General features: G+C 61.4%; 50 protein-coding genes and 5 pseudogenes (1 of these 55 running past the window's edge). 37 read left to right on the forward strand and 18 right to left on the reverse strand.

Features of this window, described 5'->3' with window-relative positions; all coding sequences use genetic code 11:
* A pseudogene (gene speB / locus AC1Z32_RS10815) lies at positions 1–683 on the reverse strand (agmatinase) (it extends 258 nt beyond the left edge of the window).
* A gap of 151 nt (positions 684–834) precedes the next feature.
* Positions 835–1,941: a LacI family DNA-binding transcriptional regulator gene (locus AC1Z32_RS10820; RefSeq protein ID WP_483478695.1), complete on the reverse strand. Its 1,107-nt coding sequence runs from the start codon at positions 1,939–1,941 to the stop codon at positions 835–837.
* A gap of 812 nt (positions 1,942–2,753) precedes the next feature.
* Between AC1Z32_RS10820 and AC1Z32_RS10825 the strand changes: the two genes are divergently transcribed.
* From AC1Z32_RS10825 to AC1Z32_RS10870, 10 genes are all read left to right on the forward strand, one after another.
* Positions 2,754–3,620, forward strand: coding sequence for an ABC transporter permease (locus AC1Z32_RS10825; RefSeq protein WP_483478696.1), 867 nt, complete (start codon positions 2,754–2,756; stop codon positions 3,618–3,620).
* A gap of 71 nt (positions 3,621–3,691) precedes the next feature.
* On the forward strand, positions 3,692–4,699 hold the full coding sequence (locus tag AC1Z32_RS10830; protein WP_483478697.1) for an ABC transporter substrate-binding protein: 1,008 nt from the start codon (positions 3,692–3,694) through the stop codon (positions 4,697–4,699).
* Between the two features lie 13 nt (positions 4,700–4,712).
* Positions 4,713–5,237, forward strand: coding sequence for a MaoC/PaaZ C-terminal domain-containing protein (locus AC1Z32_RS10835; RefSeq protein WP_483478698.1), 525 nt, complete (start codon positions 4,713–4,715; stop codon positions 5,235–5,237).
* On the forward strand, positions 5,234–6,085 hold the full coding sequence (locus AC1Z32_RS10840) for an ABC transporter ATP-binding protein (RefSeq protein ID WP_483478699.1): 852 nt from the start codon (positions 5,234–5,236) through the stop codon (positions 6,083–6,085). The genes AC1Z32_RS10835 and AC1Z32_RS10840 overlap by 4 nt, the downstream gene beginning before the upstream one ends.
* Before the next feature lie 22 nt (positions 6,086–6,107).
* Positions 6,108–6,902, forward strand: coding sequence for an enoyl-CoA hydratase/isomerase family protein (locus AC1Z32_RS10845; protein ID WP_483478700.1), 795 nt, complete (start codon positions 6,108–6,110; stop codon positions 6,900–6,902).
* A 16-nt stretch (positions 6,903–6,918) separates the two neighbouring features.
* Positions 6,919–7,659 carry a hypothetical protein gene (locus AC1Z32_RS10850; RefSeq protein WP_483478701.1) on the forward strand — a complete coding sequence of 247 codons (741 nt, stop codon included), beginning with the start codon at positions 6,919–6,921 and terminating at the stop codon, positions 7,657–7,659.
* A 29-nt stretch (positions 7,660–7,688) separates the two neighbouring features.
* Entirely contained in the window at positions 7,689–8,540 is an 852-nt protein-coding gene (locus AC1Z32_RS10855) for a fumarylacetoacetate hydrolase family protein (protein ID WP_483478702.1), read from the forward strand.
* 68 nt (positions 8,541–8,608) lie between these two features.
* Entirely contained in the window at positions 8,609–10,231 is a 1,623-nt protein-coding gene (locus AC1Z32_RS10860; RefSeq protein WP_483478703.1) for an acyl CoA:acetate/3-ketoacid CoA transferase, read from the forward strand.
* A complete protein-coding gene (locus AC1Z32_RS10865; RefSeq protein WP_483478704.1) occupies positions 10,228–11,031 on the forward strand; it encodes a shikimate dehydrogenase family protein in 804 nt (267 codons plus the stop codon). The genes AC1Z32_RS10860 and AC1Z32_RS10865 overlap by 4 nt, the downstream gene beginning before the upstream one ends.
* Before the next feature lie 24 nt (positions 11,032–11,055).
* The gene (locus tag AC1Z32_RS10870) at positions 11,056–11,871 is read left to right on the forward strand and encodes an IclR family transcriptional regulator (protein WP_483478705.1); all 816 of its coding nucleotides are present in this window, start codon (positions 11,056–11,058) and stop codon (positions 11,869–11,871) included.
* Positions 11,872–12,149: 278 nt separating this feature from the next.
* On the opposite strand, the gene AC1Z32_RS10875 is transcribed toward AC1Z32_RS10870, so the two are convergent.
* From AC1Z32_RS10875 to AC1Z32_RS10885, 3 genes are all read right to left on the reverse strand, one after another.
* The gene (locus tag AC1Z32_RS10875) at positions 12,150–12,950 is read right to left on the reverse strand and encodes a 3-ketoacyl-ACP reductase (RefSeq protein ID WP_483478706.1); all 801 of its coding nucleotides are present in this window, start codon (positions 12,948–12,950) and stop codon (positions 12,150–12,152) included.
* Positions 12,951–13,019: 69 nt separating this feature from the next.
* Positions 13,020–14,627: an acyl CoA:acetate/3-ketoacid CoA transferase gene (locus AC1Z32_RS10880; RefSeq protein ID WP_483478707.1), complete on the reverse strand. Its 1,608-nt coding sequence runs from the start codon at positions 14,625–14,627 to the stop codon at positions 13,020–13,022.
* A 210-nt stretch (positions 14,628–14,837) separates the two neighbouring features.
* Positions 14,838–15,764, reverse strand: a complete 927-nt coding sequence (locus tag AC1Z32_RS10885; protein WP_483478708.1) for an aldo/keto reductase — start codon at positions 15,762–15,764, stop codon at positions 14,838–14,840.
* A 187-nt stretch (positions 15,765–15,951) separates the two neighbouring features.
* On the opposite strand from AC1Z32_RS10885, the gene AC1Z32_RS10890 reads away from it, so the two are divergent.
* From AC1Z32_RS10890 to AC1Z32_RS10905, 4 genes and pseudogenes are all read left to right on the forward strand, one after another.
* Positions 15,952–17,226, forward strand: coding sequence for an MFS transporter (locus tag AC1Z32_RS10890; protein WP_483478709.1), 1,275 nt, complete (start codon positions 15,952–15,954; stop codon positions 17,224–17,226).
* Between the two features lie 68 nt (positions 17,227–17,294).
* Positions 17,295–17,786, forward strand: a pseudogene (locus tag AC1Z32_RS10895) (shikimate dehydrogenase family protein); the annotation flags it as partial.
* On the forward strand, positions 17,783–18,562 hold the full coding sequence (locus AC1Z32_RS10900) for a sugar phosphate isomerase/epimerase family protein (protein WP_483478710.1): 780 nt from the start codon (positions 17,783–17,785) through the stop codon (positions 18,560–18,562). The pseudogene AC1Z32_RS10895 and the gene AC1Z32_RS10900, both read left to right, overlap by 4 nt.
* Positions 18,563–18,619: 57 nt before the next feature.
* Positions 18,620–18,751, forward strand: coding sequence for a hypothetical protein (locus AC1Z32_RS10905; protein WP_483478711.1), 132 nt, complete (start codon positions 18,620–18,622; stop codon positions 18,749–18,751).
* Between the two features lie 28 nt (positions 18,752–18,779).
* Here the strand turns inward: AC1Z32_RS10905 and AC1Z32_RS10910 are convergent, their stop codons facing one another.
* Complete coding sequence (locus AC1Z32_RS10910; RefSeq protein ID WP_483478712.1) at positions 18,780–19,763, reverse strand: aldo/keto reductase; 984 nt, start codon at positions 19,761–19,763, stop codon at positions 18,780–18,782.
* Between the two features lie 125 nt (positions 19,764–19,888).
* Between AC1Z32_RS10910 and AC1Z32_RS10915 the strand changes: the two genes are divergently transcribed.
* Positions 19,889–20,788, forward strand: coding sequence for a LysR family transcriptional regulator (locus tag AC1Z32_RS10915; protein ID WP_483478713.1), 900 nt, complete (start codon positions 19,889–19,891; stop codon positions 20,786–20,788).
* Between the two features lie 2 nt (positions 20,789–20,790).
* Here the strand turns inward: AC1Z32_RS10915 and paoC are convergent, their stop codons facing one another.
* The 7 genes from paoC to AC1Z32_RS10950 form a co-directional block, all read right to left on the reverse strand.
* Entirely contained in the window at positions 20,791–22,989 is a 2,199-nt protein-coding gene (gene paoC, locus AC1Z32_RS10920) for an aldehyde oxidoreductase molybdenum-binding subunit PaoC (RefSeq protein WP_483478714.1), read from the reverse strand.
* Positions 22,986–23,942, reverse strand: coding sequence for an FAD binding domain-containing protein (locus AC1Z32_RS10925; RefSeq protein ID WP_483478715.1), 957 nt, complete (start codon positions 23,940–23,942; stop codon positions 22,986–22,988). Before AC1Z32_RS10925 ends, paoC begins: the two co-directional genes overlap by 4 nt.
* Positions 23,939–24,592 carry an aldehyde dehydrogenase iron-sulfur subunit PaoA gene (gene paoA / locus AC1Z32_RS10930; RefSeq protein WP_483478716.1) on the reverse strand — a complete coding sequence of 218 codons (654 nt, stop codon included), beginning with the start codon at positions 24,590–24,592 and terminating at the stop codon, positions 23,939–23,941. Before paoA ends, AC1Z32_RS10925 begins: the two co-directional genes overlap by 4 nt.
* A 424-nt stretch (positions 24,593–25,016) precedes the next feature.
* Positions 25,017–25,754 carry an SDR family oxidoreductase gene (locus tag AC1Z32_RS10935; protein WP_483478717.1) on the reverse strand — a complete coding sequence of 246 codons (738 nt, stop codon included), beginning with the start codon at positions 25,752–25,754 and terminating at the stop codon, positions 25,017–25,019.
* A gap of 122 nt (positions 25,755–25,876) precedes the next feature.
* On the reverse strand, positions 25,877–26,578 hold the full coding sequence (locus tag AC1Z32_RS10940; RefSeq protein WP_483478718.1) for a carboxymuconolactone decarboxylase family protein: 702 nt from the start codon (positions 26,576–26,578) through the stop codon (positions 25,877–25,879).
* Positions 26,579–26,669: 91 nt separating this feature from the next.
* Entirely contained in the window at positions 26,670–27,068 is a 399-nt protein-coding gene (locus tag AC1Z32_RS10945) for a (R)-mandelonitrile lyase (RefSeq protein ID WP_483478823.1), read from the reverse strand.
* A gap of 83 nt (positions 27,069–27,151) precedes the next feature.
* Positions 27,152–27,562 carry a (R)-mandelonitrile lyase gene (locus tag AC1Z32_RS10950; RefSeq protein ID WP_483478719.1) on the reverse strand — a complete coding sequence of 137 codons (411 nt, stop codon included), beginning with the start codon at positions 27,560–27,562 and terminating at the stop codon, positions 27,152–27,154.
* Positions 27,563–27,676: 114 nt separating this feature from the next.
* Here AC1Z32_RS10950 and AC1Z32_RS10955 point away from each other — a divergent pair, with 114 nt between their 5' ends.
* The 3 genes from AC1Z32_RS10955 to AC1Z32_RS10965 all read left to right on the forward strand — a co-directional run bounded on the left by AC1Z32_RS10955 (position 27,677) and on the right by AC1Z32_RS10965 (position 30,570).
* Positions 27,677–28,582, forward strand: a complete 906-nt coding sequence (locus AC1Z32_RS10955; protein ID WP_483478720.1) for a LysR family transcriptional regulator — start codon at positions 27,677–27,679, stop codon at positions 28,580–28,582.
* A gap of 296 nt (positions 28,583–28,878) precedes the next feature.
* Positions 28,879–29,940 (forward strand): medium chain dehydrogenase/reductase family protein, encoded by a 1,062-nt coding sequence (locus AC1Z32_RS10960; RefSeq protein WP_483478721.1) that lies wholly within the window; start codon positions 28,879–28,881, stop codon positions 29,938–29,940.
* Positions 29,941–30,129: 189 nt separating this feature from the next.
* Positions 30,130–30,570, forward strand: coding sequence for a potassium channel family protein (locus AC1Z32_RS10965; RefSeq protein WP_483478722.1), 441 nt, complete (start codon positions 30,130–30,132; stop codon positions 30,568–30,570).
* Positions 30,571–30,855: 285 nt separating this feature from the next.
* Here the strand turns inward: AC1Z32_RS10965 and AC1Z32_RS10970 are convergent, their stop codons facing one another.
* Complete coding sequence (locus AC1Z32_RS10970) at positions 30,856–31,446, reverse strand: BPSL1445 family SYLF domain-containing lipoprotein (protein WP_483478723.1); 591 nt, start codon at positions 31,444–31,446, stop codon at positions 30,856–30,858.
* 282 nt (positions 31,447–31,728) lie between these two features.
* Between AC1Z32_RS10970 and AC1Z32_RS10975 the strand changes: the two genes are divergently transcribed.
* Positions 31,729–31,980: a hypothetical protein gene (locus AC1Z32_RS10975; RefSeq protein WP_483478724.1), complete on the forward strand. Its 252-nt coding sequence runs from the start codon at positions 31,729–31,731 to the stop codon at positions 31,978–31,980.
* Between the two features lie 481 nt (positions 31,981–32,461).
* On the opposite strand, the gene AC1Z32_RS10980 is transcribed toward AC1Z32_RS10975, so the two are convergent.
* Entirely contained in the window at positions 32,462–32,650 is a 189-nt protein-coding gene (locus AC1Z32_RS10980; protein WP_483478725.1) for a hypothetical protein, read from the reverse strand.
* A 31-nt stretch (positions 32,651–32,681) separates the two neighbouring features.
* Between AC1Z32_RS10980 and AC1Z32_RS10985 the strand changes: the two are divergent.
* The 6 genes and pseudogenes from AC1Z32_RS10985 to AC1Z32_RS11010 form a co-directional block, all read left to right on the forward strand.
* Positions 32,682–32,849: pseudogene (locus tag AC1Z32_RS10985) on the forward strand (tyrosine-type recombinase/integrase); the annotation flags it as partial.
* 50 nt (positions 32,850–32,899) lie between these two features.
* Positions 32,900–33,175, forward strand: a complete 276-nt coding sequence (locus tag AC1Z32_RS10990; RefSeq protein ID WP_483478824.1) for an ATP-binding protein — start codon at positions 32,900–32,902, stop codon at positions 33,173–33,175.
* A gap of 636 nt (positions 33,176–33,811) precedes the next feature.
* On the forward strand, positions 33,812–34,966 hold the full coding sequence (locus AC1Z32_RS10995) for a PDDEXK nuclease domain-containing protein (protein ID WP_483478726.1): 1,155 nt from the start codon (positions 33,812–33,814) through the stop codon (positions 34,964–34,966).
* A gap of 57 nt (positions 34,967–35,023) precedes the next feature.
* Positions 35,024–35,236, forward strand: a pseudogene (locus AC1Z32_RS11000) (AMP-binding enzyme); the annotation flags it as partial.
* A gap of 188 nt (positions 35,237–35,424) precedes the next feature.
* Complete coding sequence (locus tag AC1Z32_RS11005) at positions 35,425–35,610, forward strand: hypothetical protein (protein WP_483478727.1); 186 nt, start codon at positions 35,425–35,427, stop codon at positions 35,608–35,610.
* A 324-nt stretch (positions 35,611–35,934) separates the two neighbouring features.
* Positions 35,935–36,417, forward strand: a complete 483-nt coding sequence (locus tag AC1Z32_RS11010) for a hypothetical protein (protein WP_483478728.1) — start codon at positions 35,935–35,937, stop codon at positions 36,415–36,417.
* 101 nt (positions 36,418–36,518) lie between these two features.
* On the opposite strand, the gene AC1Z32_RS11015 is transcribed toward AC1Z32_RS11010, so the two are convergent.
* Positions 36,519–37,226, reverse strand: a complete 708-nt coding sequence (locus AC1Z32_RS11015; protein ID WP_483478729.1) for a TetR/AcrR family transcriptional regulator — start codon at positions 37,224–37,226, stop codon at positions 36,519–36,521.
* A 203-nt stretch (positions 37,227–37,429) separates the two neighbouring features.
* Between AC1Z32_RS11015 and AC1Z32_RS11020 the strand changes: the two genes are divergently transcribed.
* From AC1Z32_RS11020 to AC1Z32_RS11055, 8 genes and pseudogenes are all read left to right on the forward strand, one after another.
* Positions 37,430–38,704: an alpha/beta fold hydrolase gene (locus AC1Z32_RS11020; RefSeq protein WP_483478730.1), complete on the forward strand. Its 1,275-nt coding sequence runs from the start codon at positions 37,430–37,432 to the stop codon at positions 38,702–38,704.
* Positions 38,705–38,748: 44 nt separating this feature from the next.
* Positions 38,749–39,612 (forward strand): annotated as a pseudogene (locus tag AC1Z32_RS11025) (VOC family protein).
* 32 nt (positions 39,613–39,644) lie between these two features.
* Entirely contained in the window at positions 39,645–41,345 is a 1,701-nt protein-coding gene (locus tag AC1Z32_RS11030; RefSeq protein WP_483478731.1) for an AMP-binding protein, read from the forward strand.
* On the forward strand, positions 41,342–41,818 hold the full coding sequence (locus AC1Z32_RS11035) for an acyl-CoA thioesterase (protein WP_483478732.1): 477 nt from the start codon (positions 41,342–41,344) through the stop codon (positions 41,816–41,818). The genes AC1Z32_RS11030 and AC1Z32_RS11035 overlap by 4 nt, the downstream gene beginning before the upstream one ends.
* Positions 41,815–42,597, forward strand: coding sequence for a maleate cis-trans isomerase family protein (locus tag AC1Z32_RS11040; protein WP_483478733.1), 783 nt, complete (start codon positions 41,815–41,817; stop codon positions 42,595–42,597). Before AC1Z32_RS11035 ends, AC1Z32_RS11040 begins: the two co-directional genes overlap by 4 nt.
* A gap of 10 nt (positions 42,598–42,607) precedes the next feature.
* On the forward strand, positions 42,608–43,759 hold the full coding sequence (locus AC1Z32_RS11045) for an FAD-dependent monooxygenase (protein WP_483478734.1): 1,152 nt from the start codon (positions 42,608–42,610) through the stop codon (positions 43,757–43,759).
* A gap of 21 nt (positions 43,760–43,780) precedes the next feature.
* Complete coding sequence (locus AC1Z32_RS11050) at positions 43,781–45,169, forward strand: MFS transporter (protein ID WP_483478735.1); 1,389 nt, start codon at positions 43,781–43,783, stop codon at positions 45,167–45,169.
* Positions 45,170–45,483: 314 nt separating this feature from the next.
* Positions 45,484–45,900, forward strand: coding sequence for a cupin domain-containing protein (locus AC1Z32_RS11055; RefSeq protein WP_483478736.1), 417 nt, complete (start codon positions 45,484–45,486; stop codon positions 45,898–45,900).
* 138 nt (positions 45,901–46,038) lie between these two features.
* On the opposite strand, the gene AC1Z32_RS11060 is transcribed toward AC1Z32_RS11055, so the two are convergent.
* Positions 46,039–46,947 carry a LysR family transcriptional regulator gene (locus AC1Z32_RS11060; RefSeq protein ID WP_483478737.1) on the reverse strand — a complete coding sequence of 303 codons (909 nt, stop codon included), beginning with the start codon at positions 46,945–46,947 and terminating at the stop codon, positions 46,039–46,041.
* Positions 46,948–47,114: 167 nt separating this feature from the next.
* On the opposite strand from AC1Z32_RS11060, the gene gltP reads away from it, so the two are divergent.
* Together gltP and AC1Z32_RS11070 are read left to right on the forward strand one after the other, a co-directional pair.
* The gene (gene gltP / locus AC1Z32_RS11065; RefSeq protein ID WP_483478738.1) at positions 47,115–48,440 is read left to right on the forward strand and encodes a glutamate/aspartate:proton symporter GltP; all 1,326 of its coding nucleotides are present in this window, start codon (positions 47,115–47,117) and stop codon (positions 48,438–48,440) included.
* Positions 48,441–48,488: 48 nt separating this feature from the next.
* Complete coding sequence (locus AC1Z32_RS11070) at positions 48,489–49,778, forward strand: aminotransferase class V-fold PLP-dependent enzyme (RefSeq protein WP_483478739.1); 1,290 nt, start codon at positions 48,489–48,491, stop codon at positions 49,776–49,778.
* 113 nt (positions 49,779–49,891) lie between these two features.
* Here AC1Z32_RS11070 and AC1Z32_RS11075 read toward each other — a convergent pair whose 3' ends face one another.
* The gene (locus AC1Z32_RS11075) at positions 49,892–50,833 is read right to left on the reverse strand and encodes a hypothetical protein (protein WP_483478740.1); all 942 of its coding nucleotides are present in this window, start codon (positions 50,831–50,833) and stop codon (positions 49,892–49,894) included.
* A 255-nt stretch (positions 50,834–51,088) separates the two neighbouring features.
* Between AC1Z32_RS11075 and AC1Z32_RS11080 the strand changes: the two genes are divergently transcribed.
* Together AC1Z32_RS11080 and AC1Z32_RS11085 are read left to right on the forward strand one after the other, a co-directional pair.
* Positions 51,089–55,033: an AfsR/SARP family transcriptional regulator gene (locus AC1Z32_RS11080; protein WP_483478741.1), complete on the forward strand. Its 3,945-nt coding sequence runs from the start codon at positions 51,089–51,091 to the stop codon at positions 55,031–55,033.
* Between the two features lie 821 nt (positions 55,034–55,854).
* Positions 55,855–57,078: an NAD(P)/FAD-dependent oxidoreductase gene (locus AC1Z32_RS11085; RefSeq protein WP_483478742.1), complete on the forward strand. Its 1,224-nt coding sequence runs from the start codon at positions 55,855–55,857 to the stop codon at positions 57,076–57,078.
* The last annotated feature ends 6 nt before the right edge of the window (positions 57,079–57,084 follow it).

Genomic DNA, 57,084 nt, shown 5'->3' on the forward strand with positions numbered 1-57,084 from the left:
CCCGACGACGCGCCGCGCTTCGTTTGCGATTGCGGCAGGACCGCGCTCATCGAACTCTTCCATGAAGACCACACGCATGCCGTGATCCAGCGAGTAGCGCCAGCCTTCGTCTGTGTTCTGTGCGCCGCGAATACCGATCTGAATCGTGCGCGTTGGGTCGAGCAGCCCGCTTCGACCGCACGTCTGAACGGCGCGCCATGCGTGAATTTGGAGCCTTTGAATGCGTCCCAGGTATCGGTGTGCGCGTCGATGTGCACGAGCGCGAGCGGCTTCTTCGGCGCCATCGCCTGGAAGATCGGGTACGTGATCGAATGATCGCCGCCTGCAGTCAGCGCGATCTTTCCCGACTGAAACACCGGCTCGAAGAAGCGCCGGATATCGCCGTGCGCGGCTTCGAGATCGTAAAGATGATCGAAAGGCACGTCTCCGATATCCGCTACGCGGCATGCTTCGAACGGATTGAAGCGTGTGACGTGATGGACCGCGCGCATCATGGTCGACATGTTGCGGATTTCGCGCGGTCCAAAACGCGCGCCGGGCCGCGCCGTCACGCCGCCGTCGAATGGCACGCCCGCCAGCGCGATATCGAGCGCCGCGAGATCACGCTCGAACGGGACGCGCATGAACGTCGGGATACCCGCGAAACGCGGCATCTGCATCTGGGAGAGATCGGTGCTTGTCATGATGAACTCGAAGGCGACAGTGTCGGTGACTGGCTCAGACTGAGCAACTGATGGAATTGTCAAACCGTTACCGCATTACGTTCAAGCCAACGTTCTACTACTTTAGTCCCGCTGCACGTCTGATGGAGGTGACCGCGCAATCATCGCGAAGCTATTTGGCTGCGATGCTGCGTTTTCGGCGCACCTTAGGCGGCGCGCCGGAAGACGCCCTAACGATAATTTCCGCGTCGCACTTGACGCTGCTCGCACTACCTTTTTCCGCGAGTTCCGCAAGGATCATCTTCGCGGCGATCGTCCCGATTCCCGCGCTTGGGACACGAACGGTAGTAATCGGTATGGGTAGCTCAGACATCAGTTCGAAATCGTCGAATCCGACGAGGCTCAAATCGTGGGGGATGTCATAGCCTTGATGCATTGCCTCCAACATCGCGCCCATCGCAAACGAACCGTTTCCGCAAATCACCACTGTCGGTGGTTGAGGCGTATCCATCACCTTCGAAAAAAGCTGCCGTCCGACTCGCGCGCCCCAAAAGCCATCGATCATATGAGCGGCGGATATGCCCAGACCGTGCTCCGCAAGGGCGTCGCGCACGCCGTCGCGTCGGGCTCGTGCCCGATCGTTGGTATCAGAGTGCTGTGAGATCATCGCAAAGCGGCGATGTCCCAAACCGACGAGATAGGTGGTGAAGTCGAAAAAGGCCTGATGGTTGTCGACGCCCACGCACAGCGAGTCACTGCCTTCCCGATACACAAACGTGTTGACGAAGGGGATCTGCCGCTGAGAGAGGAGCGGTTGAAGATCCTGATGATGCGCTTCGCCCACGAGCACGACTGCGTCGACGCCGCGCTCGAGCATGGTTCTGACCTGCCGATATTCGCGTTCGAGGTCATACTCGGAACAACCGAGCAGGAGCGTATAGCCTGCCTGCTCAAGAGACTCTTGCAGAGTTTGAATCGCGGTAGCGAAATGCTCGTTCGCCAACGTGGGGAATACCGCGCCGATCGTGCCGGTCCTCTGTGTCGCCAGCGCGCGCGCTGCGGCATGGGGCACCCAGCCAAGGTGGTCAATCGCGACCATGATGCGAGAGCGCAACTCATCCGAAACGACGGCAGGGTTGTTCATGACCCGCGAAACTGTCGCTGACGACACGCCGGCGAAGCGGGCGACATCACGCAGCGTCACACCCGATACGCGTGAACGCTTCCCAGGTGTGTGCGCCTCGGCTTCTTCTTTTGGAGTAGGTTTGCTCTTCGCCATGTTTGGAAATGCTCGGGCCTAGCGCAGGACCTTGGATTATATCAACGCGGTTTCCCGCCGCTTCGCGGATGGCGCTGACATTTCAGCTACGTTCTGGCGACTGCATTTGGATCCTCTCCCTCTCGTCGCGCGAGTGTCGTGGTCATCACGAGCGGGGACAACTTTGTGAGAAGTGGCACCACCTGTTTCGATGCCGACGGTACCCGGCCGCCACATCGAGCGGCACTAAACATGTCGTAGATAAACGTTGACGGCGTTCGCTCGCTTTTGATTCTCATCGCATTCCGTCAATGACACCAAGGCGGTTCTGTCCGCGGCCAAGCTAGCGCCGTCAGTTCAGGAATTGCCAAGTTCCCGACGCGCAGTACCAAACCCTGAAAGCGGGCTTTCGTCGCTATATCCAGTACGCAAGGACACCAAAGCAAAGCGAGACTCCCGGCATCGGCGGACGTGAACCTGAGCCTTCCAGCAACGTGGTGGACCTGAGATCTGCTCGAGATTCGATGGCTGCGCGCTGCGAGTTTCGAGGCGATGAGCGTCTGCCTGCCTGGCCGGCATTTCCTGCATTTCGAAATCACCCGGAAATGAGTCTTTTGTCTTACATGTACGGGTATACCCTTGATTTCCCTCGTTATCCGCACGACACAGAGCCGCACGCCCACGATTCGGGAAATTCCCTACACAGGAAAAATTCAAGATGGAATACAGTTCAATCAACGAACGTCGTAAGATCTTGCCGCTTTCCAATGAGCGGCGGCTTCGAAATCACTGGTTGAACGAACGTTGCACGTCACTCGTAGAAGGAGACACAGATGTCAATGAAGTTATCTTCGCGTCAGGTCGACACCCTGCAAAGTGCAACCGCGGGGCAGTCGGCGGTCGCTGAGCGCCCCAGGCCACGTCAGTCCGCTGGCATGCGCAAGATCAAGCGCCTCGGTTGGAACATGCTGCCGCCGCTGACATTCGTGGCGATCATCGCGATATGGGCCGCGGCAGTGCGTCTCTTCGACATTCCACCGTATGTCATGCCGGGTCCGGGATTGGTTTTTTCGCGGCTCGTCGAGGAATATCCCCAGCTCTGGACCAATTCGATTGTCACGGTGACCGAAATCGTCTGGGGCTTCGCATTGACGATCGTGACCGCAATACCCGTGGGGCTCGTGATCGCGTTGTCGCCGCTCGCGAAACAGGTTGTTTATCCGCCGCTCATGTTTTTGCAGCTCGTTCCGAAAATCGCGGTTGCGCCGTTGTTCCTGGTCTGGCTGGGCTTCGGCATGGAGTCGAAGGTTCTGCTGACCGTCCTGATGACCTTCTTCCCGTTGCTGTTGGCGAGCATCAGCGGCTTTCAGATTCTGGACACGCGTCTTCTCTACCTGACGCAGTCCATGGGCGCGAGCTCGTGGCAAACCTTTCGCTATCTGCGCCTTCCCGCCGCCTTGCCGGTTATCTTCTCGGGCATCAAGACGTCCGCCACCATTGCCGCCACCGCCGCGATCGTCGCCGAGTTCGTCGGCGCAAATAAAGGACTGGGTTATGTGTTGTTGCGCGGCACGAGTACGCTGGACATCGGCTTGACCTTCGCGGTGATTGCCGTCCTGACGTTCATTGGGATCGCCATGAACTACATCGTCGAATTCGCCGAATGGGCCATGACCCCGTGGCAGCGAAATAAAAATTAATGCTGAAAAGCGGATTGAATCCATGACCGGAAATCGGTCGATCCAATATCAGAAGCTTAGGAGACTAAAAGATGCGTCGTTTCATCCGCCACATTCTGGCCGCGAGCGCTGTGTCGTCAGCGTTGGCTATTGGCGTCAATGGCGTCGCGGTCGCCGCGACCCCCGTAACCTTTCAACTGAACTGGGTCGCGGGAGGCGCGAATGCGGGGTTCGCATCCGCGCTCACCGAGGGCTACTACAAGGAAGCAGGCCTGGATGTCACGTTGGTTGAAGGCAATGGGTCGGGCACCACTGCTCAACTCGTGGCGACGAATCGCGTGCAGATAGGTTATGCCGATGCCGTGGCGGTGAGCCAGCTTATCGCGAAGGGCGCGCCGATGAAGGTGATATCGACGATCTATCAATCCAACCCCAACGAAGTCTCGGCTCTGAAGAAGTCGAACATAAACTCCATCAAGGATCTTGTCGGCAAAAAGGTCGGCGTTCCGTCGGGATCTTCCCAGACGACAATGCTTCCGCTCTTCCTGAAAGCGAACGGGCTCAAGGAATCGGACGTCAATCTGATCCATATGCCACTGACGTCCATGGTGCCGACGCTGCTTCAAGGCCAGGTCGACGCCATCCTTGGGTCGATCGACTCGTACCAGATCCAGTTGGAAGCTCAAGGGGCCCAACTGACGAACTTCCGATTTGCGGATTACGGCGTTCCGACCGTCAGCACTTCGATCTTCGCGAATGACGGATACCTCAAAGAGAACGCGGATGTCGTCAAAAAGTTCATTGCCGCTAGCCTGAAGGGCTGGAGTTTCGCGCTCGATAACCCGGCCAAGGCAGTCAAGGACCTCAAGGCGGTCTTCCCGAACATGTCGGAAAAGACGGCCGCCGCCGAAATGGCGGCGATCACGCCGCTCTTCTGCAGCGGCGGAGCAAAATTCATTGGCAAGGCGGAAGACGCCCAATGGGTGAAGACGCAGGATTTGTTGTCGCAGGTCGGTCTGTTGCCGTCGGGTCGCGACCCGAAGTCGTATTACACGAACGACTTCCTCCCGCCGAGTTCGGCAATGCGCCCCTGCAAATGAATCGAGGATCAATATGACTCAACATCGAATCACTGGCTTGCGCTACGCCGACCTCGAAGTAGGCCTGAAATTCCGTAGCCCGGGACGCACGATCACCGACGCAGATCTGGTGGGCTTCGCCGGACTTACAGGCGACTTCTCGGAATTGCATACGAGCGATGTGTACGCAAAGGCAAGTCAGTTCGGCCGTCGCGTTGCGCACGGGATGCTCGGGCTGGCTTATGCGCACGGCCTGATGTGGGCGCGCACGGGTGAATTGCGCGAAACAGCGATCGCGTTCCTCGGGATCAACGAATGGAAGTTCCTCAATCCTATCTTTGTCGGGGACACCATCTTCGTGAACTACGAGATCAGCGAGCTTCGCGAGAGCAAGTCGAGGCCGACACAAGCTATCGCAACCTTCGATGTCTCGGTGGTGGATCAGGACGATCGTGTCGTACAGAAAGGGAAGAAAGCATTGCTGTTGTCCAAGGTTCCCCTTTCTGCCGTCGCAGCAAGTAACGCGTCAGACGGGACCAATGAGGAGCGAAAGTCATGAATATTCAAGGTGCAGACCAGCAGGGCGCCGGCACCAAATCCGGCGTGCCGATCAGCATTCGACAGGTCGCGAAGACGTTTGGCGAGGACAGCGACAAGCCCTTCCAGGCGCTCAAGGAAGTCAATATCGACATCCATCCGGGCGAATTCATCTCGATCGTAGGCCCGTCTGGTTGCGGCAAAAGCACGTTGATGCTCATGGTCGCCGGGCTGCTCAAGCAGAGCCAGGGCGACATTCTGGTGGGCGGCAAGCCCGTTACGAAGCCGATTACCGATGTCGGGATCGCGTTTCAGGATCACTTGCTGCTCGAATTCAGAACGGCGCTCGAGAACGTGATGCTGCAGGCCGATATCCGTGGATTGCCCAAGAAGCAGATCGAGGCGCGAGCCAAGGACCTGTTCGAGCAATTGCGTTTGACTCATGCGATGCAGAAATATCCGCGCCAGCTCTCGGGCGGCATGCGACAGCGCGTCTCGCTCGTGAGGACGCTGGTCCATGACCCGTCCGTGATTCTCATGGACGAGCCGTTCGGCGCGCTGGATGCATTGACGAGACTTCAGGTACGGATGGATCTCGAGGCACTGTGGCTGCGTCGCCGGCCTACCGTCGTTTTCATCACGCACAGCGTGGAAGAGGCGGTGGGATTGTCGGACCGCATCTTCGTCATGAGCCCGAACCCCGGCGAAGTTGTCGACGAGATCACGGTCGATCTGCCGCGCCCGAGACCCATCGTCCTTGGCGATGCGCCGGAGTTCGCGGCCTACGTGGACCGGATTTACGGACATTTCGAGCGAATGGGCGTGCTGCACGGCATCGAAGTGCCAAAGGCCAGTTCCACCGCATCATGAACCTAGCAAGCAACAGGACGACATGAGCACAGCAACGGAAGGGTCGAGCCAGTTGGTGACGACCAATGTGGATGGCGTCATCGCCACCGTGGGCATCAGTCACGGGCCACTCAACCTCGTCACGACAGACTTGTTGCGCGAGTTGAACGCGGCGTTCTCAGCGGTTTCAGCGTTAAAGGATGTTCGCTGCCTGATCCTGCACGGTAGCCAGTCGCGGGCATTTTGCGCGGGAAGCGACATCAAGGAATTCGCCCGCATTCGCGAGCATGCCAGCGAAAAGAAGATTCTCTTCGAAGACATGGTGCTCCGTCAGCTCGCGCGTCTCCCCATGCCCACCATCGCGGCGATGGATGGCGCGGCGCTTGGCGGCGGCCTGGAACTCGCGCTGGCGTGCGATCTTCGCGTCGCGCGACACGGCATTGCGATGGGCCTGACCGAATCGCGGCTGGGCGGGCTGGCCGGCAGCGGTTCGCTGAGACTCACGCGCCTTGTCGGTCCGGCGCGAGCAAAGGAGATGCTGTTCACAGGCGAGATCATCGACTGCGATCAGGCCATATCCTGGGGATTGATCAATCGAGTGGCGAAGGACGGATCGGCATTGGACGCTGCGTTCGAGCTGGCCCGCACGATTGCCTCACGCGGGCCGGTATCGAATCGCCTCGCGAAAGAACTCGTCGATGCGGCACAAGACTATCCGCTCGATGCCGGCCTGTCGATGTCGACCGTCGCGCTCCAGAAGATATTTGACAGCAGGGACCTGCATGAGGGCGTCGACGCGTTCTTCTCGAAACGACCTCCGTCATTCGAAGGCCACTGAACGCCAGGCGAAAATCATGAGCGAACTGAACACTGAAATTGGTACTACTGATGACGTTCAAGCAACGGGCGCGGCTTTGCTCGGTGACGGCGCCGTTCTCGTCTGGAACGATGTGGAATCTGCCGGGCGCGACCAGTTCTATGAATGGCATGACAAGGAGCATATCCCGGAGCGTCTTTCCATTCCGGGCTTCCGGCGAGGACGTCGGTACGTGCGGCCGGGTCATTCGCCCGAATGGCTGACGATGTACGAGGCAGTCGATCTCGATGTCGTGGTGTCGCCAGCCTACCTCGAACGCCTGAATACGCCGACGCCGGCGACAGTCGACACCTTGCGCTACTTCCGCAACACATCGCGAGCGGTATGCCGGATCGTGCACTCGGTGGGATCGAGCAGTGGCGGTCACGTACTCGCGTTGCGCCTGGACGTGCCTGCAGCACAGGCCGAGGCAATGAAGGCGTACTTGTGCGCGGACGTGTTTCCTCGTGCTGCGGCGCTCACCAGCGTCGTCGCCTGTCATCTGTATATGGCTGATCAATCAGGCAGCCATATCAACACCGCCGAGTCGAGCACGCGTAAGTTCGACGTACCTGCATGGGTCGTACTGGTCGAAACCACCACGCCACAGGCGGCCGAAAGCGCGCGTGACCTGCTCGACGCGCGACAACTCCAGGCGCTGGGCGTGAAGGTTCGTCCCGACGGCACCACGTACTCGATGGAAATTTGCCGACTGGCTGCCGCCACGTCGGAGCATTGAAATCCCGATAACCCGAAAGAGAACTTTCCATGAAACTCGTCAGACACGGACAACCCGGCCAGGAGCGCCCGGGCATCATCGACACGCAAGGTCAGATCCGCGATCTCAGTGGTCACTGCGAGGATTTCGATCCCGCGTTTTTCGCCGGCGATGGCCTTCAGCGCCTGAAGTCTATCGACACGCAAAGCCTTCCGGTCGTGGCACCGGACACGCGTCTTGGGCCGTGTGTCGCGCAACCCGGCACTTTCCTGGCAATCGGGTTGAACTACGTGCAGCACGCCATCGAGACGAACGCGCCGATTCCCACGGACCCCATCATCTTCAGCAAGGCGCCGTCCTGCGTTTCCGGTCCGAACGATCCGGTGCTGCTCCCCAAGGGCTCGACGAAGACCGATTGGGAGGTGGAACTGGCTTTCGTAGTCGGCAAGCGCGCTCACTATGTCGAGGAGTCCGAGGCACTCGATTACATCGCGGGTTATTTCATCTGCAACGATGTGTCGGAGCGCGAGTTCCAGCTCGAACGAAGCGGACAGTGGCAAAAGGGAAAGATGTTCCCGACATTCGGTCCGATAGGCCCGTGGCTGGTCACCTCCGATGAAATCGCGGACGTGCAGAACCTGGGCCTCTGGCTCGAACTGAACGGGAAGCGTATTCAGAACTCGTCGACGAGCGACATGATCTTTTCGATCGCGAAGATTCTCGCGGATACGAGCCAGTATGTGGCCTTGCAGCCGGGCGACATCATCACCACCGGCACGCCGCCGGGCGTTGGGCTGGGCATGAAACCGGAAGCCTATCTCAAGCCCGGCGATGTCATGCGGCTCGGAGTCGATGGTCTGGGTGTACAGGAGCAGCGCGTCCTGCGCTGGGGCGAACAGTAAATGACGCGCAGGCGGCTCCATAGAGAGCAGCCCGGCACGTTGAGCGAACACGATAGGCTGAACAGATCATGGAAAAAATAACAGCGGACGAAGCGGCGAGGCTGGTAGACGACGGCGATGCGATCCTCATCAGCGGATCGGGTGGCGGGCACTCTGTGCCGGAAGCATTGCTCGCTGCCGTGGAACGGCGCTTCCTGGAGGAGAGGAAGCCACTGGGCCTGACATCGGTCAGCGTCGTGGGCGTCGGAGACAGGGCGGCTCTGGGCGCCAGTCATCTCGCGCATGAAGGCCTGTTGCATCGTGCGATCACGAGCGCGCTGGTCGACTCGCCCGGATTGGTGCGTTTGGCTGCTGAAAACAAGATCGAAGCCTACACGCTTCCTCAAGGCGTCCTTTCGCAACTGATGCGCGATATGGCTGCGGGCCGCCCGGGTCTCTTGACCAAAACAGGCCTGGATACGTTCGTCGATCCGCGCCAGCAGGGCGCCCGGCAGAGTCCTTGCACGCCTGCGGACTTCGTCGAAGTGGTGAATCTCGCGGGAGAGGAGTGGCTCTTCTTCAAGCCAGTGCCGGTCAACGTCGCGTTCCTGCGTGGGACCACAGCAGACGAAGACGGCAATGTCACGATGGAAGAGGAAGCCGTCCTCGGTGAAATGCTGGCGATGGCGCAGGCGGCTCGCCGTGCCGGCGGCATCGTCGTGGTACAGGTCAAGCGGATGGCGAAACGTGGGACGTTGCCTGCCAAGCATGTGAAGATTCCCGGCATTCTGGTGGATTTCGTGGTCGTGGATACCGAGCAGCGGCAGACTTATGCCACCTACTACGACCCGAGCTACTCGGGCGAGTTGCGGATTCCGGTCGAAGGAATCAAGCCTTTGCCGTTCGGTCCTCGTAAGGTCATCGTCAGACGCGCGGCGATGGAGCTTTTTCCGGGCGCCATTTGCAATCTCGGCGCGGGTGTTTCCACGGGCTTGTCGACGATCGCTGCCGAAGAGGGTTTGCTCGACGCTGTCTATCTGACGAACGAGCAGGGGATTATCGGCGGCGCGCCGATCACGGGAAGAGATTCCGGCGGCGGGCAGAATTTCGCGGCCATGATCGAGCAGCCATCGCAATTCGACTTTTACGATGGCGGCGGACTGGACGTTGCGTTTCTCTCGTTCGCGGAGGTCGACGCGCAAGGCAATGTCAACGTGTCCCGGTTTGGCGAAAAGATCATCGGCGTGGGCGGTTTCATCAACATCAGTTCGAACGCAAGATGTGTTGTGTTCAGCGGCACGCTGACCGCCGGAGATCTCGATGTGGGTTGGGAGCAGGGCCGCACGATCATCAGGCAGGAAGGGCGGCACCAGAAGTTCGTGCCGAAACTGGAACAGATCTGCTACAGCGCATCCATGGCGCGCGCAAAGGGCCAGACTGCTTTATTCGTCACTGAGCGTGCGGTATTCACGATCGGCGAGCACGTGCTCGAACTGATCGAGGTTGCGCCTGGCATCGATGTGGAACGCGATGTGATCGCGCACATGGGCTTCAGGCCGGCCGTATCCACGGCCCTCAAGGAAATGGATGCGCGAATCTTCGATCCCGCTCTCATGGGGCTTGGCGCGCACGTGCATGCCAAGGCGCGGCGCTATCGATCCGAGCGCGTGGCGCAGTGGCATAATTCGCGTGATGGAGGTGCCCAGCGATGAGCGTGCCTGCGATCACAGGAGCGACCCGGCTGTTTGCTATCGTCGGAGATCCGATCGTTCAAGTGCGGTCGCCCGAGGTGTACACCGAGCAGTTCGCCGCCGCCGGCATCGACGCCGTTCTGGTGCCGATGCAAGTGTCGGCCGAGCGCTGTGAAGAGATCATTCCGGCCCTGATGGCCTTGGGCAACCTCGACGGCCTGCTGGTAACAGCACCGTTGAAAGCGCGCGTGGCGGCATTCGCCGACCGCCTGGGACCCACGGCTTCCTGTATTGGCGCGGTCAATGCGTTGAGGCGCGAGGCCGACGGTTCGTGGACCGGCGACATGTTCGACGGCGAAGGCTTCGTTCGAGGCCTTCTCGCAAAGGGCGCGCGCGTTCGCGGCCGGCGTGTTCTGCTGTTCGGCGCGGGCGGAGCGGGGAGCGCGATTGCATGTGCGCTGGCAAACGCCGGCGTCCAGTCGATTCGGGTCGTGAACCTGGCATACGGGCAGACGCGATCGCTCATTGCGTCATTGGCGAAAGTGTTTCCCGATTGCGATGTACAGCCCGCGGACCCCGTTCGCGGCGATATCGACATGATCGTGAACGCGTCGCCTGTGGGCATGCGTCCCGGTGATGGCTTGCCGGGTGAGCTGGGTACCGTGACTGCGGACACCTTGATCGGAGACGTGGTTCTGTCCTCGTCGCCGACAGCGTTCATTCAACAGGCTCTCAATCGTGGCTGTCAGTGGGCGGACGGCAGGGACATGCATTCCGGCCAAATCGACGCAATCATGAATTTCTTCGTTTCGCGCACATAGTTTCTTTTTTTGACCGGTATTCATATGGCTCATATTCCCGCAGAGCGCTGCCTGGACATCATTGAACTGCTGGCGGATGGTGCTGTCGCGATGCCTCTCGGTGAGATCGCGACACGGCTAGACTTGCCGAAAAGTGGTGCCCACCGATTGCTCGCGACCTTGGTCGACCTTGGATGGGCCGAACAGGATGCGGAGACCGGTTTTTATCGACTTTCCATGCGGCTCGCGATATTGGGGCAGCGATTCTTCGTGGCCACCGGAATCCCGGATATCTGTCAGCCGCTGGTCGACCGCCTGGCGGGCCAGTCTCGCGAGTTCGTCCGGCTGGCCGTAGTCGATGGGTCTTCGTTGACATGGGTCGCGCACGCACAAGGCGCGACGGGCGGGCTGCTTTACCAGCCCACGCTCAGCAGCAACACGGTTCCGCTGCATGCGACCGCTACCGGCAAGGCCTGGCTCGCAACCTTGCCCACTGAACAAGCCGCCGAGAATGTGCTGCGTGTAGGGTTCGGCGATTCCGAAAAGTACGGGCCCAACGTCATCCAGTCATTGGACGCGCTCTTGAAGGAAATAGAAAGGACGCAGGGTCGCGGATACGGTATTGCCGTGAACGAAGGTGAGCCGGGCGTCAGTGCGATCGCAGCGGCAATCCGGCCGCCGGATGGCGGGCCCGCGCTCGGCGTCGTCAGCGTGGCGGGACCCAGCGCGCGTATGACGGAAAGCCGTATCGCGGAGATGGCGCCTTTGGTGATGCAGGCCGCGACTGAACTCGCGTCCTTCTGGCCATTGCGCACGCGTCCCAGCAAGCTGGCCAGCGCGGGCAATATGATTGCTGCGTGAGCCGCTCATCGCTAGCTTTGGCTCAGGCACCGCGCAGCCCGTGGTGCCGTGCGGCGAAGCCGATACTGCAATCAGGATCGGCTTTCGACTGGCGGCAGGGAAGGTCCCGGGAAAGCCGCGACATTGAAAGCGTCGCGAACCTGACGGTCCGCAATCGATGGCATGCTGGTCTTCGAACAGGCGTGCGTGCATCGTCGATCAAGTCACGGATGAAGTTATCGACGATCTCAATGAGAAAAATGTGCTGCTCAGTTGCGAAACCGAATCTGAAACAAGGCTCAGACGCGATGAATGTGCAGCCCGCCATCGATATGAATAGCTTCGCCGGTGCAGAACGGAAGGCAGCCCGTCGCCAGCGAGGCGACCGCCTTTGCGAGTTCCTCTTCGCGTCCCCATCGTGGCATGGGTGAGAAGCCGCGTTCGATCCTTGAGTCGTAGTCGGCTTTTGCGACTTCGGTCATTTTGGTTGGAAAAATCCCCGGGCGAACCTCATACACGGGGATTTCGAACTCGGCCAATCTGGCTGCGAAAAGCTTCGTCAACGTCGTGATAGCGGACTTCGATATGCAGTATTCGGCTCTGTTGGTGGCGACAAGGAAAGCATTCGCAGAGGAGATGTTGATGATCGAACGCGAGCGCTGACAAGACGAGTTCTCAAGAGCAAAGCGGCGCGCCAATTTCTGCGATAAGAAGAACGTCCCTCGAAGATTTACATCGACGAGTCTGTCGAAGCTTTCCGGTGTCACATCCAGCAGATCGCCTCGGGTTGCCACGCTGATCCCGGCGTTATTGACGAGGCAAGTTATGTCGCCTAGAGACGCGTGAACTTCATCCAGTAATGCATCGTGCAGAGCGATATCGGCGATATCGGCTTTGAAGAAAGCAGCGCGCTGGCCGCCGGATCGAATGGACTGCAGCGTTGCGATCGCATCGTCATCGCACACGAGGTCTGCTATGGCGATATCGAATCCGGCCGCGCCCAATGCTTGTGCAATCGCGCTTCCGAGGCCGCGTCTGCCGCCTGTCACCAGTGCAACCCTGGAAGGCCTGTCTTCGAGTGTATCGTCGATCTCTGTCACGTTCTGATCCTGGAAGCAATCGTGGTTGCAAGGACGGATTTCACTGGACTGTAGATGGGCCGCACAAAATCACACATGCGCTCGGGACCACTCCGCCACCCGCTCCGAACGATAGCGTCGCTCCTTCCGTGACATGTCCTCGGCGAGGCCCATGAGGCCCGTGCCGAAGATTCGAACGTCCATCTCCCGGAGGTCGGAAGCGATCGGCGTCCTGAAGGCCATTTGCCCGAAGACATCCCGCTCGAGATCGATGCCAGGCGCGATTTCGACAAGTTCGAGCCCCGACGTGCCGACGCGAAAGACAGCGCGCTCGGTCACGAACAGTGCCGAATTTCCGCGCTGGCTCGCAAAGGCGGCGTTATAGGAAATCTGCTCGAGCGCACTGACGAACTTGCGATGTCGACCTTCCTGAACGACGGTTGCGCGGCCGCCGTTCCACTGCACGTCCAAACCGCCTGCGGTGAACGTGCCGCTGAAGATCACGCGCTTGGCGTTTTGGCTGATATTGACGAAGCCGCCCACACCCACGATCTTGTCGCCGAAGCGGCTGATATTGACGTTTCCCTTGGTGTCGACCTCCGCAAAGGACAGGAACGCGAGATCCAGGCCGCCGCCGTCGTAAAAATCGAACTGCGATGTCTGCTCGATCATGGCGGCGAAGTTTTGCGCGCCGCCCGAATCGCGACCCGTGATCGGCGCTCCCCCGATCAGCCCTTGTTCATTCGTGAGGACGACGGCGTCGAGCAATCCTTCTTCCGCTGCGACAGTCGAAAGTCCCGTCGAGATGCCCGCCCCGAGATTGCAGATGGCGGACGGATAAAGCTCCATGGCGGCGCGTCTCACGATGACCTTGCGCGGGCCGAACGGAATCGGCTTTATCTCCGCGACAGGCACGCGCAGCTCGCCCGAATAGCTCGGATCGTAGTAGGTCGCATAGGTCTGGCGCTGTTCCGGCTCGACGACCACGAAGTCCACGAGAATGCCCGGAATCTTCACTTGCTTGGGCGGCAGCGTGCCGCTGCGCGCCATTCGTTTGACCTGTACGACGACCACGCCCCCCGCTCGGCGAGTCGCCTGCGCCATGGCCAGCATCTCGCCCAGAACCGCCTCCTGTTCCATCGTGATATTGCCGTCCTCGTCGGCCGTCGTGCCGCGAAGGAACGCAACATGGATGGGGAGCGGCTTGAAACGAAGCCATTCTTCGCCGTCGAGGTGGATGAGTTCGACGAGTTGCTCTTCCGTCCTGGGACTCTGCCGGCCACCCCGCTGACGAGGATCGATGAACGTAGTGAGCCCCGTTTTCGTGATCAGTCCCGGCCGTCCCCCAGCCATTTCACGCATGAGTTGCGAGAGGACGCCCTGCGGCAAGGTGTATGCCTCGATAAGATCGAGTGAGGCCATTTTCAACAGGCCCGGGGAATCGATGAGCGCGCCCGAGATTGCGCGTTTTATCAGCCCGACCTGCGCGAGGTGATCGGCACCTAGCGAGATCCGGTCCCCGATTCCGACGACACTGATCGATGTGAGGTCGCGCGGCTGCTGTTCGTTTCGAAAGCGCTGCCCGACTGCTGCGAGCAACGCCTCAGGCACAGCATGCCCAGCACCCGATCCACTGATAAGGACCGAGTCGCCTGTCCGCACCAGGCTCGCGGCCTGGTCAGAAGAAATTCGTTGCATCGAGACTCTCACATCTGCTTGGGTAAGGGACGGTGCGGCATCTCGTGATCCGCATGTAACCGGTATCATTATCAAGATGCAATCGGGATTGCTCCATAGGGGTAACCTCTTGGATTGCTTTTTGGGGCAGATTTGCAGGCGCGAGCCGGCGAGGAACCTCTGTCTGTAACCGGTTTCTCGGGCATTGCCTCAGCGATCAAGAGGGATCGCTCACGGAACGGGTCGGCCACGCGCGGCTTCGAGCACTGCATACCAGTCCTCGCGGCTCAACGCGATGCCAAGTCCTTCGACGGCACACCGGAGCGATTCCATTCGTCGACTACCGACAAGGACATAAGGTGCACAGGGAAGCCTGAAGATCCAGGCATAGACGAGCGGCACCCAACACGACGCGTCGTATTTCCGTGCCAGGGAACTCATTGCGGCGCGTAGCCGTGCTGCGATTTCGTCGTTGTCCGAGAATAGCCGTCCACCTCCGAGCGCAGACCAGATCATTGGAGAAACCTTTGCCGAGGACAAGGCGGAGAGCAGGTCGCCCTCGAGCGCGCCAAGTTCGAAAGGGGAGAACTCGATCTGGTTGGTAGCGAGATCCATTCTGGATCGAAGTGCCTCGAATTGCCGCGTCGTATAGTTGGATACGCCGAATGCGCGTATCTTTCCTTGTCTGACGAGGCTTTGGGCCGCATCGGCGATCTCTTCGTTGTCCGCCAGGAAATCTGGACGATGAATGAGAAACAAGTCGAGATAGTCAGTCCTCAGGCGCTGCAAGGATCGCTCGACAGCCGCTTGCAGATAGGCTCGGCTCGTGTCGTAGTGCTTCACTCCAGAACCACCGGTCGATGCGGTGCGTGGCCTGATCCCCGCCTTGCTCACGATCTGAAGATCTGCACGCAGCGACGGAGTATTTAGCAAAGCCTCTCCGAAAAGCGCTTCGACCTCGCCTGCGCCGTAGATATCGGCATGATCGAAAGTTGTCACGCCCAAATCCATGCTTTCGCAGACGAAGCGGTGCAATTCTGAGGAGGACAGCTTCCATTCCAGCACTCGCCACATGCCCGCAACGACTCTCGAACATCCGAGCGTGGTCATGGCGTTCCTGTCGTGCTCTCGATCGAGCGAAGCAATGGTATCTCTCATCTGGTCTCTCTGAATGCGGTTTCACTGTGAAAGCGAGCATGGCGGGTCAGTCTAGATGCTCTTTGCCGAGATATCCGTTCAGAGAGTTAGGGACATTCCCTGAGAGACCGGGCCGCTATGTTGCACCTTGTAATGATACCGGTTACATTGCGACTCGAAGTCGTATTCAACATAAGGCAGAGAGACAATGCAATCTGAAGTCATCGGATCTCAGGAATCGTCGAAACCGTGGTATCGCGAAATCACGGCGTCACAATGGCGAGTGCTCTTCGCAGCGTGGGGTGTTTGGGTAAACGATGCGCTGGATTTTCTTGCGATCACCTTCGTGCTTGGAGATATCGCCAGGACTTTCGGCGTATCGCTCAACACGGCATCTTTGCTACTTCTCGCGACCTATGGCGTTCGCTGGATCGGAGGTCTCGCTTTCGGTGGTCTGAGCGATCGGATTGGCCGAAAGATACCTCTTCTCATCACGTTGACCTGGTTCACGGCCGGGGCCGTCGCGACCGGGCTGTCATGGAACTTCCTTTCGCTGGCGGTGTTCCGCTTGCTTCTCGGCTTTGGAATGGCTCCGGGGTTTTCTTTGGGAGCCGCAATGGTTGCGGAGTCCTGGCCCGAACGACACAGGGCGATCGGCATTGGCATTCTCGACACGGGCTGGGGTGTGGGCGCGATTGGCGCCGCGCTGGCTTATGAGTTCATTTATCCGACATTCGGCTGGCGCGGAATGTTCTTTGTCGGCTTGCCGCCGGCGATCCTGCTTGGGCTTTTCATTATTTTCTTTGTGCCGGAGTCGGCTGCGTGGAGGGAAGGTCGAGCCGCTAAACGCAATGAATCTACGCAGAACCCTGTTCTGCAGCTTTTCAAACGATACCCTGGTCGCGTCGCTTACCTGTCGTTGCTAATGTTCGTTCTCTGCTTCGGCTCCTGGCCTTTTCAGGCATTGCTGCCGACCTATCTCAAGACGCTCGGCCTGCCTGCATCGCTTGTCAGCTCTATCGCAATGGCTTCTGCGGTCGGTCAGATCCTTGGCTTTGTCGCATCCGGATTCATCGCCGAACGACTGGGGCGACGTTTGGCGATCTCACTCATGATCGGAGTCGGGTCCATCTGCGTTGCAGGTGTCGTCTTGACGGCACATAGCTCGGCGATAGCGCTGAGCTGTGCGTTCCTTAGTGGCTTCTTCCTGGTCGGATCGTCAGGGGTCTGGGGAACGATTTTGACCGAGAACCTTCCACGCGATGTTCGTGCGTCCGGCGTGGGATTCCTATACAACTTCGGTGTTATCGGAGGCGGCATCGCGCCGTTCGTTGTGCTTTCGACAATCAACCGACTGTCCATTTCGATGGCCACCGGCATCATTCTGTTCACGATTTTCGCGGCTGCGATAGGCATGGTGATGTTGCGCTTTGCTCGCGAGACCAAGGGCTTGGAACTCTCGCAGATCGATCGCGAAACTTGAAGCGCAAGCGGTTTGCAGCAAGAGAAGCGGCATCCTTCACGTGTTACTTCGGAAGCAGCATCGACGAGAAGGGCTGCACGCTGAACGGCGCGCGCGTGCTCGTCGTCGGCTGTGGCGGCGTGGGATCGGCGATCGCGGCATCGCTGGCGAAGGCGGGCGTCGCGTGGCTCGCTCTCTTCGATGCCCGCGACGAAGCTGCGCGCGGTTTAGGCGAGCGTCTGCGCGCGCACTATCCGCGTCTCGAAGTCACGACCGGCTCCAACGATCCCGCAGGCTTCGACGTGGTCGTCAACGCAACCCCGATGGGCATGAACGACGGCGATCCGCTGCCGGTGGACGTGACGCGTATTGCGCCGGATACCTTCGTCGGCGAAGTCGTCATGAAGACGGAGATGACCGCGTTCCTGCAGGCGGTTCAGGCGCGCGGATGCCGCTTTCAGGTCGGCTCCGACATGCTGTTCGAACAGATTCCTGCGTACCTCGAATTCTTCGGCTTGCCCGGCACGACGCCCGAAACGTTACGTTCGCTCGCAAACTTGCACTACGGGGTCCAACGATGAAGACGCCACAGTTCGGCTGGTGCGGTCTGCTGCAAAACGCATCGACGATGAAGGACGCAGGGCTCGATTACATCGAGGCGCAACTGGTTCCGTTGAAGCTGGAAGACGATATGTCCTTCGCGCACGCGAGAGCGCTGGTCACGGACCTTCCGCTGCCCGCACTTGCGTTCAGCTACCTGTTTCCGCACGATGCGCGCATCGTCGGGCCGGAGAAGGATGAGCGGCGCAACCGCGCCTATTTCGATCGCGTGGTCGAATTGATGACGATGGCGCGTGCGCACATCGTCGTGCTTGGCAGCGGATGGACGCGCAACATACCCGAGGGCTGGTCGCAGCGCCAGGGCGAGGACGAATTCCTGCAGACGCTTTCGTGGTGCGCTGACGCATTGCGCGGCACGGGTGCGACGCTCGTCATCGAACCGTTGAATTGCAAGGAATCGAATCTCGTGAACAATGTCGGCGACGGCGCACGACTCGCGAAGCTGCTCGGTCGCGATGAAGTGCGTGGACTCGCGGACTTCTATCACATGGACGAAGAGAGCGAGCCGCTCGGCGAACTGCGCGAACACGGCGAATGGCTCGCGCATATCCACCTCGCCGACACCGGGCGCCTGAACCCGGGCACAGGCCAATACGACTATCCGGCGTTCTTCGGCAATTTGAAAGCGTGCGGATACAGCGGACTATTGAGCGCCGAATGCGGCTTCAAAGGCGAACCGCTTGCATCGATGCGCGAAAGTGCAGAGTTCATGCGGCGCGCGTGGAATAACGCCTGAATATTTCATCGAACGGGCCGGTAAAGGCCCGCATACCTCGAACGGAGGAGACGCATCATGCAAGCTGATTCACCCGGCAATGCTGCCGCCGATCGTGCGGCCGACAAGGCCACGCGTCGCCTGATTCCCTTTCTGTTGCTCATGTACGTGCTCGCGTTTCTCGATCGCGCGAAGGTCGGAATCCGATGATATTTTCGTGCTCATAACGCGCGATGCGTTAGCGATCCACACGGGCCTGCAACGACGCCGGATAGCGCTCGCCGACCACCTCGATAGCGGCGAGTGCGGCGTTGATCGACGACAACTCGTCCGCCGTGAGTTCGATGGATGCCGCGCCAATGTTCTCCTGCAGCCGGTCCAGACGCGTCGTGCCGGGGATCGGCGCGACCCATGGCTTCTGTGCCAGTAGCCATGCCAATGCAATCTGCGCGCGCGTCGCGCCCTTGCTTTGCGCGATGCCACCGAGCATCGCGACGAGCGCGGCATTCGCCTTGCGGTTCTCTTCGGAGAAGCGCGGCACGATGTTCCGGAAGTCGTCCTTCGCAAACGACGTTTTCTCGTCGATGGCGCCGGTCAGATAGCCTTTTCCGAGCGGGCTGAACGGCACGAGGCCGATGCCCAGTTCTTCGAGCACCGGCATGACCTTTTGCTCCGGTTCGCGCCACCACAACGAATACTCGCTCTGCAACGCGGCCACCGGTTGCACGGCATGCGCCCGGCGAATGGTTGCGGCGCCCGCTTCGGAGAGGCCGAAGTGAGCCACCTTGCCCTCGGCGATCAAATCGCGCACGGTGCCGGCGACATCTTCGATGGGCACGTCGGGATCGACGCGATGCTGGTAGAAGAGGTCGATGCGTTCGGACTTCAACCGCTTGAGCGAGGCCTCCGCAACTGCGCGAATGTTCTCGGGCCGGCTATCCACGCCATGCGAACGGACGCCGTCCCTGAAGCCGAATTTGGTCGCGATGACGACTTGGTCGCGAATCGGCGCGAGCGCTTCGCCGAGCAGTTCCTCGTTGGTTGCAGGACCATATGCTTCGGCGGTGTCGAAAAACGTCACGCGATGTTCGAAGGCCGCGCGGATCACGGCAATTCCGTGCGCCTTCTCGACGGGTGCGCCATACGCGAAGCTCAGACCCATGCAACCCAATCCGATCGCCGACACTTCAAGACCCGACGTCCCTAGCTTTACCTTTCTCATGCTTTCCTCCACAGACCTAACACTGGGCAGATCAGCGCAATGCGCCGCGAACCGATAAGATAAGCTTCGTCGTTTGGCTCAACAATCAGGTCATCGTTACATGACCTATTGAGGGAAATTCACATATGGCGCGAGCGGGATTGTCTGAACTGTCGGCGTTCGTCGCGATTGCGCAGCAAGGCAGTTTCAGCGCGGCGGCGCGGGCGATGGGCGTCACGCCGTCGGCGCTCAGCCACACGATGCGTGCGCTCGAAGCGCGGCTCAACGTGCGGCTTTTCAATCGCACGACGCGCTCGGTCGCATTGACCGAAGCCGGCGAGCAACTGCTGCGGCGCGCGGCGCCCGCCATCGAAGATCTGGAAGACGCGGTCAACGAAGTCACGTCGGCTCAGCATCGCCCGTCGGGGTCGATTCGCATCAGTTGCTCGGAGAACGCGGCAAAGCCGCTGGTGCAGCATGTGTTGCCGAAATTTCTTGCGCAGTATCCGGACATTCATGTCGAGTTCGTCGTCGACACGCGGCTGGTCGATATCGTCGCCGGCGGATTCGATGCAGGCATCCGTGTGTTTGACGATGTGCCGCGCGATATGATCGCCGTGCGTTTCGGTCCTGACATGGTATTCGCAGCGGTCGCGTCCCCTGAGTACGTGCGAAAAAACGGCATGCCGAAGTCGCCCGGCGATCTGCTCGCGCATCGTTGCATCCGCTTTCGCTTCGAGAGCGGGGCGCTTTATCGATGGGAGATGAAACATCGCGGCAAGCGCGTCACCATCGACGTGCAGGGACCGATGACCCTCGGCAATATGAACCTGATGGTCGAAGCGGCACTTGCCGGGATTGGCATTGCGTGGGTTCCGGTATCGCTGGTCGCCGAGCACTTGTCGGCCACGCGGCTTGTGCGTCTGCTGCCGCAATGGAGTCCGTCGTTCGCCGGCCTCTGCCTGTATTACCCGTCCAACCGGCATCCGCCGCCGGCGCTCAGGCTCTTCGCCGAGGCCGTCCGGACATGGGGGCGTGACGCATAGGGTCAGGCGAATACGGGCATATGCGCGATCAGCTTGTCGAGCGTGATCGGATAATCGCGCACGCGTACGCCCGTCGCGTTGTAGATTGCGTTGGCAATCGCCGCGCCGACGCCGCACAGTCCGAGTTCGCCGACGCCTTTCGCCTTCATCGGCGATGAAATCGGATCGGTTTCATCGAGGAAAATGACTTCCTGACTGGCGATGTCGGCATGGACGGGCACCTCGTATCCGGCAAGATCGTGATTGACGAAATAGCCGATGCGCTTATCGACCGCGAGTTCCTCCATCAACGCAGCACCAACGCCCATGGTCATCGCGCCGATCACCTGACTGCGCGCCGATTTAGGGTTGAGGATGCGGCCCGCCGCGCACACGGCAAGCATGCGCCGGATGCGAATCTCGCAAGTGGCAACGTCAACGCCGACCTCGACGAAGTGTGCACCGAACGTCGACTGCTGATACTTCTGCGTCAGATCACCGAATTCGATGAAGTCTTCGACGACGATGCCTGTATCCCCCGCTGCCTCGCCCAGCGACATCACCCGATCGCCCGAGCGCATCGCGTCGTTCTCGAAACGCGTGCTCGACGGATCGAAACCCGCCTTGCCTGCGAGCGCTTCACGCGCCTTGACGCAGGCCGCATAGACGCCCGATGTCGAACTGTTCGCGCCCCACTGACCGCCCGACCCGGCGGAAACGGGGAAATTCGAGTCGCCCAGTTTGACGACGACGCGCTCGAGCGGGACGCCCATCATCTCCGCCGCGGTCTGAGCGATGATCGTGTAGCTGCCCGTGCCGATATCCGTCATGTCGGTTTCGACGGTGACGATGCCTGTGCGATCCACGCGCACGCGCGCGCCGGACTTCGTGACCTGATTGTTGCGGAACGCCGCGGCGACGCCCATGCCGACGAGCCACTGTCCGTCGCGCACCGTACCGGGACGAGCATTGCGGGCTTTCCAGCCAAACTTGTCCGCGCCCGTGCGAAGGCATTCCACCAGGCGCCGCTCCGAGAACGGCCGCTGCGGCTTCTCGGGATCGACCTGCGTGTCGTTGATGATGCGGAACTGCACCGGGTCCATGCCGAGCTTATCGGCCATCTCGTCCATGGCGATTTCCAGCGCCATCAGGCCCGGCGCCTCGCCGGGCGCGCGCATGGCATTGCCTTCGGGCAGGTCGAGTACCGCGAGCCGCAGCGCCGTCATACGGTTGGCGCCCGCATAGAGCAGACGCGTCTGCTGAACCGCGTTCTCGGGCTTGCCGCCGGCCAGATCGCCCGACCAGCTTTCATGGCCGATGGCGCTGATCCTGCCATCCGGCGTCGCGCCGATACGGATACGCTGCACGGTCGCCGGCCGATGCGTCGTACTGTTGAACATCAGCGGCCGCGTGAGCGCGACCTTCACGGGCCTGCGCGCGGCGCGCGCGCCGAGCGCGGCGAGAATCGCATCGGCGCGCACGAAGAGCTTCCCGCCGAAGCCGCCGCCGATGTATGGCGATATGAGGCGCACTTTTTCCTTCGACAGCCCCAGGGTCGATGCGACATCGCTTCGGCTCCAGTCGATCATCTGGTTGGATGTCCAGAGCGTCAGTTCATCGCCTTGCCACATCGCCATGGAGGCATGCGGTTCCATCATCGCGTGCGCCTGATCGGGCGTCGTGTAGGTCGCATCGAGCTGAACGGGCGCCGCGGCGAACGCGCCTTCGAAGTCGCCGACGCTCGAACCGGGCACACCGGTCTTCGGCGGCGTCGCGGTCGCGCGAGCGCTTTCGAGATCGAAACGGCCGTCCTCGCTGATGTAGCGCACATGCACGAGCCGCGCGGCCGCCCGCGCCTGCTCGAAGGTTTCGGCCACGACCAGTGCGACCGCCTGATGATAGTGCTGGACCGTTGGCCCGGCGAGCAGGCGCGCCGTATTGAACTTGCCCTTGCCGAGCTCGCTCACCGTGTCCGCCGTGACGACGGTGACGACGCCGGGCGCACGCAGCGCTTCGGAGATACGGATCGAGTGGATGCGGCCTTTCGCGATAGCCGAGCCGATCACATAGCCGTAGGCCTGATTCGGCACGGCACGGTGCCATTCGTACGCGTAGGGCGCGGTGCCCGTGGTCTTGCGTGGCCCTTCGATGCGATCGACCGGTTGTCCCACGACCTTCAACTGGTCGACGGGATTTGCCGTTGCCGGGATATCGAATTTCATGCTTGCCCCTTTGCCTGTTCCAGCACCGCGCCAAGCGTTCGCTGCGCGAGCACGAGCTTGAATGCGTTCTGATCGGTGGGCTTCGCGCCTTCAAACAGACGATCGGTAACGGCTTGCGCGCCCATCGGCAGCGCGCTTTCGGCGGCTTCCACGCGCCACGGCTTATGCGCGACGCCGCCCATCGCGACGCGTCCGCTGCCGTCCGGCTGAACGATCGCGGCAACCGATACCAGTGCGAACGCATACGATGCGCGGTCGCGAACCTTGCGATAGATCTGAGCGCCGCCGACGGGTCTGGGCAACGTGACCGACGTGATCAGTTCGCCGGGCTCCAGGGCGGTCTCGACATGCGGCGTGTTACCGGGCAGGCGATGGAAGTCGGCAATCGGGATCACGCGTGACGTGCCATTGGGGCGCACGGTCGAGACGGTTGCGTCGAGCACGCGCATTGCCACGGCCATGTCGCTCGGATGCGTGGCGATGCAGGCGTCACTTGCACCGATGACGGCATGCTGCCGGTTGACGCCGCCGATGGCCGAGCAGCCGCTGCCCGGCGCGCGCTTGTTGCAAGCCTGATTCGTGTCATAAAAGTAAGGGCAGCGCGTGCGTTGCAGCAGATTGCCTGCGGTCGTCGCCATGTTGCGCAATTGCCCTGAGGCGCCCGCGACGAGCGCGCGGGAGAGCACGCCGTAGTCGCGTCGCACGCGTGGGTCGGCGGCGAGATCGGTGTTGCGGACGAGCGCGCCGATACGCAGTCCGCCGTCGGGCAACGCTTCGATCTTGCCGAGATCGAGTCCGTTCACATCGATGAGATGCGTCGGCGACTCGATGTCGAGTTTCATCAGATCCAGAAGATTGGTGCCGCCCGCGATGAACCTGGCACCCGGCGTGCGAAGGGCGGCCGCCGCCGCTTGCGCGGGCGACGTCGCGCGCTCGAAGGAAAAGGCATTCATGCGCGGCTCCCGGCCACTTCGGCAATGGCGGCGGCAATATTCGAATAGGCGCCGCAACGGCAGATGTTGCCGCTCATGCGCTCGCGCAATTCGGCGGAGTTGACTTGGGGATTCGCCGTCAGGTCGCCGGTGACGTGGCTCGGAATGCCTTGTTTGATCTCGTCGAGCACGGCGACTGCGGAGCAGATCTGGCCGGGCGTACAGTATCCGCACTGATAGCCGTCGTGCTTGACGAAAGCGGCCTGCATCGGATGCAGCCTGGCTGGCGTGCCGAGACCTTCGATCGTCGTCACGGACGCGCCCTGTTGCATGACCGCAAGCGTGAGGCACGAATTGATGCGTCGCCCGTTGACGATCACCGTACACGCACCGCATTGACCGTGGTCGCAGCCTTTTTTCGTGCCCGTGAATTGCAGATGCTCCCGCAAGAGGTCGAGCAGCGTCGTGCGGGTATCGACTTCGAGATGCTCTGACTTGCCATTCACTTCGATCGATAGTTTCGCCTTCACGGGCGGACGGACCGCTGAATCCGCTCGCGCCCCTTGGGCTTCCTGCGCATTCGCGCCCGCAGCAAGCAATGTGGTGGCCGAAGCGGCACCCAATTTCAACACGGTGCGTCGTGAAAGTTTCACCTCGACGAAGTCTTCCATGGGTAAAGGCCTTGTGCAGTCGATTTTTTGCCGGCGGCATGGCGGGCCGTGATGACAGGCCGAGTCATGCCAATTTTCAGGTAAGTTACGTGATGAACGCGTTTCACGCTACGGCGTCCGGATACATAGGCAGGTGAGGGATTTTCATCAATCGCGCATGGCCCGCGCCATCATTGGCGCTCAGTGCGTCATCTTGTGGCCGGTTCGAGCCAAACCGCCGCCTTGCGTCGAATGCTTCCTGGCGGCGCGATATGCAATACCCCTGGCCGATAGTCGCGCCGCCGGCGGAAGCTGCGGCGCAATCCGTCTTCGCAACGCTGCCGCCGGTGAGGACCGCGGCGCTCGTCGGTTTCCTCATCTTCGGCTGGCGCTCCGGTATTGCCTTCAATCGTGAACAACGATGTGGGCTGCGGTCGGTGCACGCTCAATACGCCTGGGTAGTGGGACGGAAAAGCACTTCGTTGATGTCCACGTCTTCGGGCTGGTTAATGGCAAATGCCACCACGCGCGCAAACGAGCTGGCCGGGATCGCCTTCTCATAGGTCTTCGCCATGCCTGCGGCGACGTCCTGATCCGTGATCGTGTCGATCAGCTCGGTCGCGACCGCCCCCGGCGAAACGATGGTCGTGCGGATGTTCCAGGGTTTGACTTCCTGACGGAGTCCTTCCGAGATCGCGCGGACTGCCCACTTCGTGCCCGCGTAGACTGCGCCTCCGGGACCAACCTTATGGCCTGCGACGGACGAGACGTTGATGATCTGACCGGCTTTTTGGGATTGCATGTGCGGCAGCGCAGCCGCGATGCCGTACAGCACGCCATTGATATTGACGTCGATCATCCGGTCCCACTCGTCGATCTTCAACTTGTCGAGCATCGAGCTCGGCATGAGACCTGCGTTGTTGAGAAGCACATCGATGCGGCCGTGCAGTTCCACTGCACGATTGACTAGCGCCCTGACCTGGTTGCGGTCCGTGACGTCAGTTTGCAGAATCGCTTTTCCATCGAGTCCTAGTTCGCTTGCAAGCTCCGCTAGCCGATCAAGGCGGCGTGCACCCAGGATGACCTTGGCGCCCTGTCTGGAAAGATGGCGCGCGGTTTCTGCGCCCAGACCGCTGCTGGCGCCGGTGATGACAACCACTTTCCCATCAATGTTTCCGCTCATGAATTTCCTTGTTGATGTTTCTTCAGACCTCTGCGCTGTCGGTGCAGCATGTGCGTTGGCGAGCCCCCATCGAGGTTCGAAGATGAAGTTGCCCGTCTGCGGGTTCGAGTCTGGCCTGACGGTTATGTCGCCCGCTTCGCGAGTACATCCTTGAACACGGGCATCGCCGAAAACACATTCGGCCAGCCCGCGTAAAAGGCGAGCTGCGTCAGCACTTCCGATGCCTCGTTCCTCGTCAGTCCGTTGTCCATCGCGCGATTCAGGTGATACGGAATCTGTGCAGTCTGGCCGTTGGCAACCAGGGCGCTCACGGTCACCAGGCTGCGGTCGCGCGGCGCGAGCCCCGGACGCAACCAGAGGTCGCGAAACAGAATGTCCGTGGTGTATTGAACGACGCCGGGGGCGACCGCGGCGAAGTTCTCCGCGACCATCTGCGCACGCTGTTTCTCCGCAGCTTCATTCAACGGCAGAAGCGCGACATTGGCTGGGGAGACCTGGTCCGGACCGATGCCTCGTTCATCGAAGATGGGTTTGGCGATCGCTGAAGCAGCGGTCGCGTTTGCCCACCCCGAATAGAACGCCAAATGCGCGATCATTTCCGCAAGTTCCGCAGGCTTCACCCCGTTATCGAGCGCCAGTCGAAAATGAAATGGCATCTCAATGGTCTGATTGCGGGCGATGAGCACTGACAGCGTCACGATGCTACGGTCGCGCGGGGACAGTTGCGGCCGCTTCCAAAGACCGTCCAGCAAAGTTTCGCTCGTATAGTGCTCAAACGCCGGGGAGACAGACTTCAGGGCGGCGTGCGACAGCGGTTCTTGCATGTTTCCAGTCCTTTCCGTGTGGGCGCAGGCGGACACGACGAACGCCGCGCAGATAGATGCGGCGAGGCGCGCAACGCGACGCGTCCCTGAGTCACGGTCTGCGATAGTGCTCATCGGTGACCTGTTCAAGCCAGTTGACATTCTTGCTATCAAGCGCCTCTTGCAGCGCTATGTGCGTCATCCCGGTGGTGGACGTTGCGCCATGCCAGTGCTTTCGGCCTGCCGGGATCGACACCACGTCTCCGGCGGCAATCTCGTGCCTTTCCTGGCCCCACTCCTGAATCCAACCCCTGCCTGCCGTGACGATCAACGTCTGTCCGAGCGGATGGGTGTGCCACGCGGTACGCGCGCCTGGCTCGAACGTGACCAGCCCACCAGACAGACGCGATGGCGCCTTTGACTGGAAGAGAGGATCGATGCGTACCTGCCCAGTGAAGCGTTGCGTCGATCCCGGCACGGACGGCTGTGAGCCGCTATGCGCGATGGTTATCGGCTCCGGGCCGCCATCAGCAGCGAAGACCGCCAAGGACACCGACAAGAAGGCCGAGGCGACGATGTATGCGGCGTACCTGATCATTTGTCCTCGCCGCTGCCGAGGTATTGCTCGTCCGTCACCTTTTCCAGCCATTCGACGTTCTTGCCGTCGAGTGCTTCCTGAATGGCGATATGAGTCATCGCGGTCGTCGAGGTCGCGCCGTGCCAATGCTTGTGCCCGGGCGGGCACCAGATCACGTCGCCCGCGCGGATTTCGACGCGCGACTCGCCATCGCACTGCGTCCAGCCGCACCCAGCTGTCACCAGCAGCGTCTGGCCGAGCGGATGCGTGTGCCACGCGGTGCGCGCGCCCGGCTCGAACGTCACGCTCGCGCACGAGACCCGGGCGGGCGGCGGCGGCGTGTTCAGCGGGTCGATCCGCACGATGCCGGTGAACCATTCCTCCGGGCCCTTCTTCGACGGCTGAGAGCCTGCTCGTTTCAATTCCATGATCTTTCCTCGAAATTTCCAATGTCGAATTGCTTTTCGGCATTAAATGTAATCCCTGGTGATTGATGCGACTAGGTGGCAAAATCGGCATGCCCTTATGCATGGGAGCATTAATTGAAGGAAGATTTCAACGATCTGGTCGGCTTCATGACGGTCGCGCGTGAGCGCAATTTCACGCGGGCGGCCGCGCAGCTGGGTGTGTCGCAGTCAGCGTTGAGCCGAACGGTGGCAGGTGTCGAGAGACGCATGGGTCTGCAGCTTCTGACGCGCACGACCCGCAGCGTTTCTCTTACCGAGGCTGGCGAGCGGCTCCTCTCGGCGATCGGACCGCGCTTCGAGGAGATCGAGGCAGAGGTAGATTCGCTGCGCGCGATGACCAACCGTCCGAGCGGGACGGTTCGAATCACGACCACCGACTATGCCGCGAATACGTACGTCTGGCCGCGACTGCAGCCGTTGCTGCGGCAGTATCCGGAATTGAAGATCGAACTCGTCAACGACTATGGGCTGGCGGACATCGTTGCGGATCGCTATGACATCGGCGTACGGCTCGGCGACCAGGTGGCGAAAGACATGATCGCCGTGCGCATCGCACCCGATATGACGATGGCGATCGTGGGCTCCCCGAGTTACCTGAAGTCGAGGCCTCATGCGAAGACGCCGCAAGATTTGACGCTGCATAACTGCATCAACCTGAGGCTGCCCACGCGCGATTCGCTGCTTCCCTGGGAGTTACGCAAGGGACGTCGCGAGTTGCAGGTGCGAGTCGAAGGGCAGCTCACGTTCAATAACGTCTATCAGATGGTCGACGCGGCGCTGGGCGGTTTTGGTCTCGCATATGTGCCGAAAGACGTTGTCGAGGTCCACGTCCACGCGGGGCGGTTAAATTGGGTTCTCGAAGACTGGTTTCCTACGTTCACCGGACATCACGTCTACTACGCGAGTGGCCGCAAATCGTCTCGGTCGGTAGAACTCGTAGTCGACGCGCTAAAGGCGGGTTATCAGCGCCAGGCGCAATGATTAGCCGAAACGACAAACAGTGCAGAGGTGCGGCTGAACTGCGAACGGCACTGCACCACGCGGTCGATACAAACGAGTGACTCTGATGAATCAACCACGTATAGGGCGACCTCGGGATGACCGTAGCGCTACAGATAGACAGGATATTCGTGCGCTTGATCTGAATCAACGGCGTGCCACGAGACCATGGGAGGCTTCCATTTATACAGTGGCGTATTGCGCTTCGAGGGACCCCATCTGCGCGCCTTCGCGTTTCCAGAGGTTCTCCAGTTGCATGCAGCCGTCAGGTGGAGGCGATGATAAACACTCGTATCGTTGTGACTCGGTACGGAGGGCCCGATGTGCTTAGGGTGATTGAGGAAAATTGCCCGGAGCCGCGGGACGGAGAGGTGCGGGTGAAAGTGCTGGCTGCGGGAGTCTGCCTGCCTGATCTTTTAATGCGCGAAGGGGTTCACCCTGAAACGCCTCGGATACCTTTCACCCCAGGCTGGGATCTGGTGGGCGTGGTGGACCGGATTGGCAGTGGCGTAGTCGGCATCGAATCCGGACAGACAGTCGCCGCGCTCCCAATCAGTGGCGGGTACGCGCAGTACGTATGCATGTCGCAGAATGAGCTGATTCCCGTCCCGCCTGGATTGGACGCGAGCGAGGCCGTTAGCCTCGTCCTGAACTATGTCACGGCTTATCAGATGCTGCATCGCTCGGCGCATGTCGGGCCGGGCCAGCGCGTCTTGATTCATGGTGCGGCGGGAGGGGTAGGCTCGGCGCTATTACAGCTCGGCCGTCTCACCGGTCTGGAGATGTACGGTACATGCTCATCACATGGCGCGTCGACCGTCGCTGAACTCGGCGCTACTCCGATTGATTATCAACAGCTCGACTTCGTGGAAGAAATCCGCCGGCTCACAATCGACGGCGTCGACGTGGTCTTTGATGGCATCGGCGGCACGCACATCTGGCGTTCCCGCGAAGCACTTCGTTCCGGAGGCACAGTGGTGGCATATGGCTTAACGTCCTCCCTGCGTAAAGGCAGACTGGCTTCGGGTCGCTCAGGCGGTCGCCATCGCTTTCGCGCGCTTGCCATCTTCGGGCTTTATATCCTTGGTGGCTGGTTACTGCCCGGTCGAAAACACGTGATCCCTTATAGCATTCAGTGGCTCAAGCGCATGAAGCCGGAGTTGTTTCGACAAGATTTGATCGCGCTGTTTGAGCTTCTTCAACACGGAGAGATCAGGCCGCACATCGCGCAGCTCATTCCTCTTGTGGATGCGCGTCGCGCACACGAGGTGCTCGGCGACGGTGGCGTGTCAGGCAAGATCGTTCTTATATGCAACGAATCCCGTTCCGCGCTGGCGTAGCAGCTCTCGCCAGTCGGATGTCTAGTACAACCGTTCGGCACGTCCAATAGTTGGAGCGGGATATAGCGGAGTGCATCTGACGCTGTGTCCTATGACTGGCTAGAGTAGCAAGTTCTGAAGTTGCAATCTCCGGGTCCCGAACGCGGCGCCTTGTGTACCAATGCGCTCTCCCTGAAGGCGGGGTCAATCATGCTGCACAGTGTACTGGTCGCCTCTCCGGTCATGCTCCTGTGCCTGCTTCTGCAGGCCGTGGTCGTTGCCATCTGCCTGCGCCGCTACGCTCGCTTTCGGCACACCCATAAAGATAAGGAACCGCTGTGGATGGATGTGTTGCTGTTGTCGGCAGTGATGCTGCTCACCTTGCTCTGTAACTTCGCCCAGATGGCGATCTGGGCGGCTCTGTTCATGCTCTTGGGCGAGTTTCCTGATTTCACCACTGCTCTATATCACTCCGCAGTCAACTTTGCCACGCTGGGCTACGGCGACATTGTCATGTCCAGGCACGGGCGCATGCTTGGCCCGATAGAAGCCGCCAATGGCATCCTGATGTTTGGAGTGTCAACCGCGGTGATGACGGCGGCGGTCATGGACGTGATCAAGTACCACGATGCCCGGCTGCGGCAGGAGTAGCCGCGAGAGCAACGCACCGAAAGCCGATTCTCACGCGGTCGAGCCCGGCGGATACCGAGGAAAGGAGGAGTGATGTAGGGCACCGGCCTCGCCAGTTTCATGCGCGCGTAGCGGCACGCATGCGCTGGAATGTGCTTTCGGCGCATGCGACCCAAGCAGACTGACGCAGGCGTAGGCCCGCTCCAGCGAAGCACCTATAAGACAACCGCCATGTGGCGTCGACCGGGAAGCTCGCACGACGCAGCGATCGTACGCTGCGCCGCTTGAAACAACTGCGAGACTGGCTCACTCGTTCAGGCGGGATACCTTCGTGCCTTGAAGCGAGGCGTCGGCCATCAAGCCGGCATTGGTCAATACAAACGCCTGGACCGGCTTTGACGCGGTGGTCGTGTCGATCAAGCCGTTCGCGCCAATCCTGACGAGCGCCACGGAAGCGTCTGCACCGGCCGACCAGCCGTCGGAGCTGCGGAATTTGTTGAGCGCGTCCTGTGTCATGAACAGGAAGATAAGCGCCTTCGATTGCGCGCCCGCCTGTAGACCGAGCGAGCCCGAAGTTGTGCTGTAGTAGCCGACGGTGCGGCCACCCGCGCGCAGCGAGCCTTTGCCGTACTGCGCGCCGACGACGAAGCCGGCCTGAAGCACGGATGGGAACACGAGGACGCCGCTCGCTTTCGCAACTAATTCGCGCGAACCGCCTACGGTGGCATAGAGACGCTGAAGGGTGCTTTCGACGTCGGCGTCGATGGAGCGGCGCAGATCAGCGGCACCCGCAGCCTGTTCGGCTCCAGTGTTTTTGTTGGCCGTGCATCCGGAAAGTGCGAGGGTTCCGAGCGCCAGAACGGCGGTCGACTTGACCATGAAGCTTCGTCGATGCATCGTTGTTCTCCATCGTGGAATTTATCAAACCCCATAGAGCGGAAGCGTGACGCACGCCCAGTTATAGCACAGCAGCAATTGTTGGGCCCGAAGGGCGGGGATCTGGCCGAGTCGGGCGTGAACGAAAATGCCCATGGCTGCGGGCCTTTTTCGACGCGGAGCAGACACTGAAGCGCCTATTCGGGTTGGCAATGAGGGGAACCACCAACGCAGCAACAGCTGATTGCGTTTCAAAACCGCCTTGCCAGGGTTGGGCCCGGCTTAACAGAACAGCAGTTGCTCATGCAAGCAATCTCGCCCCTTCCTGCTCCGCCGTTCCTGCTTTTCAGCCTCTTCGCTGAACTCGATGCAAAACTTACTCAAGCACTGTCTGATCCCTCGTTTTTCGAAGCCAGTCCGTGGCAGAAGGTAACCCGCCGCTTGAACAAGCTGCGCGGACTGCCCTCCGGACCACCGAACCTGCATCTACACAACGTGAGTCAAGCAGCGTCGCCCTTTACTGACATGTCGATCTTTTCTGCGGTTGGCCCGTGAGCCGGCCACCCCTGCACAATGACCTTCATCGCCTGATCATTGAAAGGTAGGTATCCATACGAACGTGCGCTCGCCTGTCCGTACGACGTCGTCTAGTTGCGGCATGAAGGCGTTCACCGTCAAAGGGCGCAAGGCGTCTATGGCCTCGCTGGAAGCACCTTCAACGACGGCGCCAGGCAGATCTCGACTGCTTCCTTCTCGACGTTCGATGAAGGCGAAGTCGGTCGCCGGTGGCAGAACGTTGGGTGGTTGCGAGCGAGCCAGACCCTGTACGGAGGCGCGGATGTCGCGAGCAGTGCGGCTGGGCTCACGCTGTTGGCCGAATCATGAGCCGTCCTCACGGCCGGTTCGCTAAGTGGGCGGTTTAAAGGTCAACGTAATGCAACTAATGGTCAGGGCCGCCACCCTCGTCAAAAAGCTTCGCCACCAATGCGTGACCAGCGAAGGGTGTCGCGTTCAGCGTGCTCGAAATAAGCGGAGATCAGCCCTTAGCGAAGGCAGGCGCAGATAACTCCAAGTGCGTTGGCAGATGCGCTCGGAGCCTTCGCTTGTCGATGGCCTGGATGCGGCCGGATTCGTTGCGAAAGACCACCAACATCCGAGCATCGTCGGCATTCGGCGCAAGCCAAAAATACGTTTCGAGGGCTGTGCGTGAGATGACGCACGTCATTGATTTCCCTCGCCAAAGTATGACAAACACGCAGATCGCAGCGGACCATGACCTCGATGCGATCCGGGCGTGGCTCTCGCGCTTTGTCGATACGAAGACCACCTTCGAGAACTATCGCAAGGAAGCCGAGCGACTGCTGCTCTGGTCTGTTGTCGTGCTCGGCAAACCGCTTTCCTCGCTGACGCACGAGGACTGCTTGCGAACCTGATCGACAATGCGATCGACGCGACGAATGGCCTCGGCGACATCATTCACCGAACGTACCGCGAGATGGACGAAGCCGTGGTCGAGATCATCGATAACGGGACCGGCATCGCAGACGATGTCGTGCCGCATCTCTTCGAACCGTTTTTCTCAACCAAGCCGCCGGGTCAAGGCATGGGTCTGGGCCTCGACATCTCGTACCAGACCGTCGTCAACCGACACCGTGGCGCACTGCTCGTCAGTTCCGCGCGGGCTGTCGCTCTTGCCTCAACATACTCGCCGCTTCGCCCAGCCTGGACAAAGCGCACGCAAGGTGGATGATCATTGGCGGCGGCATTACGGGATTTTTCCAACTGAATCCCGCGTCCTGTTTCGACCGCTCGCCCGTCTGGGCGTGGATTGGGCGTCGTACTACTTGATCGGGCCGCTACGCAATACGTTGGCCTCACTGGTTGACTTTGACCTGTTGAATGCAGGTCATCCGCAGACGCGCTTTCGCCGGCGTTTCCTGCAATGACTTCCGCGACATCATCATCGAATGCAACCTTGCGATCGACGCGGGGCTCTACTGTGCAATATCGAAACAGCGCCGCGAGGATTCTCCGTGAGCCACCGGCCACCGCGACGCGCCCGGCACGGATATCAGGCCCGACGCGTAAGATACCCACGTACCGCTGCACCATATGACACGACGGCGGCTCGCCCTGCAAGCGGGATAGGCGGCAAGGAATAAGGACTTCGCCGCACAAGGCAATGAAGGAGTCAAAAGCCAACCTGCCCGCCGATCGACGTGCTATTCGCCAAGCAGAGCAGACCGTGGCGTGATCGCCGAAGCAACCGGAGAGGAACGCTTATGACGAGCCTCATCGCGTATACTTTGCGGCCTTCGGTCCGTGCTGCCTGCATTGAAGACCGATTTCTTTGCCTTCCTTCGACGAGACTCGTGGAACCGAAAAGATGACGGATGTGCTCCTACCCGAAGGCGCGTACAGCGACACGCTCCGCGATGTGGTCGCGCTCCTCGAAGACGGTCGACGCGCTGCTGCTCGGAGCGTCAACGCACTGATGACGGCAACATATTGGCTGGTCGGCCGTCGGATCGTCGAATCAGAGCAGGGTGGAAAGGGGCGCGCGGCATATGGACAGGCACTCTTGCAACGTCTGTCGGCGGATCTGACGGGGCAGTTTGGACGGGGCTTCGGCGCTGACAATCTGGAATTGATGCGGCTCTTCTACCAGAGCTATCCCCCGGGCGAGATTTCCGAATCAGTGATTCGGAAATCTCCGGCCCGCGCGTCCAGAGCAAAAACCGAATCACCGATTCGGGAATTTTCGCTTCAACAGCTGTCTGAGCGCTTCCCGCTGTCCTGGACGCACTACGTGCGACTGATGCGACGGACGCGATCGCCCGATGAGCGGTCGTTCTACGAAGGCGAGGCGTTGCGCGGTGGTTGGAGCGTGAGACAGCTCGAGCGCCAGATTGGCAGTCAGTTTTACACACGTACGTTGATGTCCAAGGATAAGCGCGCAATGCTCAACAAGGGCGCTGTCGCTAATCCCGGTGACATCATGAAGCCTGAAGAAGCGATCAAGGATCCTTACGTGCTCGAGTTCCTTGACCTGAAGGACGAGTATTCAGAAAGCGATCTCGAAGACGCGCTAATCCATCGGCTTGAGGACTTCTTGCTTGAACTGGGCGGCGATTTTACATTCGTGGGGCGGCAGCGAAGGTTGCGCATCGGTGACAGCTGGTTTCGCGTAGACCTGCTCTTCTTTCATCGGCGACTGCGCTGCCTCGTGATCATCGATCTCAAACTGACCGAGCTGAATCACGCAGATGTCGGGCAGATGCATATGTACTGCAATTACGCGAAGGAACACTGGACGCTGCCCGGCGAGAATCCGCCGGTTGGCCTGATCCTTTGTGCGAGGACCAACGAGGCGATCGCGCGCTATGCGCTCGACGGCTTGCCCAACAAGGTGCTAGCCGCTGAGTACCACACCGTACTTCCGGACGAGAAGCTGCTTGCCGAGGAATTGGCGAAAACCCGTCGCGAATGGGAGGCACAACATCCCGTCCTGCCAAACGAGAGCGGCCGCTCGCGCGACTGAGAGGCCGGAAGGCCCTTTGCCGTTCGCTCGCTTTCAAACACGTCAGTTGTCGGTCCGTTCGTCAAAGCCTTTGTTGTACTGCGAGCTGGAGCCGATATCAGCCCCGAAGAGATTCGCGAATGGGCGCGTACTCGTATAGCGACTTACAAGGTCCCACAGATCGTCGAAATCATCGACGGTCTCCCGCAATCCGGCAGCGGAAAGGTTCAGTGGCGAGTTTTGCAGCAGCGGGAGGCGGAAGGCGCAGCATCGATCTCAAAGGAACTCTGAGAAGGGAACGACCCACGGGGCCCTTGTGCGGTCTGGTGTACCGCTTTTCATTGCCGCCGTGTTGATGACCGGTGCGCCTTCGAGAGCGGTCGTTCAGTTAAAGTAGATTCGTGCCGCCGCAACGGGTGTCGCTTCGTGTTGGCGCTGTGGGCAGACGCTCCCCGCCGCCTTTCCTTTAGGAGCTTGAATTGGATCACGACACAGACCACGCCGTCACCCTGCGGATCTACCGCGCACCGTCGGGCCAGTGGGCGGGCCGCTTATTTGCCGGTGAGGAGGAGATCGGCGTGCTTGCCGAGTGCGACAGTCCGGAAGCGGTGGAGCAAGCCGCGCGGGAAACGGGCGTATATCCGGATCATGTCGAGGTGTATTAGCCCGGCTGCACCGCAAGCGTGAGGCGACCCGTTCTTCCGGGTGGTTTTTTGTCCCTTCGGCGAGTGTTGCCCTTTGCTGCCCAGACACCCGACACGCGCCAATAGGCAGGGCTCCTCCTATTTGATATTTCTATTGATTGCCGGCGGCGCAGAAACTTTCCAAAAAATCTATCGATGAGTAGATAAAAAGTTTCACGGGAAACGTTTGCCTCATCCTCCAATCCCGAGTCTTACGCCTTAAAAGCATGTAGGGGTTTATGCGTTACGCTCGGCCCCGTCGCGTCGGCGTTTTCGGCGTTCGGTCTCGCGGCGTCGAAAGTCAACGTGATTCGCGAACTGTCGGATCCGGGCGTCGCGCCCCTCGATCCTGTGCGCGTTGCGGGGAACTTCAAACGGCTCGAGGACGAGGTCAGCGCGGTGCTTGCGCGTCAGGGCATCAAGTTCGTCGAAACGAAGCTCTATCGCGAAATCGACATGCGCTACGGCATGCAGATGGGCGAGGTCGCCACCCCGCTGGCCTCTGGGCCAACTACCGCGGAGTCGCTTCATGATGCAGTCGACAAGTTCGAGCATCTCTACGCGCAACTGTTCGGCGCGGGCTCCGGTTTTCGCGACGCGGGTATTCAGGCGCTGACCTACAACGTGCGTGTCGATCCGTCGTATTACATCGATATGGAAGTCGTTTTCCGCGAGCACTTCTGTCCGAGTTGCTGGACGACGGTTCATTCCGGTCTCGTGCCGAAAGATCATGTCGATGTGATCGGCGGCATGCGGACGATCGACGCTTCGGACGCCATGTCGGCTTGAGCCGGGCAGGGCGTCGCGTGATGGTCGGATCGTGAAGTCCACGCGGCGTCCTTTTGTTCGGGTCAATGCCGCGTGTCCGGGTTTCGTCGCGACGTGCTGGCTTATTCGCTTGCGGAGAAATCACCGCCCGACGCGAGACGCCGTTCCAGCATGTCGATATCGTCGCGCAGCAACCGGATGACCGCGGCGGCGCTCGGTTCCCGCAACTGCCTTTCGTTTTCCATTTGCACCGAGTGCAAGGCCATGTCGGCAATCTGCTCCGAGACCTGTTCGAGCGAGCGCGGGCCGGAAGGCGAATACCACCATGCGCTCCAGTTGCACATGCCGATGATCGAGAACGCCGCGACCTTCGCGTCCAGCGCGCGAAACTGTCCCTGCTCGATGCCGAATTCGATCGCGTGCTGAAACTGTTCCAGCACCGCGCGCCGCGCCTGCTCCGCCAACTCGCGTTGCTTCGGCGGCAAGTTGCCTTCATTTCTCTCCACGACCCGAAACTGCAGCGGATGCGTGAGGATCAGCCGCGCATGACGCAGCACCAGGTGCCGCAGCATGCCGGCGGGATGCTTCATATGCTCGGGCACCGCTTCCGAGGCTAGTTGTCCCGCCGCGCGCGTGACCGTCTCAGTCAGCACTTCGAGGATCGCTTCCTTGCTCTTGAAGTAGTAGTAGAGCGCGGGCCGGCTCACGCCGATCGCGTCGGCGATGTCGTTGAAGCTCGTGCCGTCGAAGCCGCGTTCGATGAAAAGGCGCGTCGCCACTTCGAGGATGTTCTCGCGCAAGGCGTCGCTCTTGGTCTGGGTTCTGGTCATACGGCGTTTTCGACGTCTGTGTCAGAAAAATCAACACGATACCTCAATCCGGCGTCGCGTCGTGAGCCTGCGGCACGGGGCGGTATAGCCGGCGTGGCCGATCGGGCCTGTCGTTAAATCGACGCATCCGTAAAAACCATAATCAAAAATCTACGACATCGTAAAATTATTCGACTAAGATGTAAAAAAACGGAGATGACTCGATGAATCGATCTGAGCAAACGCGCGCCGGCCACGGAAGCGCGACAGCAGGATTTCTCAACACGGACTGGAATCCGCGCGATCTGCCGGCCGGCGTCAGCACCCGCAACGTCGTGCTGCGCACGCAAGACGGCGCCGCGACGAGCGGTTCGCTGTATTCGCCTGGGGCGACGGATACCGTCGTGTGCATCATGCATCCGCGCGAGTTCATGGCCTGCCATTACCTGATTCCGGATATCGTCGGTGCGGGCTATGCAGCATGGACGCAAGCGCCGCGCTCGGTGGGCAACGACATGCGCCTCGAACACGAGTTCGCGCTCTATGACGTGGCGGCCGGCATGCGTTTTCTGCGCGGAGCCGGTTTCAGACGCATCGTGCTGCTCGGCAACTCGGGCGGCAGCGGGCTCTACGCCCTCTATGTGCAGCAATCGAATCTCTCGCCGGGAAAGCGCATCGAACGCACGCCAGGCGGACGCCCGACGAAACTCGCCTCGCTGGAGCTGCCGCCGGTGGACGGCGTGATCTTCGTGGCGCCTCACCCCGGACAAGGCGCGCTGCTGCAGGGCTGCATCGATCCGTCGGTGACTGACGAAAGCGATGCGCTGTCCCTCGATGCATCGCTCGATCCGTTCGCGCCGTCCAACGGATTCGACGCGCCGCCCCATTCGTCGCGCTACGACGCGCCTTTCGTGACGCGCTATCGAGCGGCGCAAATCGCACGCGTGGAGCGGCTCGACGCCATCGCGCGCAATCTCATCGCCGAGCGTCTCGACGCGCGCGCGCGCGTCAAGTCGGCCGGCGACGCAGCCGATCCGCGCTCGCGCCGTGTCGCCGCGCACACGCCGCTGATGACCGTCTGGCGCACCGACGCCGATCTGCGCTGCTTCGATCTTTCGCTCGATCCGTCGGATCGCCGATACGGCTCGTTGTGGGGCGCGGACCCGTTCGCGTCGAACTACGGCTCCGTCGGGTTCGCCCGATGCTGTTCGCCGGAAGCATGGCTGTCGACATGGTCGGGGGTGTCATCGAACGCGTTGCTGTCGAAGACCGCGCCCGCGATCACGCAGCCCTCGCTCGTCGTGGAATACACCGGCGACCAGGCGTGCTTCCCGACCGTCGTCGCGGACATCTACGCGAGCCTCGGCTCGCCGGCGAAATCGCATCGTCGCGTGCGCGGCGATCACCACGGCCGCGCGCTCGCGGAGGGCGAGGAGGCGGGCCGCTACTTAGCCGGGCGCATCGTGCGCGACTGGCTGCGCGAGACCTTTCCTCACTGAGATTCCCGAATCAAACACGGAGTACCGACATGAACCTGAGCGACATGCCCGCCGCCGATCTGGCCTTGCGCCTGCGCGGCGTCGATCACACGGCACGGCCGACCTGGAGGCTCAAAGAGACAGTCTAGTTCTATCACGACGTGCTCGGCCTGCCTCTGATTCACACGATTTCCGCGCGCGGATGGGGCCCCGCCACGCATCCGGATTTCCTTCACTTCTTTTTCGATAGCGGCAACGGCAGCACGATCGCATTCTTCTATTACCTCGGAAGCCGGGAACCCGAAGTCCTGAACGGCAAAGCGACGCATCCGCCACGTCCCGACGATCACATCTTCGACGCGACGCACACGGCGTGGCTCGTCGACACGCAAGACGAACTGCAAGCGTGGAAGTCGCGGCTCGAGGCGCGCGGCGTGGATGTGTCGGTGGAGACGGCGCACGAGGTGATCGAGTCGATCTATTTCCGCGATCCGAACGGCTATTTCATTGAGATCACGCGCAAGCTGCGCGCGCTTGCCCCGCTCGATGCGCGCGATGCCGCCGCGACGCTCGAAGCGGCAATCGAACTGGAGACGCAGGCACGCGAGATCGCCTGTATCGATGATGTCTGGGCGCGCAAGGCGGATCGCCTCGGCGAACGTCACGAGACGGACGCCAAGCGCCTGCAGATCTTCGTGCTGAACGTGCCGGAGTTTTCCACGCTGATCGACGCGGCGCGCAAGCTCGAGTCCTGCCGCGTGGAAGACCGGGGCGACTACACGGTGATCAGCGCCGGGGAGCCGATTTCCTTCGAGCGCCGCGCGTTGGGCCTGAAGCCCGCGGTGTGGTATGGGCTTTTCACCGGCGGACTGAACGGACGCATCGAATGCCACGACCGCGATGTCGTGCGCATCGCGCCGCGCGGATGAAGCGGCACATGGACATGCAGGAGACACGACACATGACAGGCATCTTTCATCCGATCGACGGCGTGATCTATTGTCCGCCCGAGCTCGCGCAACGCTACTTCGCATCGGGCGCATGGGCCGACACCACGCTCGGCGACGCGCTGCGCGCCACCGCCGCGCGCGTGCCCGAGCGGCCCGCGTATATCTCCGACGAAGCGACCATCACGTTCGCGGAGCTCGACGCGCGCAGCGAGCGGCTCGGCGCGGCGCTGCTCGAAACCGGTCTCGCGCCGGGCGATCGCGCGATCTTCCAGATGGGCACGACGATCGACACCGCCGTCGCGCTGATGGGCGCCTACAAGGCGGGCATCGTGCCGGTGTGCGCGGTGCCGCAGTACCGCGAGGTCGAGATCGGCCAGCTCGCGGCGCAGTCCGAGCCGCGCGGCTATTTCGTGCAGGCGGATTTTTCCGCGTTCGATCTCGTCGGCTTCGCGCGGCAGATGTTCGGCCGGATCGCATCGCTCGAACATCTGATCGTTGCGCGCGGCGAGGGCGGCGAGGCCGATCACACGATCGACGCGCTCATCGAGTCGATGCCGCTATCGCGCGCGCGTGCCGCGCTGGCCGGCATCCGTATCGGTAGCGAGGACGTGCTGAGCTTCCAGTTGTCGGGCGGCACGACCGGCGTGCCGAAGATCATCCCGCGCTTTCATGCGGAGTACATCGGCCACGCGCTCGCCTGGATGCGGCATATCGGCATGAGCGAGGCGAGCCGCATGATCTGGTCGCTGCCGCTCCTGCACAACGCGGGTCAACTGTACGCGTTCGTCTCGACGATCGCCGCGGGCACGACGACCGTGCTGATGCCGCGCGTGGACATCGCGCGGATGCTGGAGCTGATCGAGACGCACCGCGTCACGCACGGACTGTCAATCGGTCCTGTCGCTCCGCAGATGATCGCCTATCGGGAGATCGCGCGGCACGATCTGTCGTCGCTGCAATTGTTCGGCACGTTGAGCCGCGCCGATTCGCTCGAAGCGCATCTCGGCGTGCCGTGCTTCAACCTGTACGGCACGACGGAAGGGCTGCTGATGGGCGCGGGGCCGGCGCACGCCGCCCGTTTGCGGCATTTCACGCAAGGCCTGTCGGGCTGCGAGGCGGATGAGATCCGCGTGCTCGTGCCCGGCACGGACGAGCCCGCGCCGGACGGCGAGGCGGGCGAGCTGTGCTTTCGCGGGCCCTCCAGCTTGCGCGGCTACTTCCGCGCGCCCGAGGCGAGCGCCCAGACGCTGACATCCGATGGCTTCGTGCGCACCGGCGACATGGTGACGCAAAGGCTCATCGACGGCGTGCGTTGCTTTGCGTTCGAAGGGCGGCTGCGCGACAACATCAATCGCGGCGGCGAGAAGATCGGCTGCGAGGAAGTCGAGGCCTACGTGAGCCGCCATCCGGCGGTCGCCGATGCGAAGCTCGTCGCCATGCCCGATGCGCTGTACGGCGAAAAGGCATGCGCCTATCTGATCCTGCGCGCGGGTTACGCCGCGCCGACGGTGCCGCAGCTCGCCGATTTCCTCGTTGCTCAGGGGCTGGCCAAGTTCAAGTGTCCCGAACGCATCGAGATCGTCGACGAGTTTCCGGTGACGCGCGTGGGCAAGGTCGACAAGGCTGCCTTGCGCAACGACGTCGCCGTGCGTCTCGAGCATGAGCATGCCGCGCGTGCCGACGCTGCGAATGCCGCGAAGGAGGGCGCATGATCAGCACCGAATACGTGACGGGCACGCAACCGTTCGTCGTGCGGCGGCGCGTGCGCTGGGGCGAATGCGATCCGGCGGGCGTGGTCTACACGGCATCGTTTTCCGATTACGTCATTTCGTTCGCCGAGCTTTTCTACGGCTTTCTCTTCGATGGCACGCCGCAAACGGTCAAGAACCATCACGGCTTCGGCACGCCGACGCGCGCGCTCGACTTCGATTTTCGCCGCTCGCTCAAACCCGACGAGACCTTCGATGCAACAGTGGAAGTCGAATCGATTCGCACGCGCACATTCACGCTCGTCATCACCGCGCGCATGACTGATGGAGAAATCGCGTTCATCGCGCGCCTTACGCCGGTGTGCATTCGACGCGAGGCGCGCGAATCGATAGAGCTGCCCGCCGTGTTGCGCGACGCGCTGGAACAGTATCAGGCGCGCTGCGCCGAACACCCCTACGCAGGAGAAACGGAATGACGCAGGCAGCATCCCGCACGTATCGAATCGGCCAGATCGTGCCGAGTTCGAACACGACGATGGAGACCGAAATCCCCGCAATGCTGCGCGCCAGGGAAGCCATCTTGCCCGAACGCTTCACGTTCCATTCGAGCCGAATGCGCATGCATCGCGTCGTCAGGGAAGAACTGGAGGCGATGAATCGCGAGGGCCTGCGCTGCGCTGCGGAACTCGCCGATGCGCGCGTCGATGTGATGAGCACCGCGTGCCTTGTCGCCATCATGGCAATGGGCACGGGATATCACCGGCAGGTCGAGGAAGACTTGAGGCGCGTCGCGCGCGAGAACCACTGCGAGGCGCCCGTGATGACGTCAGCCGGAGCGCTCGTCGCCGGTCTGAAGACGATGGGCGCGCGCAGGATCGCCCTCATGGCGCCGTACATGAAACCGCTGACGGCGGCTGTCGTCGCGTATATCGAGGCGGAAGGCATCGAAGTGCTGGATGCGCTCTCTTTCGAGATTCCGGACAACCTCGAAGTCGGCCGGCGCGATCCGCTGCAACTGCTCGACGATGTCGGGCGGCTCCGTATCGCCGGTGCGGACGCGGTCGTGTTGTCGGCCTGCGTGCAGATGCCGTCGCTCGCCGCGATACAGATCGCGCAGGACAGACTCGGCGTGCCGGTCACGTCGACGGCCGTCTGCACCGTGCGCCAGATGCTCGATCATCTCGGGCTCGCGCCCGTCGTGCCCGATGCCGGGGCGCTGCTCGGCGAGACCGCGTTCACTACTACGGAATGTTGAGGAATAAATCATGAAGATAGCGGTGATCGGCGGCGGCCCCGCCGGGCTGTACTTTTCGATGCTGATGAAGCAGCGTCACCCCGGCGACGAGATCGTCGTTCACGAACGCAACGAAGCCGGTGCGACATATGGCTGGGGCGTGGTGTTCTCCGATGTCGCGCTGAGCTTTCTGAAGGAAGCGGACGAATCGTTCTTCCGCAAGTTCACGGCGCATCACGAGCGCTGCGACTATATGGAAGTCGTGCATCGCGGCGTCGCGGTGCGCCTTTCGAACAACCATTTTTCGCGTACATCGCGCATCGATTTGCTGAACGTCTTGCAGCAGGCTTGCCGCGATGCCGGCGTCGACGTGCGCTACAACAGTTGCGTGAATGATCCGGCCGCGCTGGACGAATACGACGTCGTCGTCGCCGCCGATGGCGTGAACAGCGAAGTGCGCGCGCGTCTCGCCGAACACTTCCAGCCGAGCTTCGACGAGCGGCGCAACAAGTTCGCATGGTACGGCACGACGCGCCTGTTTCATCCGGTGTCGCTGATCTTCCGCGAGACGCCGCAGGGCGTATTCATCGCGCATGCTTACCAATACAGCAAGACGCATTCGACCTTTCTCGTCGAAGTCGATCCGCAGACGTGGCAGCGTTGCGGTCTCGATCACGCGACTGAAGACGAGAGCCGCGCGTTCTGCGAAAACGTCTTCGCCGAAGACCTGCAAGGCGAATCCTTGCTGACCAACCGCTCGCAATGGTTCCAGGCGAAAGTCGTGAGCAATGCGCGCTGGTCGCACGGCAACGTCGTGCTGCTCGGCGATGCGCTGCGCAGCGTGCATTTCTCGCTCGGCTCGGGTACGCGCATGGCGATGCAGGACGCCATCGCGCTCTCCGAGGCGCTCTCGGTTCATCGCGATGATGTTCCCGCCGCTTTCGCCGCCTTCGAGGCGAGCCGAAGGGACGCGTCGAACCGCTTTCAGGACGCGGCGCGCAAGAGTCTCGACTGGTACGAATCCGTCGATACGCGCATGAATCTCGATCCCGTGAGCTTCGCCTACGACTATATGCGGCGCACCGGGCGAGTCAGTCATGAAGACCTGCGTGAGCGCGATCCGGCGTTCATCGCACAGGTTGAAACCGCCGCCGCCAGCAAGGCGCAAACCGCGCACGCGTGAGCATCACGTCAAGGAGACTTCATGGACGCCAACGAATTGCGGCGCGAGCCGGTAAACGTGCGCCACATCATCGACGCGGCGCGTGTGTCGCGCTTTCAGGTGATGATCGGCGTGTTGTGCTTTCTGATCGTTGCGCTGGACGGGTTCGATATTGCCATCATCGGCTTCATCGCGCCGCATGTGCGCAGCGACTGGAACCTGTCTGTGATCGCGCTCGGGCCGCTCTTCAGCGCCGGTCTGCTCGGACTGATGATGGGCGCCTTCCTGAGCGGCCCGCTCGCGGACCGCATCGGGCGGCGCGGCGTGCTGATCTTGTCGGTCGCGTGGTTCGGCGCGGCGTGCCTCGGATCGGCAGCGGCGCCGGACATCGTGTGGCTCATCGCGTTGCGGTTTCTGACCGGGTTCGGACTTGGCGGCGCGATGCCGAACGCCATCACGCTGACATCGGAATTCAGTCCCGAGCGGCGGCGCGGCACCTTGCTGACCTTGATGTTCTGCGGCTTCTCATTGGGCTCCGCGCTCGGCGGCGTGGTCACGGCGTATCTCGTCGCGGCGTTCGGATGGCGCGGCGTGCTGGTCATCGGCGGACTGCTTCCGTTGATGCTGGTGCCGGTCCTATGGTTCGCGTTGCCGGAATCGGTCCGCTTCCTCGCGCTCGGCAAAGGGAACGAAGCGCGCATCGCGGCGATCCTGAAACGCGTGTCGCCGGATCGCGCGGCGTCCGACCGGGGCTATTTCACATCCGACGAGCGCGCCGGTGCTTCGCCGGTCGTGCGGCTCTTCGACCCTGACTGCCGGCGCGGCACGCTGCTGCTGTGGCTCGCGTTCTTCATGAGTCTCTTGCTGCTGTACATGCTGATCAACTGGCTGCCGATACTCGGGGCGAGGGCGGGCTTGTCGCTCAAGCAGGCGTCGGTGTTCGCGGGCTTGCTGCAAGGCGGCGGCGTGCTCGGCGCGATCGTGCTGGGCGTCATGATCGACCGGTTCGATGCGTACAGGGTCGTGAGCGCGGCTTATCTCGTGGGTGCGGCGGCGGTCGCATCGCTGGCGGTCGCGGATTCTGCATGGTGGCTTGCCGCGGGCATCTTCGTGACGGGGTTTTGCGTGAGCGGTTCGCAGGTCTGCGCGAATGTCATCGCGTCGGGCTTCTATCCGACATCGAGCCGGGCGACGGGCGTGGCGTGGGCGCTCGGCGTCGGGCGGATCGGCGCGATCGCCGGATCGTTCGGCGGGGCGGTGATGTTGTCGGCGGGTTGGTCCAACGCCGCGCTCTTTCTCATCCTCGCGCTGCCCGCCGCGCTTTCAGCCGCGGGCATCTTCTGCGCTGGCGCATGCCGCGCGCGAGCGCCATCGGTTTCGCCCGATGCGGACGTTGCACTGGCGATGCCCGGCGCCGAACTGGAATCGTAGCCGCTCTACCACGTCGGCCGGCATTGCCGCTCAGGCACTGCCGACCGAAAAGCGCGTAATGGACTGGTGCGTGAGATGCAAGTGCGGTTCAAGGCCCTCGGGTTGCCAGTACTCCGGCAGGCCCGCTATTGGAACTTCCGCGGGATCGGTTCTTTAAGCCGTTTTGCGAAATGGCGACATTATTCGGCATCGGGCCTTCCCCGGCGGAGTCTCGCATCTCGGGCGAAAGGCGGCGCGTCTGCGTGCCGCTACCGATTGCTTTGCCGATCAATTCGCGGTCTCATTTCTCCACTGACCATCCTTGGGAGCGGCGCATGGAACATTCACTTTCCGGTGCTTCATTTCCCGATGCGCCGCAGCAGTTCGTCATCAGCCATTTCGCCGAGGATGACTTCAAGACCGGCGGCCTGCGCGCCTACTCGAGTTATCGGGATCTCGGCGTTGCGGCGGCGACCAACGGCCTCGTCAAAGCACACGTAATCCGCATGATCGCGCCGTTCCGGCCGGAATTCAGCGTCCGGCATCATCACAACGTGCGATTCCAGTTGGTCTACTGCCTGAAAGGCTGGTTCCAGACCGACTTCGAAGGCCTCGGACCACAGCGGCTGGAGGCCGGGTCATGCTGGGTTCAGCCACCGGGTATTCGGCATACTGTCGTCGGTTGGTCGGCTGATTGCGAACTGATCGAGATTCTGATTCCGGCAGAGCATGAAACGATCAACGACGCTTGAGCGACAAGCGATGTCGTATCGGCACCTCAACTCGCGAGTCCATGCTGATCGATCTCGATGTGTTGGAGGAAGCAAATCCGGTCTTGTCCGAAGGCGCGGAATCTGCAAGTCGGCGATCCGGACTGCGTGCGATCATGGCTAACTTCCCGGATCGAGCAGGTTAGAGGAGAAGTCGCACGATTGCGCAGCCAGCCGCGCCACGGCAGCACTCAGCGAATGCGACTGTTCCGCACGATGCATGGCGACGTATTTCACAGGCGGCAGCGCGGGTCGCGTCGGTACCACGACGAGCGCGCGCCGATCAAGCATGCGCGCAAGGCATGCCTTGGGTAAGTAACTGACGCCCAGGCCGGAAAGCGTGAGCCCGACTTGCGCAATGAGGCTGTTGCTCGCCAGCACCTTCTGCAAGGCCACGCCCTGTTCTTCCAGGAACCGGCTGTACACGTAGCCTGTTCCCGACAGCCCGCCCTGCAGAATGAGCGGATACTTCGCGATCTCCGCCAGCGGAATTGCACGCTTGCCCGGCGCGAGGCTGGCCGCGCACATCCACGCATTCTCGACCTGACCGACGGGCGTCACTGCAAACGCCTCGATATCGTGCGTCTGCGGCACGATGATGACGTCCACCGTGGCGGCGGCCAGGCGTTCGCGCAACGTCGCATTCAGATCGACTTCGGCTTCGACCTTGACCTTCGGATATTCGCCTTGAATCGCCGCGATGAGACGAGGCAGCCACGTGAGAGCCGTGAGTTCCGTGACGCCGATGCGAATCTGCCTCACCAGCGCTTCCTTCGAACTCATGCGCTCGACGATCTGATCGCGCCGCTCGAGCAGATCCTTCGCGTGCTCGAAGAATTCCGTGCCTTTCTCCGTGAGACGCGCACTGCGATTCGCACGGTCGAACACAGCGACGTCGAACGCGCGCTCCAGTTCTTGCACGCGTTTGGAGATCGCCGACTGTGTGGTGTTCAGGCGCGTCGCGGCGGCCTCGAACGAGCCGAGTTGAACAATCCAGTACAACGCTTCCATCTGCTTGAAGGTCAACATGCGCGCGCCAGTTTCATCGCTTAAAGCGATAGTTTCTCATAGAAAAAAATCGCTTTTTTTGTTGATTTCGGCTAGTTACCTTTTCCGCAATGGGTCCCGGTCGAGAGCCGACGAGGGTCCGCTCACGAGACGCGTCCCAATTCACCGGTAATTATCTGGAGACATGCATGGAATCTGTCATGGAAATACCTGAAGCCGTTCGCAAGGAACGCAAGCCGCGGGTCGGACTCGCCTGGCAAATCCTGATCGGCCTCGTAGTGGGGGTTGCGGTGGGCCTGGTGCTCAACCGTTTTCCAGATTTCCGGGAATCGGCCATCAACGGCATTCTCCAGCCGGCCGGCGATATCTTCATCCGTCTGATCAAGATGGTCGTGGTGCCCATCGTCTTCACCAGCATGGTGATGGGCATCGCGGGCGTGGGCGACGGCCGTTCGCTCGGGCGCATCGGCCTCAAGACGCTGGTGTACTTCGAAGTCGTGACGACGATCGCCATCGTGCTGGGCCTCGTGCTCGGCAATGTGCTGCATCCGGGATTGGGCACCGATCTGTCCCAGCTCGGCCACACCGACATCTCACGCTATCAGCAAACGTCGCAGCAGACGCAGGGACATCACGGCTTCATGGCGCTGTTGCTGAGCATCATTCCCGACAACATCATCATGGCGATGGGACGCGGGGATCTGCTGCCGGTAATCTTCTTCTCCGTGCTGTTCGGGCTCGGCCTGCAGTCGGTGCCCGCCGAATATCGCAAACCCGTGCTTGCGACATTCAAGGGCATCGGCGATGCCATGTTCAAGGTCACGGGCATGGTCATGCGTTATGCGCCCTTCGGCGTGTGCGCGTTGATCGCCGTGACCGTCGCGAGTTTCGGCTTCGGTTCGCTGCTGCCGCTCATCAAGCTCGTCGCGGTGACGTATCTCGCGATCGTGCTGTTTGCGGTGTTCGTGCTCGGCGTGACGGCGCGGCTCTTCGGCTTCAACATCTTCACGCTGTTCCGGGTCATCAAGGATGAACTCATCATTGCGTTTTCCACTTGCAGTTCAGCTACGGTGCTGCCCCAACTGATGAAGAAGATGGAGGATTTCGGCGTGCCCAAAAGCATCACGACCTTTGTGGTGCCCACGGGCTATACGTTCAATCTCGACGGCGCCTCGATCTACCTCGGCATCGGCACGCTGTTCGTCGCGCAGCTCTATGGCGTGCATCTCGGCCTGCAAGAGCAGATCGTGCTCGTGCTGACGATGGTCGTCACGTCCAAAGGCGCGGCGGGCGTGCCCGGCTTCATGTTCGTCATCCTGCTGACGACGCTGGCGAGCGCGGGTCTGCCGCTCGAAGGACTCGCGTTCATCGCGGGCGTCGATCGGATCATGGATATGGGACGCACTGCGCTGAACGTGGTCGGCAATGCGCTCGCACCGCTCGTGATTGCCAAATGGGAAGGGCAGTACGACGCGGAAAAGGGCAAGGCTTATGTCGCGTCGCTGGACGCGTGAGCATAGGTGAAGACAGAGATGGGAACTATGAAACGAGGAGCAAGTGAGATGAGCAGTGGTCAGGGACAGTTGTTTTCCGAATCGCTCATGGAGCAGATCAAGAGCCGCTTTCACTACGTCGATGACGATGTCGACGGGCGTTCGCGCCTCTTCTTCGACAACGCCGGCGGATCGTTCAGACTGAAGGCGGCGTTGGAAGCGTTCGCTCGCGTCGACGCGCTGCCGGATTGTCCCGAACGCATCCACGAGCGCGCGCTGTATTTGCAGGGGATTCAGACGCGCGGCGAGGCCGATATTCGCCGCATCCTCAACGCGCGCGAAGGCAGCGTGTATCTCTCGCTGACGGCATCGGCCGCGATGTTCGAAATGGTGCGCGCCGTGATGGAGAACGTGCCGGGCACGAACGCCGTGACAACCATTCTCGAGCATCCGTCATCCTTCGATGCGATGAAGCTGTACTGCGAACGCACGGGCCGTGCATTGCGCGTCGCGCCGAGCAACGCGGAGACGGGCGGCGTCGATGCCGATGCGATCGTCTCGCTGATCGACGACGACACGGCGCTGCTGAGCGTGATGTATGCCTCGAATATTTCCGGCGCGAAGCTCGATATCGCGGCCATCGTCGAACGGGCGCGTGCGCGCAAGCCGGATCTGTTCATCATCGTCGATGCGGTTCAGCATGCGCCGCATGCGGTCATCGACCTTCAGAAGACGCCTGTCGACGGCATGAACTTCGCGCCTTACAAGTTCTTCGGCTGCAGAGGAGCGGGCGTCGCGTGGCTGTCGGAACGGCTCGCTGAGCTGCCGCATCATCGGCTCGATGCCAAGGAGAAGGGCGTGTGGGAACTCGGGAGTCCCGCACCGGCGCAGTTCGCCGTGGTCAGCGCGATCGTCGATTACGTCGCGTGGATCGGCGCGCACTTCAGCGATGCCGACGACCGGCGCGAACTCTTCGTGCAGGGGATGCAGCGCATCGAGGAGCACGAGCGTGCGCTGCTTACGTTGATGCTGGATGGAGTCGAAGGACAGCGCGGCCTGCGAGCCATCGACGGCGTACAGGTGTTCTGGGACCACGACGATCTGACGCGCCGCGACCTGATCGCGGGCATGGCCTTCGATGGTTTGGACCCGACCGCCGCCGTGCGCGCATACGAGGAGCGTGGAGTAATCGTGTATGAGCGCATCGCCACGAGCCTCTATTCCGGCCGCATGTTGAAATCGTTCAACCTCGACGGTGCCGTGCGCATCTCTCCATTGCATTGTCACGGGCCGAGTGACGTGGCGAGGTTTCTTGCGGTGACGGAGGACATTGCGACGGCGGGTCGGGTCGAGCGATAACCTGAGCAAGAGAGCGAGCATCGAGACGTTGTCGTCGATGCTCGGTGCGTCATGTCGCGATGCGCAGACCGTTCGCACATGCTGCGCGAACGGTCTGAGCCGGCTCTCGCGCGCTAGCTCATGATTGGCGCCATCGCGGTTGCTATCCGGGATGCCTGATTTCCGGTGATCATGCCGTTGAGCATCCTGCTGAAGCGCGGTTCCTGAACACCGGAGATGATGTATTGCCACCTGTAGGCGGCAAGTAGACTTTTGCGCACGGCTTCCTCTTCGATCACCGGCAGAGGCCGTCCGCAGATTGCGGAAAAGTAGCCGGCATCGGCGTGAGCCTGGGTTTGCAGCATTCCGTCGATAGCGCCGACCAGTTCGATCAGCTCGTCGACTGCCCGGTCACGCTCGTCCGGCGAAAGCTTCGCGTCTTCGCGTTGCCATTCGAGTTCGTCGAGGATGGCATGCTGCGACTCCTCACGCCAGTGATAAAGGAAAACATCCTTCCAGAGTTCGGATGAGTTCGCGTCGCCATCGATGCTGCCGCGGTAGTGCGCGAGCACGAAGAGTTCGATATGGCAGGTCAACGCGAGCACGGCCCACGTGGACTTCGCGAGCACGAACGAGGCGACGCTGTTCGCGTCCGGCAGGAATGTGTAGCCGGCGGCCATGCCTTCCGCGCACATTTGCTCGATGCGTCGAAACAGTTCCTGATGTTTGATTTCTTCATCGCTGAACCGGACCAGTGCTTCGAGTGCGCTCTGGTCGCCAAGACGGTACGGACCACTCATCTCGAGCACCTTCGCCGCGATGAAGCGCTCGACGAGACCGAACATGTTCGCGTAAGTGCGCCCCTGAATCTGACTCAGCAGACGCCGCTCGTCGGGGCCGAGAAGGGCGAGAGAATCGACTTTCGAAAGGGCGTCCGGCAAGAACTTTTTCGTGAAGTCGAAGCTGCGGCCGCGAATCACGTCCCGGTCGATATCCCACCGGACGCGCTTTGACGCGGCGATACATTTGGCGTAGCGATTGGTTTCGAGCGGCTGCTCTTCGATCATGGTTTCCATTGAAACAACTCCTTCAAATGCGATATACGGATGCCTCGGGTTTCATGGTGGCGGTGCCGCTTACCATTTCCGGACCGCTGAATATTTCGCTGGGCCGGGCCTGAGGCATCGTCACGGCTTCACTTTGGCAGGCGGACGTCATGGACCCGTGAAAAGCGCGCCGGGCGGCGTAAAAACGTCGTCAAAAAGAGGCAGGAGAGACGTGCTCGTTTCATGTCGGATGACGCTTGCCGCGCGGAGTAAACTGTTCGTCAGATGCCTCATCTCGCGCTCGACATGGCCCGGCTCACGATCCAAGTCCTCGGAGGCTTGCACATTCAGCTTGCCGGGGAACACGCGCCGCTGGAATTTCCCACGAGGAAGAGCAAGGCTGTCCTGGCTTACCTTGCGTTGTCGCCGGGCATGCTGCGCTCGCGCGAGCAGCTCGCCAGCGTGTTCTGGGACCGCAGCGCGGAAGAGCAGGCGCGAGCCAGCTTGCGGCAGACCCTGTCGAGCTTGCGCCGAATGCTGTCTGACGCGCCGCTGCTGAATGCCGAAACAGACGCCGTATGGCTCGACGCCCACCTCGTCGACGTCGATGCGTTGCGGTTTGCTCATCTCGCGAGCGCACGCTCCCTCGATTCGTTGAAACAGGCGGCTTCGCTTTATCGCGGCACCTTGCTCGAAGGGTTCGGCCTGCGCGAGGACTCTTTCGAACAGTGGGTGACCGTCGAGCGTCGCTGGTTTCACGAACGCGCTATGGAAGTGTTCGCTGAGCTCGTCGGTCTCCATGAACAATCTGATGAATTCGATCGAGCGATTGCGACGGCGAGCAAAGCCCTGACTTTCGACCCATTGCTAGAGTGGGCGCACGCCGCGCTCATGAGGCTCTATGCGAAGACGGGGCGCCGGGATGCCGCCGTTCGCCAGTATCAGGAATGCGTGCGGATACTCAATGCCGAGCTCGGCATTGCGCCCGCCGAGGGCACGCAACGTCTGGCCGCGCGCATCCAGCATGATTCGGACGTGCGCGAGATGCCTGACACTCCAGCGGCGTCTGTCGGCAATGCAGTGGAGGAGGCAGGGGGCGCCTCGGGCGGCGCGGCGCTGCCGGCGGAGCGAAAGCAGCTGAGCGTGCTCTGTGTGCGCGTGCGTGGAACGGGTGACGATATCGACCCGGAGATCGCGCTCGAGCGCGTCGACCCGGTGCTGAAGGCCATGATCGATGTCGTTCAACGATTCGGCGGCCTCGTGACGCAATTGCGGAGCGATGGCATGACCGCGCTGTTCGGGGCGCCGGTTGCACACGAAGACCATGCGGTGCGCGCCTGTTATGCGGCCCTTGCGATGCGCGAAGGCGTTCTGACGCACATCGGCCAGTCTCTGGATGCGCGGATCGGCATCCATTCCGGCGAGGCCGTGGTCCGGACGATCGGCAACGACCGCTTGCAGCACTATGACGCGCTCGGCGCCGTGCCCGAACTCGCCAGCCAAATCGAGTCTGTATTGACGGTGGGTGAGATCGGCGTGAGCGCCGACACGGCGCGATGCGCCGAAGGATTCATCCAGCTCGCGGACGGACCCGCGCGAGCGCTCGCAGGCGCCACGCCTGCCGTCGCGATCTCGATCCTGCAAGCCAAGTCGGCGCTGCGGCTTCGCTGGAATGCGCGCTCGACGCGCAGTCTTTCGCGCTTCGTCGGTCGTGACGCGGAGATGGCCAACTTGCGATGGCTGCTCGAGCGCGCGGCACGCGGCGCGGGGCAGGTATGCGCGGTGATCGGAGAGCCGGGCGTCGGAAAGTCCCGGCTCGTGTACGAATTCGTCGACGCGGCACGCGCGGCCGGGTGGACGACGCTCGAGACAAGGACCATCTCGCATGACACGAGCGCGATCTATCTCCCATTCGCCAATCTTTTCCGGACGTGGTTCGGCATTGGCGAGCGCGACACGCTGGCCGAAGTGGCCAACAGACTGCGTCAGGGCATCGGTGCGATCGACCCGGCGCTCGCTTCGACGCTACCCGTGCTCGCCGGGCTGCTGGACTTGCCGTCGGAAGATGACCAGTGGGATCGGGAGAGTCCGCCGCAACGGCGCAAACGCACGCTCGAGGCAGTCGCCGCGCTGGTGATACGCGCAAGTGAAAATGCGCCGCTGGTTCTCGTCGTCGAGGACCTGCACTGGATCGACGACGGCACCCAGGCCGTGCTCGATCATCTCGTCGACTGCATTGGCGCGTCGCGGGTGTTGCTGCTCGTGACGTGCCGACCGGAGTATCGGCACACATGGTCCGGCAAGAGTTACTTTACCCAACTGCGCGTGGACAGTCTCGACGCCGCGAGCGGGGAGCTGCTGCTCCAGTCGCTGCTCGGCGACGCACGCGAGCTATCGGCGCTTCGCAGACGCCTGATCGAGCGCACGGGGGGCACGCCGCTGTTTCTGGAGGAGTCGGTTCGCGCACTGGCCGACGCGGGCGCGCTGGCCGGCGAGACGGGCGCATACCAGATGGTTCGGACCATCGACACGTTCGATATTCCATCGACGGTACATGCCGTCCTTGCGTCGCGGATCGATCGTCTCTCCGCGCAACAGAAGACCCTGCTGCAACTGGCGTCCGTGATCGGTCACGAGTTCTCGATCGATCTGCTGCAGCCGATCGCGCAGCTCGATCAAGAGCGGCTGCTAGATTTGATTGGCGAACTGCAGGCGGCTGAATTCATCTACCAAACCCGGTTGCTGCCGCGGCGGCAGTACACCTTCAAGCATGCCCTCACACATCGTGTCGCTTATGCGAGCGTGCTCAAGGAGCGCAGGCGTTCGGTGCATCTTCATCTCGTGGAGGTCATCGAGCGCCTTCATGCGCAGCGTCTCGATGAACATGTTGAACGTCTCGCGCACCACGCGCTTGCGGGCGAGCTATGGGACAAGGCTGTCGTCTATCTTTATCGGGCAGCATGCAAGGCGCTACAGCGGTCCGCGTTTCAGCAGGCAATCCAATACGTAAGCAAGGGGGTCGAGATCATCCGGACGTTGCCGCGCACGCCGGCGCTCCTCAGACACGAACTCGAATTCCACAAGGTCCTTGGCGTGACCATGATGGCGGCGAAGGGCTGGGCGGCCATGGAAGTGCTCGACGCCTATACGCAGGCCCGCGCGCTATGCGAGGAGCTCGGTGACGATAGCGAACTGTTCACCGTGCTGCGCGGCGAAGGGCAGTACCGGATGATCCGGGGCGAGTCTGCAATCGCGCGTGAACTCGGCAATCGGTGCGCTGCACTGGCGGAGCATTCGGATGACCGCGGCATTCGAATCGAGACGCATCATTTGTTCTGGACGAACAGTTTTTTCATGGGGGAATACGCCACGGCCGAGTTTCATGGTGCGAGCGGAATGGCGCTTTACGAACGCGAGCCAGATCATGCACTGACATTCAAATACTCCGGACATGATCCCGGAGTATGCTGCCGATGCTTCACCGCGCTGGTGCACTGTCTGCGCGGATACCCGGACAAGTCGCTGTCGATGTGCGACGGCGCGCTTCAACTCGCACAAGAACTGCGGCATCCGCTGACGATGGCACTGGCGTACTGGGCGCGCAGCTTCGCGCATATTCTTCGCGGTGAGCCCGAATCGGCGCAGCAATGGGCGCAAAGGGAAATTGCGATCTGCGAGGAATACGACTTGCCATTGCTACTGTCGCAAGGGACTTTTCAGCTGGGCTGGGCGCTGGCGGAACTGGGCAGGCTCGACGATGGCATCGAACAGATGCGCGATGGCATCGCGGCGATCAGTGCGACGGGCGCCGAAATGGGCCTGCCGTACTTCAAGGCACTGCTGGGCGAAGCGCTCGGCCGCGCGGGAGATCCCGGGGCGGGGCTTGTCGAGGTCGATCGGGCGCTCGCCGCCGTCGCGCAACATGGGGGACGCTTTCAGCTCTCGGAAATGCTGCGGCTCAAAGGTGAACTGCTGGCAGCACGGTGGCCGGGGCGACGCGACGAAGGACGGATGTGCCTGCGCGAGGCGATCACGGTTGCGCAAGCGCAAGGAGCGGGACTTCCGCGCCTTCGTGCGGCCTTGAGCCTTGCTCGCCAGTTGGCATTGTCGGGTGACAGCGAAGGTGCTCGGTCCGTGCTGTCGCCCGCCTGCGAAAGCATCAGAGAAGGGAAAGAACTCGCTGACTTACGCACGGCGCAAGCACTGCTGGCTGAATTGAAAAGCCGGTAACCAGAAAGCCCCCGAGGGTGTTGCGAAGGCTGTTACGAAAATCATGCAGGCAGAGGATGTGACGTAAATTCAGATCCATTCATCAATGTCACGAGGAGAAGGGCCGGCGCCGTATTGAGGTGAGCCGGACTCCGCGCTCGAGACGCCGCGTGGATGACCGGATCACTCGATAAGCGGTACGTCTTGCTCAGGAGCACGGCCAGCGGCGGTGGGGCGCTACCCGACAAGCTCAAGCCCCGCATGGACGAGCGCCTCGCCAATGACCTCCGTCACAACCCGTCGACGTTCGCAGATCAGTTCCTGAAGATCTCTTCGAGATCGTCCTGCTCCCCGGCGGAAACGAGCTTCAGGTTAGCTATCGAATTTCCTGTGGATTCTTCGGGCGACTGATACCGCAAAGGCTTGAGTGCAATGCGACAGCCTGCAGCTTTATTGCTGCTCCCCCTTTGTCCACCTCTCGATCCAGCGAATTCCCAACCTCAGGGCCCTTCCTTGCAACCGCACGGGGCTTCGCGGCGACAACTCACCAATCAATTCAACTCAAGCGAACGTTCCGACGGGTGCCCACCCGCTGAGCCAAGGAAGAACGAAGTACTCTCCGATTTTTCAACAAACAATAAACGTGTATTGCAACTTGTGAATTTCTAAATTAGACTGCCGTCCATGGAGTCGTGCTAATCCATTGATTTAACAGATATTTAAGGGTTTTTACTTAGATCATGAGACGCCCCGTTGACCGCGCCCCTGCAGACGACCAGACGAACGGATGGAGCGGTTTGTTGCTTCCTCGTACACCGCAACCGCCACTGGCTGGCGAGCAGGTGTTCGACTACGTTGTCGTGGGAGCCGGTTACGCCGGTCTTGCCGCCGCTCGCGCGCTTGCGTTGAAAAGCCCAAAGGCATCCGTCGCGGTCATCGAAGCGGGCGTCGTTGGCGAAAACGCGTCGGGCCGCAATTCCGGCTTTGCCATCGACTTGCCGCACGCGTCCGGCATGTCGGCGAAGTCCGTCGAGGAAGGGCATGCCGCTATTCGGATCGGGCGTTACGCGCTCGACGAACTGAACGGCCTAATCGAACGGCACGGCATCTCCTGCGACTGGGAGCGCCGCGGCCGCTATCACGCGGCGGTCACGCAGGAAGTCGCGGACAGCGCGCTCAAGACTTACGCATCGGATCTGGATGCCTGGAGCGAGCCGTTTGAATGGCTCAAGCGCGGCGAGCTCGAAGACCGCCTCGGCACGCGCTACTACGGCGACGCGATTTTTACACCGGGCACATATTTGCTGAATCCGGCCGCACTGGTGCGCGGGCTTGCCGACAGTCTGCCAGCGAACGCGAAGCTGTTCGAACGATCGCCCGTCACGGAAGTCGAGTTCGAAGGTCCGTCGCCTTACGTGAAGACGGCAAAGGGCCGAGCCCGCTTCGGGAAGCTGATCCTTGCCGTGAACGCGTTCTCGCAGTCCTTCGGCGTGTACAAGGAGCGGCAGATTCCCGTGCTGTTGTTTGCGAGCCTGACGGAGCCGCTGGCGGATGAGCAATTGGTCAAGCTGGGATCGGAAAAGTCGTGGGGAATCACGCCGGCGCACGGCGTGGCGGGTTCGACACTGCGCCTCACGCGCGACAAACGTCTGATGATCCGTCAGGGCTTCGAGTATTCGCCCACGCTGCGAACCACCGAAGCGCATCGCGAGGCAGCGCGACGAACGCATCAGCAATTGCTCGACCGCCGTTTTCCTCAGCTCGGAGGGCTCGAGATAGAGCACTTCTGGATGGGCTGGCTCGCGGTGTCGCAGAACCATGCACCCGCGTTCGGGCAGATCAATGAAAACGTGTATGCGACGTCCTGCTGCAACGGCTCGGGCATCGTGCGCCATACAGCGTCGGGCATGCTCATCGCCGACTTGGCGTTGGGCCGTGAAAACCCGCTCATCGATGACTTCCTGGCGCAAGGCACGGCAAATTACATTCCGCCGCGGCCCATTCGCGACGTAGGCGTGAGACTCACGATCTCCTGGGATTCATGGAGAGGAAGGGGCGAACGGTAGTATCGA

Source organism: Caballeronia sp. 11_S32, from assembly GCF_056930355.1.

Bases quoted from the DNA above. Each gene is read 5' to 3' on its own strand.
- AC1Z32_RS11020 (WP_483478730.1), top strand. From the start codon at position 37,430: ATGAATCGATCTGAGCAAACGCGCGCCGGCCACGGAAGCGCGACAGCA.
- gltP (WP_483478738.1), top strand. From the start codon at position 47,115: ATGGAATCTGTCATGGAAATACCTGAAGCCGTTCGCAAGGAACGCAAG.
- AC1Z32_RS10845 (WP_483478700.1), top strand. From the start codon at position 6,108: ATGAGCACAGCAACGGAAGGGTCGAGCCAGTTGGTGACGACCAATGTG.
- AC1Z32_RS10900 (WP_483478710.1), top strand. From the start codon at position 17,783: ATGAAGACGCCACAGTTCGGCTGGTGCGGTCTGCTGCAAAACGCATCG.
- AC1Z32_RS10825 (WP_483478696.1), top strand. From the start codon at position 2,754: ATGTCAATGAAGTTATCTTCGCGTCAGGTCGACACCCTGCAAAGTGCA.
- AC1Z32_RS10870 (WP_483478705.1), top strand. From the start codon at position 11,056: ATGGCTCATATTCCCGCAGAGCGCTGCCTGGACATCATTGAACTGCTG.
- AC1Z32_RS10915 (WP_483478713.1), top strand. From the start codon at position 19,889: ATGGCGCGAGCGGGATTGTCTGAACTGTCGGCGTTCGTCGCGATTGCG.
- AC1Z32_RS10860 (WP_483478703.1), top strand. From the start codon at position 8,609: ATGGAAAAAATAACAGCGGACGAAGCGGCGAGGCTGGTAGACGACGGC.
- AC1Z32_RS11045 (WP_483478734.1), top strand. From the start codon at position 42,608: ATGAAGATAGCGGTGATCGGCGGCGGCCCCGCCGGGCTGTACTTTTCG.
- AC1Z32_RS10935 (WP_483478717.1), bottom strand. From the start codon at position 25,754: ATGAGCGGAAACATTGATGGGAAAGTGGTTGTCATCACCGGCGCCAGC.
- AC1Z32_RS10865 (WP_483478704.1), top strand. From the start codon at position 10,228: ATGAGCGTGCCTGCGATCACAGGAGCGACCCGGCTGTTTGCTATCGTC.
- AC1Z32_RS10830 (WP_483478697.1), top strand. From the start codon at position 3,692: ATGCGTCGTTTCATCCGCCACATTCTGGCCGCGAGCGCTGTGTCGTCA.
- AC1Z32_RS10885 (WP_483478708.1), bottom strand. From the start codon at position 15,764: ATGAGAGATACCATTGCTTCGCTCGATCGAGAGCACGACAGGAACGCC.
- AC1Z32_RS10980 (WP_483478725.1), bottom strand. From the start codon at position 32,650: ATGACGTGCGTCATCTCACGCACAGCCCTCGAAACGTATTTTTGGCTT.
- AC1Z32_RS10995 (WP_483478726.1), top strand. From the start codon at position 33,812: ATGACGGATGTGCTCCTACCCGAAGGCGCGTACAGCGACACGCTCCGC.
- AC1Z32_RS10975 (WP_483478724.1), top strand. From the start codon at position 31,729: ATGCAAGCAATCTCGCCCCTTCCTGCTCCGCCGTTCCTGCTTTTCAGC.
- AC1Z32_RS10820 (WP_483478695.1), bottom strand. From the start codon at position 1,941: ATGGCGAAGAGCAAACCTACTCCAAAAGAAGAAGCCGAGGCGCACACA.
- AC1Z32_RS11080 (WP_483478741.1), top strand. From the start codon at position 51,089: ATGCCTCATCTCGCGCTCGACATGGCCCGGCTCACGATCCAAGTCCTC.
- AC1Z32_RS10925 (WP_483478715.1), bottom strand. From the start codon at position 23,942: ATGAATGCCTTTTCCTTCGAGCGCGCGACGTCGCCCGCGCAAGCGGCG.
- AC1Z32_RS10850 (WP_483478701.1), top strand. From the start codon at position 6,919: ATGAGCGAACTGAACACTGAAATTGGTACTACTGATGACGTTCAAGCA.
- AC1Z32_RS11015 (WP_483478729.1), bottom strand. From the start codon at position 37,226: ATGACCAGAACCCAGACCAAGAGCGACGCCTTGCGCGAGAACATCCTC.
- AC1Z32_RS10950 (WP_483478719.1), bottom strand. From the start codon at position 27,562: ATGGAATTGAAACGAGCAGGCTCTCAGCCGTCGAAGAAGGGCCCGGAG.
- AC1Z32_RS11040 (WP_483478733.1), top strand. From the start codon at position 41,815: ATGACGCAGGCAGCATCCCGCACGTATCGAATCGGCCAGATCGTGCCG.
- AC1Z32_RS10835 (WP_483478698.1), top strand. From the start codon at position 4,713: ATGACTCAACATCGAATCACTGGCTTGCGCTACGCCGACCTCGAAGTA.
- AC1Z32_RS10840 (WP_483478699.1), top strand. From the start codon at position 5,234: ATGAATATTCAAGGTGCAGACCAGCAGGGCGCCGGCACCAAATCCGGC.
- AC1Z32_RS11070 (WP_483478739.1), top strand. From the start codon at position 48,489: ATGAGCAGTGGTCAGGGACAGTTGTTTTCCGAATCGCTCATGGAGCAG.
- AC1Z32_RS11050 (WP_483478735.1), top strand. From the start codon at position 43,781: ATGGACGCCAACGAATTGCGGCGCGAGCCGGTAAACGTGCGCCACATC.
- AC1Z32_RS10910 (WP_483478712.1), bottom strand. From the start codon at position 19,763: ATGAGAAAGGTAAAGCTAGGGACGTCGGGTCTTGAAGTGTCGGCGATC.
- AC1Z32_RS10940 (WP_483478718.1), bottom strand. From the start codon at position 26,578: ATGCAAGAACCGCTGTCGCACGCCGCCCTGAAGTCTGTCTCCCCGGCG.
- paoC (WP_483478714.1), bottom strand. From the start codon at position 22,989: ATGAAATTCGATATCCCGGCAACGGCAAATCCCGTCGACCAGTTGAAG.
- AC1Z32_RS10965 (WP_483478722.1), top strand. From the start codon at position 30,130: ATGCTGCACAGTGTACTGGTCGCCTCTCCGGTCATGCTCCTGTGCCTG.
- AC1Z32_RS11055 (WP_483478736.1), top strand. From the start codon at position 45,484: ATGGAACATTCACTTTCCGGTGCTTCATTTCCCGATGCGCCGCAGCAG.
- AC1Z32_RS10905 (WP_483478711.1), top strand. From the start codon at position 18,620: ATGCAAGCTGATTCACCCGGCAATGCTGCCGCCGATCGTGCGGCCGAC.
- AC1Z32_RS10970 (WP_483478723.1), bottom strand. From the start codon at position 31,446: ATGCATCGACGAAGCTTCATGGTCAAGTCGACCGCCGTTCTGGCGCTC.
- paoA (WP_483478716.1), bottom strand. From the start codon at position 24,592: ATGGAAGACTTCGTCGAGGTGAAACTTTCACGACGCACCGTGTTGAAA.
- AC1Z32_RS11035 (WP_483478732.1), top strand. From the start codon at position 41,342: ATGATCAGCACCGAATACGTGACGGGCACGCAACCGTTCGTCGTGCGG.
- AC1Z32_RS10890 (WP_483478709.1), top strand. From the start codon at position 15,952: ATGCAATCTGAAGTCATCGGATCTCAGGAATCGTCGAAACCGTGGTAT.
- AC1Z32_RS10855 (WP_483478702.1), top strand. From the start codon at position 7,689: ATGAAACTCGTCAGACACGGACAACCCGGCCAGGAGCGCCCGGGCATC.
- AC1Z32_RS10960 (WP_483478721.1), top strand. From the start codon at position 28,879: ATGATAAACACTCGTATCGTTGTGACTCGGTACGGAGGGCCCGATGTG.
- AC1Z32_RS10880 (WP_483478707.1), bottom strand. From the start codon at position 14,627: ATGCAACGAATTTCTTCTGACCAGGCCGCGAGCCTGGTGCGGACAGGC.
- AC1Z32_RS11075 (WP_483478740.1), bottom strand. From the start codon at position 50,833: ATGGAAACCATGATCGAAGAGCAGCCGCTCGAAACCAATCGCTACGCC.
- AC1Z32_RS11060 (WP_483478737.1), bottom strand. From the start codon at position 46,947: ATGTTGACCTTCAAGCAGATGGAAGCGTTGTACTGGATTGTTCAACTC.
- AC1Z32_RS11030 (WP_483478731.1), top strand. From the start codon at position 39,645: ATGACAGGCATCTTTCATCCGATCGACGGCGTGATCTATTGTCCGCCC.